This window comes from Ensifer sp. YR511 (assembly GCF_900103045.1).
GTDB lineage: Bacteria > Pseudomonadota > Alphaproteobacteria > Rhizobiales > Rhizobiaceae > Ensifer > Ensifer adhaerens.
The window spans coordinates 1-56,695 of sequence record NZ_FNGR01000022.1; the positions used below are offsets into that span (position 1 = coordinate 1).

The window sequence follows — 56,695 nt, forward strand, 5'->3', positions numbered from 1 at the left end:
GGCATTCGAGAACATCCGAGTGAGGCAACGGCATTATTCTCTGGGAACACTCTTGGGTGAGGCAATACGAATCTCACCTTGATTGCCGCCGCGCAGGAGGTACTGCCGCGGCTTGCGATATTGCTTTCCCCCGCGCGAGCCAAGAAGATGCACTCACCGGGATCGCGAACAGAGCAATCCAAAACTTGAACCACCGCGCATTGAGAGTAGGCCTGGTCATTTCAGGCTATGCGGCCCGGACTGAAACAACTCGATAAGCGGCGCCGCAGGAGTTTCGGCACGCGAGTCTTACCGCAAAATGGGCTTTCTGGTGCAGAAGCTGATCGACCAGACTCTGCGGCAAGCTTTGGAAATCTGATGAGGCTGCCATTATCCGCAGACTTAGGCACAATGGACAGCCCTAACCCTGTGCGTGCCGGGCGAGCCAATTAAGAAAGCGCAGGAACTGCATTTCGTCGGCGCGAAGTCCGGGTACGGCTTTTGCGTTTGGCCTTACCCGCGGGATTTTCTGCTCGGCTTGCGCCAGAGCGAGGACTGCCGGATGCACGTAGCTCTTACGGCAAACGGCCGGCGTGTTGTGCAGCGCCTCTGCCGCCGCGTTGCACATTTCTTTGATCGTCGGGCGTCGACCCTGAGCGAATGATTGGCGAGCGGCAGAATATGCGGCAACGCTCCCAGCCCAAGTTCTGAACGTTTTGGCCGAAATTGGCGCCCCGCTGATCTCTGCGAGATAGCGGTTAAAGCGCCCCGACTCGATTGGCTCGGGTTTTCCGTCTTGCCCCACGGATACGAAGAGCTGGCGACCCGGGAGTTCGGCGATTCCCTCAAGTAAGCGTTGCAGTCGCGGATTTCTCAGCCGTCTTCGGATACGTTGCCCGCCCTTGCCCTTGAAGTTGAGCTCGATGCTATCGTCGGTAATCTTGAGGTGGCGCTTAAGAAGGGTTGAGGCGCCATAGCTCCCGTTCTCCTTCACGTATGTCGAGTTTCCAATGCGAAGGGGCGCGTGGTCGAGCAGCGCCGCAAGGGCAGCAAGTACGGTGAAAGGGTCGTCCACAGGCCCCTCCATATGCTTGCGGATCCGGCGTCGCAGGCGGGGGAGCGTTTTAGCAAAAGCTGGAAGCTGGCTGTATTTGGCGTTGCTTCGCATCTCCTGCCATGCTTGGTGATATCGATATTGCTTTCGACCACGCGCATCATAACCTGTCGCCTGCAGATGACCGTTTGGCTGCATGCAGATCCAGACGTTCTCGTAAGCTGGGGGCAAGCCAAGCGCTTGGATACGGGCAAGAACGCGGGAATCTTTTAGCTGTTCACCGTTCGGACGCCGATAGACAAAGCCGCTTGAGGAACTAAACCGGGTGTAACCCGGTTCAGTGTCGGAGACGTAGATGAGGTCGGCGCCATCGCCTACCTGCGGACTTTCCCGCCGGCTCAATCAGATCCGTCCCATCAGAAGGAGGATCACAAGAACGACCACCACCACACCCAGAACGCCAGACGGACCGTAACCCCAGCCGGATGAATGGGGCCAGGCCGGAAAAGCGCCGATGAGCAGCAGGATGAGAATGACTAAAAGTACGGTTCCAAGCATTTTGCGGTCTCCTTACACAGCGATAAAGTCGTTTTCGTCGGTTTGCCCCCGTACTTGCCGAGCGGGGGCTCTAGCATCGAAACTTGGGAGGAGGGTCATTTAAGGATCGCGATCACCGCGCGTCGTTGCCGATTGATCATCACCCCTTGGTCGTTTGAACGACATATCCATAGTCCGGCTGATCAGGAAACGTTTGGATTTCGACGGTATCAGGCAGACGGGTGCCTACAGCGATGTCGCCTTGATACACGTCCGAAGGGCTGCTCTGGTCAAGTAGGTAGGTTTGAGCTTCGCCCGGTACGATGACTGTTGCAGTTTGCGCAACGGCGCCGCCGCCGAAAGACAGGCTCGCCAGCAAGCTCGCCATGACGGTTCTCTTCATGATCAGCTCTCCTAGTTGTTCCCTCAAACCCGTTTTAGAGCATTTGGTTCCAATGCGCTCCCGGAGCGGCTGCATACCGCCTGACGCCAAAGGTCGGTGACGATGTCTCTTCGACGCGAGAGGTCACAGCAGCGGCTTTAAAGTCCTGGCGTCATGAGCACCTGCTTCAGCGTCATGAAGGTGGGAGCTCTCGGAAGAGCTGCTAGACAAGGAGGATGAACGCGAGGAAGCAATTGGATGCCGCTACCGCGACCGTCGGGACTCGATGTCTTCCGACGTAGCGGTTGCTAGCGGCGAGGTGACGCTTGCGTGGGAAGTATCGAGCAGGCAGGCCAAACACCGGGCTGAAGATTGTGCCGAATTGTTCTCCGGAGTTCCCCACGTTCAGAACAACTTACGGGTCCGCTCAACGACAAAGACGGTGACCGTGCCCCTGGGCAACCCACCTGATAAGGTCGCACAGCCGCATTCGTTCGAGCGCCCCTGACCACAGCGGCGAGCGGCGTTCGGATTCATCGGATGCCCGGTACGCTCGCTGACTTTTCGTGACCCATTTGCCAGCGCAGGATGTCCTGGGGCTTGGAAGCTTGGCTTCTCGCTGTCGACAGCGTATCCTTCTTAAGCGCCGCCATAGGCGGCGAGGACGACCGAAAGAGCGGCATTCGGATAACCAAGGTTTGAGACGATGGCACCGGGAAAAAAAGCCGAGGATGAAAACGAGGAGTTGCTGGTAGGCGGTGTGGCGTCCCGACCGGTCGAGAGCGATGCGGTGCCAGTTGATGACGTACCGGATCGATTGCTGATCCTTGCCATTAGGCTGCAACGAGCCCTGGACAAACGGCAGGCGACGAAATCGATCAGCAGGCCCTCGCGCCGGAAACACTGAGGTGGTCAGAATGCAAAGGATGGCTTGTGATGCCGGACCTGCAGCAATTGCGGGTGCTAGTTGCTGAGGACGAATTTTTTGTCGCAAATGATATCGCACTTTGGCTCGAAAAGGCCGGTGCGACAATAATTGGCCCAACGCCCACAGTAAAAGAAACGTTGAAGAGCCTTGCTCAGGCTTTCGACGTTCAAGTTGCTGTTCTGGATATTAACCTCAATGGCGAGCTGATCTTTCCCGTGGCGGACGAACTCGCGCTCAGATCGGTACCCGTGGTCTTTTTTAGTGGTTACGACGACATGAGCGTGCCCGAACGGTTCCGGTCGGCCGCACGGTTAAGCAAGTGTGCAGGCGCGTCGGATCTCGTAAATGCTGTCTTTGAGCAACACCTCCAAAATCTGTCAAACTTGGCGCCACTATATGTCGGACTAACCGATCAATCGGTCTGTGAACTTATACCGGAGCTGCGCTACAGGGCGCGGCTCCTGATGGCCGGAGCGCCTCCCGAGGCCGCCGACCTGCTCGTTGAGCGTACGCTTGAGCGCGCTATCGCGCTAGCCGGGACAAGGCGCAGGTCTCAGGGCCTCGATGCCTGGTTGCACGATTTATTGGCGGCCATCCATGACGAGAGCCCGTATGGACTGAATTAAGACATTTGACGCGGTGCGAAAGCCGTGATGGGTGTGAATGGGCGGCCGGATTTGGCGTTCTCTTCTCATCCGGCATGTCTTCGGGGTCGAGCTCCCTGATCGGACGCGGCCCCTCGTTTGGCGGTGGTACAGGCGGCAATCGCTCGCCCGGATCGCGGGGTTGAGGGTTCACGTCCTTGCTCCTCGTTTCATGAGGAGAACAAGGTGCACTGTGCTTGGTTCCGAGAAGTTGCGCGTTCGATCGAGCTTGACGGCGAATACCGCGTCATAGCTTCGAAGGACTTTGACCGCATCCAACGACGCGATGACCTTATCCGGCACAACGTCCGCAAGTCCTCCGCCGCAACCGCAAGATTTGCCTGGCCCCTCCCTGGCCGGGGCGCAGACCCTTCAAGGCTATGTCGGGGTCAATTCGACTATGAGCGGAACCGCGCGGCCTCGTACCCATTTACCTGTTGGTATCGTTTGGGGTTAATTCTCCCTCGGTGCGCCCGAGCCTGACTGCCGGGTGGGGGTGCGGTCTGTCGGAACCGTGCCTTGCGGGCTCTCGGTGCTCGGAAGCTGTTCAGTGCTCCGCGGCTTTTCCATCGGAGCCTGTTGCGAGGGCTCTACCGATCCTGTTTGACTGGCGTCGGGCTGGCTCCATTCTACAAATCCCCATGCGAGCAGCGCCAGGAAAAGACTTGCGGCAAGCACCAGGAAAACACGGACACCCATTCCCGCCTGACGGGTTTCCCGCGCCGAGAACCTCGTCCGGTTAGCGCCGTGGGTCGTTCTCTCGGGTTCGCCTCGTTCATCAAGCTGCTCGGCCATCGCGTTTCTCCATTGCCATTTCCGTCAATGCCGTCCTCGGCTCGAAGGTCATCATCCCTTCGACCCGCCAGGCCGGGACAACGAATATCCAATCGCTGCCGTCGCCAAAGGTTCCCAATGGCGGCAGAAACGAGCGGCCGGTTCGCTGTATGCTGGGAGCGATATGGTGCTGCGGAGGTTTGAGCGAGCAGAGCTTCATTCGGGTAATCGTGTCCTGTCCCATCGCCCGCTGCACGAGAGTGCCTGCGACGGAAAACAAGATGAGCAGAAAAATATTGCCTCCAAGAGGTGCATTTCGAGCCACCAGATTCCCTTCTTTAGCGCGGGATATGGATGCTGGTTTTCCAGCCCGCTGTCCTTAACCGCCCTCGGCATAAGCACGAGATCGTCGATGAGGCGGGCACGTTCGTGCTCCGCCATCTCCGACCGCGGATCCTCAGAAGAGACGGGTGTATCGTAACCAGGACCCGGAAATGCGCGAAAAATGCCATAGGGCGGTCAGTTTGCGCGACGGCGCCTCAGCATCGGGCCGGTAGTGACCGCCGGTTTCGCCGGTTGCGATCTTATGGATGTTGTAAGGAAAATCGTCGTTCCAACTGAATGAAAACCTGGTCGGCCTGTGCGGCAGTCGATAAGGGATCACATCACGCCTGCGCTCCTCGTCTCCAACGACGAGAGGTGTCAAGCGAAATGAAGATTTGACCCCGCCTATTGCCTCACCCGGGGATGTTACTGACGTTGGGGGCACTGCGCCGTGGTGGGAGGATACGGGCGCGCGCTTCGTCCAGTCGCCATCGAGTATGATCTCCCCGGCTACGTCCACGCCCCAAGCCTGGACGGCATCGAGCCGCAGCCATCGAAGCCGAACTCGCTCAGCCAGTATACCGCATTCTCGAAAAATTACGGCCCAGGAACTCTGGCTCTGTCAAGGTCATCGAAACCCCCTTCAGCCCCCCGATTACATATTGGATAAGGATGCCCGGGCGCCTCGTCTGAGGCGGTGCCCGATGAATTCCTAGCAACCTTGTGCCTGCGCTGGAACAAACGCGACGGTATTCGGTTCAGTGATCAACGGCTGCAGGGAGGTACTTGAACATGAACGATAAAGACGAACTCATCCGGCGACGCGCTTACGAGATTTGGGAGCGTGAGGGGCGCCCCGAGGGCCAGGAGCGCCGGCATTGGGAGCAAGCAAGTAGGGAGATTGCGGAACATGAGCGTCTGCCTCCCAACAGTCAAACCGGGGATGATCAAACTGGCACCATTGTTGCTCCATCCACCGCGCCGCGCGGGGAAGCCGGGCGGCCGTCGGAGGACGCGGAGTAGTGTTCTTCCTACGACCTGACTGGGAAAGGACCTGAGTATCGAAGCGGTGTCGGCGCATTGGGAAGAGCGATCGAAAGAGCAGGCGCTTGTTTCCTAGGACCCCTAGGCAATACAGGTTGATCTTCGTGCAGATCATTAGCATCGAAGTTTCCTGTGCGTGAGGTACACACGGGAAAGAGGCGGTGATTCCATCACCCGACGTGGCCAAATCGAATGGGCCTGGATGACGAAGCCGCTTATCGCCCATGCCAAGGCGCTGCTGTCCAAACCGCCTCTTTCGCTACGGCGCTGAATGAATCCGATGCCCGAAGCAATGGGTGCAGTCGCTCCTGCCGCTGTGGCCGGCAATGAGGGCCCCACGGCCTACGTATTCGAGTATCGAGACGGTTCTGGCACCAGCCGAACGCCGCCTTCGACAATGCCACGCCTTGAAGCAGTCCAAAAGATTAGCGAGTAAACATGCGACACGACCCCAACCAACTGGAAAGGATCACTCCAGCATTTTTTGGGCGCGATGCCGTTTCCGTCGCGGAGGCTTTGATTGGCGTCATTCTGGAAGTAAATGGGATCGGCGGCAAGATCGTGGAAACGGAAGCTTACGGGCGGGAGGATCCCGCCTCTCATAGTTACGTTGGAAAAACTGCCCGGAACAACGCGATGTTCGGCCCCGCCGGCACCGCTTACGTCTACCGGTCCTACGGTTTGCATTGGTGCCTCAACTTCGTCTGCGAGAACGCAAGCGCGGTATTGCTCCGAGCGATCGAGCCGCAAACGGGCCTTGGAACGATGCGGATCAGGCGCGGGACAGCCAGGGAAACCGTCTTGTGCGCGGGGCCGGGACGCCTTTGCCAAGCTCTCGGAGTGACCCGCCATCTTGACGGACGATCGCTCTTTGCGGCCCCTTTTTATCTCACTGTTGGGGAGGGCGAAACGGATGTCTGCCGAGGCCCTCGTATTGGGGTCACGAGGGCTGCCGACGTGCGGTGGCGGTTCGGAGCGCAAGGCTCTGCCTTTTTGAGCCACCCGTTTCCCGATCCCGTTCCAGTTTAGAACTGGCCGGGATTTTGCGGGGGCGTAGAGCTTCTCGTCATAAATGCTGGAAGATCTGTTCGATGTCTCCTTTCCAGATTTAGCCATCCCGATGATCCTCGAGAACGACTGAAGCGATTTGATATGCGCCCCAACCTGCAAATCCTGATTCCGCCCGCTCGCATTCTCGACAAGTGCACCTATTCGCCCGGGATCGCGGGGAGGTTGGAAAGAACACTCGGGCTTGGAAGTGTCGGAACGGTTGTTGTTACAGGAGGCGAGCCGGACGTTTTCGTAGTGGCGACGATGCTCGGCGCAATCGATCTTGGATACTAGGTGACCGTCTCGAAGGACGGCGTTTAAAGCTCGACCAAACAAACGACGCCTCTCTTCAGCTGCTTGGCAACGCTTCTGGGTCCAACTTGAGCTTGCGACCCTTAGGAGTGGCTCGGTCAATTAGGCGATATGAGAGCCGGCACGTGGGAAATGTCGGAACCATCAGACCCCCGGCCGGTTTGATCTTGATAAACGCCGCGCAGGTCGCCCCGGCAGATCGTTTTAGGCGGGTCGAAAGAGGATTTTACCAGTGATTATCGATCTCCAATCCGCACGTGCCACACGAGATGCTCCTGACCCGGACTGTGCCTCACATGATAGCCTTGGCCGGCCGATGTATCTTTACGGAGTGGAGTACTGGATGGACGACCGACTTTGGTCGTTGACGCTCGAGGCCTATTCGCTCGAGGACGCTGAAAGAAGAATGGGGGCAATCCATCAGGGGCTGATCTATGGGCAGATATACCGCAGTACCTGCTGAGCATTGCGTTCTACATAGCAATGAGCGCCTCCCGGCCGTCCCGACACCTCGCGGACGTGCCGGGTGATGCGCCGATCGTTCTGAACCAAAGTTACGCCGGACACGCTGCCGATCTCAGAGGCGTCGATCTAGGTGGCATCGGTGAGGCGGTCGCTGACAGCGTCCTGGATCTGGATGCCTCGGCGAACGAAGTCTCGCGGCCCGTTTCCTCGACTCCGGCCCCCCGCTTACCTTGGCGATGGCGTTTCCGGGAGCGAATATTTGTAATTGTCGCGTAGATCGACCTGCCGCTGGCGCAGATTGACCTCGCAGCGTCCGGATGCAATTCCAATCTTATGACTAGCAATAGCAACAGTCATCAAAACCTCCGCTCTCTTTCTTAACTGCCCAACGGGTTGCACAGCGAAACGTCGCGGCTCTGATTGTTCCGGTAACGGTCCGATAGTCCCCACCTGGAACAAATACGCGGTTGACCGGTTGGCCGTGGGTCAAAGCCTGAAGAACTCATTCGCCGGCGTGCCTATGAAATCTGGGCGAACGAGGGACGGCCGGAGGGTGATGTACCGACGAGAGAGCGCTCGCACGACCGAGCGGCGGAACAGACGGAACCAGAGGGCCGGACGGCCTATCAATGACCGTCATCGAGCGGAGTAGACCCATGCGAGTAGCTGACATTATGACCAAGGATGTGTGCGTTGCGAGCCCCGAGGATACCACCATCGCACTGGAAGGGGCCGAGAGCGGTATCGGCCTTCTTCCCGTTGGCGACAACGATCGGTTGGTTGGGATGATAACCTATCGGGCTTTCGCAGAGCGTTGTGTGGGTGACGGGCGTGACGATCGTGCGCGCGTGGCCGAGATCATGACGGCCGGCGTCAAATACTGCTTCGACGACCAGGAGGTGTCCGATGTTGCGCCCAACATGGGCGACGCGCAGAACCGGCACCTGCCGTTCGTTGACCGCAACAAGCGGCTTGTCGGCATCGTTTCGCTGGCTGACGCAGCGCGACGGGACCCTTCCCTTGCCGGGATAGGCTTGCGGAGCGTGACGAGCCCCGATGGGCTACATAACCGGACTCAGTAGCGATGGCCGGCGTCCGCGAACAGCGCCCCTCGTGGCGCCCTCCCGTTCTCTCTGCATCCGAGGAGCGTGTGTGGGCGAGAGAAGTCGCCCTTCACGCGCACGCGGGCCAATTAGACAAGGCTGGAGAACCCTATATCCGCCACTGCCAACGGGTGGCCGAGGCCGTTGACGGCGACAAAGCCAAGAGTGTTGCCTTTCTTCATGACGTTGTCGAAAAGGCGCCTGGCTGGACATCGGAGCGACTGCTTGATTCTGGCTTTTCCCCGGAGGTGGTGGCCGCCGTTGAAAGCCTGACGCACCGCACCGGGGAAACTAAGGATGCCTTAACGATCCGCGCTGCGTCAAACGCGCTTGCAGCTGTCGTAAAACGCGCCGACCTTTTGGACAATCTCTCCCAAGTGGAAAGGCAAGGCAAGGATGGGACGCAGTATAGGCGAAGACTGGTTCTGCTCGACGCTGCGGCAGCGTACGACGGTCATCGGGCGGAAAGTGAGTCCGCCGACCGAAAGATCGCCGCGTCATCAGCTCGGGGTGAGGCTGGCGAGATCCGCCGCGAAGCCGCCGATCGCGTTGCAAAACGACTTGCTTTGCTTTTGGGAATGGCAGCGGCCGCTTTGATCTATCTTGTTCTCCGGTTCTGAAAGATGGTCGTCAGCGGGGCGCAAGGCTCGATCACTCGAGGGGAACACCATTCATGCGATAGGCAAGTTCGTCGCGCGCACGGCTGAGCCTGCTCTTGATGGTGCCGATCGCACAATCGCACATATCAGCTGCCTCCTTGTAGCTGAGGCCGTATCCGGCAACGAGTACCAGTACTTCCCTGTGGTCGGGTGCTAGCCCCTCGAGGGCGGTACGCAACTCGCCATTCAACACGCACCAATCCTGCGGGGCCGGAATGGGAATTGGAAGGTCGGCGCAGTTGACGGCACCCGGCGCCTCGCGCTTACGCAGCTTGTACTGCGTGCGAAACGCGTTGTGCATGATTGTGAAAAGCCAGGATTTGAGATTTGTTCCAGGTTGAAAACCATCGATACCGCGCAACGCGCGAAACAGCGTTTCCTGCAGGAGATCGTCAGCCTCGAAGCTTGAACTGACAAAGGTTCGCGCAAATGCGCGCAAGGCCGGGATCAGATCGACCACCTGCGTCTCAAGCGGCCGCGTCTGATAGTCGAGAACTGGAATAGAAGGCATTGTAGCTGCCTTTCGGGGTTGCCGGATTTCAATGTTAGTCAATGCGTGGCCGACAATTAAGTTCCCTTGGGTTTTAAGGCAGCGCCGGCCGGGAACCAACGCCCCCTGCGCTTGTTTTTGTTTCGTGTCGTGGATGTGCCTGCACGAAGATCTTGAAGGCTGCTCGAACGGAAAGCGAGGTTCCCGATGGAAGCGCTTGAACTGCAACTGATGGCCCACCGCAAGATCCTGACCGCGCTTATGACGATCGCGGCAGGCGATCCGGATTACTGGCACAAATTGATGGAACACCTTCGCGATGACCTTGTCATCCAAGGCCACGAGGAAGATCCAGGTGTCGTGCCGGGAATGGCGTTCGCCTCCCAAAATGCTCTTAGCGAGGCGCTGAGGACCATTGTCAGCCGTGCCGAACTACGCGCCGGCGATCGGACTAGCTCGGAATAGCCAAGCTTCATTTGTTCAACCTGTTCGCGGTCGTCGGTCCCAGAGCAGTCTGATGCGCCGGCGACCACCAAGGAGGCATTCGGAATGATGGATTTGGAGGTTGACCGGCTTTGGAACGAGCCGGTGATACTGGATCGCGAGGGGCATTTGCTCCGGGTGCAAAGCACGCGGAGCTTATCTGTGTTGGAAAACCATTGGTCCCTGCACGAAGGGCCGGCATATGCGATGGCTATTGCCACCTGCTAGACGGGCTTTCTAGTGTCCAGGATGCCGGACGCAGCGCGTCGGGCATTCGTCGATGCAGCTGCATCACTAACCTTAAGATTGTAGATCGATGTGGCTCCAAGGCGTTTAACTGCCAGATGGACAGCTTGTTCCAGCCGACATCTGCGCAGTCGCGCAGCCTCGCATCCTTTGAGCGTTTGTTGGAATGCACGGCGCCGTAAAAAGCGCGATTGTCGAAGCTGGCCGGCAGGTTACCGCCGATTGTGAATCCGCGCGAGAAAATCACGGATAAGCAGCGCTACCTGATCGAGGTGGGTCTCTAGGAGCCAATGCCCGCCATCGATGAAATGAAGTTCGGCGTCCGGCAAGTCGCGGAGATATGCTCGGGCAGATTTCTCCGGCATGTAGTGGTCGTTGTGTCCCCAGACGATGAGGGCAGGGGGCTTATGGTCCGCCAAATATCCGCGGTGTTGCGGAAACCATGACCGGTTCTCCTTCAAACCTGCGATCAGGTTGACGGCGATTTCGTTCCGCTTTGGTGTCATGAGGGACCAATGCAGTTTCCATAGGTCGGGAGGAATGGCCTCTGCGAGACTAGGCTCCAGGTCGTTCAGGAACTCTTCCCGGAAAATCTCCTCGGTCACCGCCTCGGCCAATGCGCGTTTCATTTCCGGCAACGGAAGCGCCCAGGTCTTTTCAATGTCTGCATATTTGGGGCCCAAGGCATCTTCATAGGGGATGTCGCCGTTCTGAATGATGAGCCCGACGACGGATGCCGGCCGTAGAATGGCCATGCGAATTCCGATCGGCGATCCGAAATCATGCAGATACAGAACGAAGCGATCGATCTTAAGTGCGTCGATGAAGCTGCTCAGAAAGGCTGCGTATCCGTCGAAGCTGTAGTCGAAATCCTCCGGCGTCCCGCTGTAGCCCGCACCGGGGAAATCCGGAGCGATCAGGTGCCAGCGGTCGGAAAGCCGCGGCATTAGATTTCGAAACTCGTAGGATGAACACGGATATCCGTGTGGTAGCAAGACAACCGGAGCATCTTGTCGTCCAGCTTCCCGATAGAAGACCTCAATGCCGGCAACCATGATCCGCCGATGCCGTACCAGCGTGTCCATAGCTAATCCTCCACACGATGAGCTGACTGCTTTCGAAGGGCATCGACCGATCACCAACAAGCGCAGCCGCTCGTGACCGGGAGATAACTGGTACCATCGCCGGTTGTTCCCTTTCGGGGAACCGGCGAGCGAATATGCTGGATACCCGAAGGTTGCCGCAAGGGCGACAGCGCATTCAATTTCAATATCTTGCGCATATATCTTGAAGCGACAGATGATCCGCGCCCTAATGTTGCTGACGCCGGCGCGCCTTCCCAGTCTCGATGATCGGCTATGCCGGCCGTCTTCGCGCTCCGGTTATGCCGTCGAAGCCGAAGCACGACGCAATGCCAGATACTCCCAAATGGCAACGCCAAAGAGGGTCGCTGTCGCCAGAAACTGGAGATGATAATTGGCGGCAAGCGCAGAAAGCACTCCTGCAAGGGCAAGGATCGCGAACCCGACAATGTGCGAAATCGGGAACTGGTGCGCCGCGGCCAACTTTATCCAGATGTTGCCAGCCAAAAAAAGCGCCGGGCCTCCGAGTATCGCCAGAGCGGTTTGCATCGTGCTTTCATCTTTGGCATGGGACAGGCTGAAGTCCTCTCCGACTGCCGTCAGGATGACGCCAGAAACGATTGGCAGATGGCCGTATGTGAAGAGATTGAGCGCCAATGTCTCGGGTTTCGACGTCGCCTCCGCTTTGTTGGCGGCTTTTTCCTGGCCGTGATGGAAGTAGATCCACCACATGAAACCGGTGCTTAAAAACGCGCTGCAGAAGACAGCGAAGGTCATGTCGTCCGCCATGTGCTCTGCGGCGTTGCGGCCGGTCGTCAGGATCGTTTCACCGAGGCAGATGATTACGAACAGCGCACAACGTTCTGCCATATGCTTGCCAGAAACGTCCAACGTCTCGGGCGCTGATTTCCCCAGGCCAGGAAGATAGTACCGCAGGGCCGGAGCCAGATATTCGACGAGAAGAGCGGTACTCCAAAATGCAATTCGCGGAGTCGTCTCCATTTGAGAACCCACAAGCCAGAAGGCGCTTGCAAGGACTAGCCAGAGGGTAATCCGCAGGAACGTCAGGAAAGAGGCCGCATCGACGCGATGATAGGCGTAGAGCATGAAAAAGGAACGCCCTATCTGAATGGCGCAGTAGATCACCGCAAATGCAAATCCATGGTCTCCAAACGCGTCGGGCAAGGCGATAGCCAGCAGGATACCCCCAAACATCAGGAGAAAGAGCATCAGCCGTACTGGATCTTGCTCGGTATCGAGAAGGTTTGTAACCCAGGTCGAGTGAATCCAGATCCACCAGATCGCAAGAATGAGCAGCGCCGCCTCGACAAGGGCTGTGGGGCCGAAGTCGCTAGCAAGTGTCTTTGCGAGCTGGACCAAAGCGAACACAAAAACGAGATCGAAGAACAGTTCGGGAAAGCTTGCTCTGGTCTGGTCGGCGTCGGCCTTCCTTATCCATTGCTTTCCAGTTGCCGCCCCCTTGGCCTCTGTCGGTTCTGCCGCTCGATGTCGCGACGCTGGGTGCATTATTGTTCCTCCGCCCGAGATGGAGAAAGAGGTAGAGCGGGACGGAGTTCCAGCAATATCCCACTCGATGAGGAGAAGGCCTCTGAAGGGATTGGAGAGGAGCACGATTGCTTACAACTATTCCCCCTGTTCGAAGGGGCCGCTCGCTTGCAAAGCGGGGCGTTGATGATGCCCACTTCGACAGAAACCGCCCCTCGAGAGCCGTCCACACACTCCATTTCATGCGGGATCCGAACTAGAAGGCGCAAAGCGGTACTCTGGGTTGTCTAAGCGCTGAGCAGGGTCAACGATCTTCACGCGCCCACATTACAGTCACCGCGATACAACGCATATGCACGGAAGGCCTCGGTCTGCAGGTTAGAGCGCGTTGGATACAACCTGAGTTGCTACCGATATCAACACAGCCGCCAACGCGACCACGGTCCCAAGTCGCAAAGCCTTCATCCAACGTACCCGCGTGCCGTTCCAATCATAGCCCATTTTGCTCCCCTGTCGGGATCATGCCGCTTGGGAATGGTCGTCTCTTTTCCTGTCGAGGACGTAAAACGTTTGCGTCCTCGTGGAAACTAGCCAAAGGATCCCCAGGCGAGGCCTGTCGCTATGATTGGAGCGCCAGGCCTCTGGCCGTCTCCTCCCCGTCCGAAGACGACTGGTGCTCGCTATCACACCGCTTGCCGGAACTCTATTTGCCCATCCGGGCTAAACCCTGTGGCTAATGAGGATATCGCGATGAAATCCCTTGAGTGCAGATGAGTAGCTTGACAGGCATTAACCTGTGGGCTGAGAAATCGGCTCATCTGAATTGGTGCTTGATCGGGAAGTGGCCGCTACTGGTATGGGAGGCGGGAAGGGCGCGTTTTGCCACGTTCAGCTGCGCCGGGGAAGTGTTTGGGGCAGGATATTTCGCAGGAACAATAGCCTTTATGCGACTTTCGAAATACGGAGCCACAGCGCTCTGGGTTGTGGTCCGTCTCGCCGCTGGTCAAATAGCGATCACGTCAGGGACGTCCCCGTTCTGGCTTCGGCAAAACGATGCAAAATCCTTGAGGAATTTCTCCCCCGCCGGACGATGAGCGGGGTCCATGAGCTTTTCCATGATTGCGTCTGGCGTCTCCTTCATAACGGGAAGCCGGAAGAAAATCGTCTCGGAGAAATTTGAGCTTAATGTCAAAAGGACGGTGCGCAGCGCTGCGAGCATGTCGTCGCCTCGGTGCGAAGCGTGGATGAGGGCTATCGGTTTTGCGATTACGGCCTCCCCCGAGACAAGCCAGTCGATGGCGTTCTTGAGGCCTCCGGGAATGGTGCGAACATACTCGGGGCTGGAGATGATTAGCCCATCACTTGCCGAAATTTTCTCGACGAAGCGGATGACGCTTTCTGGGGCGTTTGCGCCCTCCAGATCGGGAGAAAAGATCGGCAGCTCACCAATATTATCAAAGACTTCAATGGTGATATCGGCTGGAGCGAGGGATTGGAAAGCCCTCAACAAGGCCGAATTGGTGGAAAGCCGACGCGTACTTCCTGAAATTCCTAGGATCCTCATTCCTCAAGGATAGTGAAAATTCCGCAGCCAGCAAGCCATCGTGGACGCGGCGCCGCTTTCAAAAGCACATTGTCAACGGTGAGGAAGGTAAAACGAGGGAACAACGGGCGGCCTTTCCTCGTTGAGAAAAACCGAGCGGAGGAGGACCAAACAATGAGTGACGAGCCGCGCGAACGCGATATTTTGTCGTTGAGTGACGACCCGCTGCCAAAGGCCGAGTTTGTTCTCAAGACACCACGCTTGGCGACGCAGAGAGAGCAGCTTGATGTGTTGCGGGCCGACGTGGCCCGGCTTGGCGAGCGCCTCATCGCCATAGCGGAGGGGACTTCCAGACTGGCGGCGCTCGAGGCGACCGTTGTTTTAGAAACGGTAGAAAGCGGTATCAGACGTCATCTCACGCCGGTTCTGATCACCGCGGGTGTTGCAGGTTATATCTGGAGCGCGTTCTTGAGGCGACGATAACTGTGCCCACCTGCTTTCTGCGACGGTGCAGCGCACTCGAAAAGACGTGGCTGAAAAAAGACGGTCCCCAAGGAGGGAGCCATCTTACACACGATCCGGAGAGATCCTGGATCGCTTGCGGGGTGCATCAATAGAACCGCTCGATCATAGGAATTTTCCCATGCCTGCGCGGCCGTTTCGTTGAAAGCCGTTTTTCAGCCTTGGATGTTCGAGCGCCGTGCCCTTCACTCTCGTCTCCAAAAACAGAACGCGATTGCCTTGTCGCAATCGTGGCCATGCCCTAGTTCTTGAAGCGATTTTAGTCTGGGCCTGCCTCGGCCACGTGCCACAGAACGGGTCGTATTTTATGATTAGGCGGAAAATGCATGCGCGGAAGTGAACGCGTTGAATTGAGGAATAGGACGCGGGATGCACATCAGCGGGTAGACGCGGCGGTCGGCGAGCTCAGCACTATCGAGGACTATCGCCGGTACGTAGCGCGCGTGTTGCCGTTTCGTGCGACAATGGACGAAGCGCTGAGGAACGTCTCTTGGCCTGAAGGCTGGAATTGGCGACCATCAGGGGTTGCAGAGCTGCTTGCTCAGGACGCGTGCGATCTCGGCTTGGCACCGGCGCGCCGCATTCGGCCTGATTTCGATCTTTCCGACCCAAGCGCGCTGCTCGGTGCCCTCTACGTGGTGGAAGGGTCGTCTCTCGGTGCGCGGGTCTTGCGTCAGAGGGCGTTGAAGCTTGGTTTCGATGAAACCTTCGGCGCGAAGCACCTTGCTTCGATGGCGAACGACACGACCCGATGGCCGTCCTTCCTGTCGCTCCTCGAACGAACCCGCGATTTTGACGTCGTTCGGTCTGCCGTCACGGCGAACGCCGTGTTTGCTCTCGCCCAAACTTGCTTTGAAAGTACATATCTTGTCGCCAGTTGAACCCGTCACCCTCGAGACTTGCGACAGGGAGCCCATTCATATCCCCGGGAGCATCCAACCGCACGGTTGTCTTCTGGCGTGCAATGTCGGGTTCACGACGATCGAACGCATATCGGCAAACGCTGCGAAGATGCTCGCCTGGGAGGGCAGCCTCCTTGGGCGGCCTCTTGTCGACGTGCTCGGCCCAAAGTTGTTGCATGATCTGCGCAATGCGCTTGCGGCCGCGGGAGCGGCCTCACGACCGGCCCTTTTGCTCGATGTCGCTTTTGGCGACCGCGTGTTCGACATTGCCGTCCACCTTCACAAGTCGGCCGTCATCATTGAGTTCGAGCCGGCGCCGTCGATCGGTCAGCCCTTGCATATCGCGCGCGAGATGATTGGCCGTATCAAGGACATCACCGACGTCGACCGTCTCGTGCAGCGCGCGTGCCGGATCGTTGCCGGTACCATCGCCTATGACCGCGTGATGATCTACCGCTTTGAGCAGGACGGATCAGGCAAGGTCGTCAGCGAAGCGAAACGCGCCGATCTTGAGAGTTTTCTGGGCCAGTATTTTCCAGCAAGCGATATCCCCCAGCAGGCCCGCGCACTTTATCTCAAGAACACCATTCGCGTCATTTCGGACGCGAGCGGTGCGCGCGTCCCGGTCGAGCCGGTTCTGGACGGATCCGGCGAACCATTGGACCTCAGTTTCGCGCACTTGCGCAGCGTTTCGCCCATCCATTGCGAATACTTGCGCAACATGGGCGTCGCCGCGTCGATGTCGATTTCGGTTGTTCTGGACGGCCAGCTCTGGGGGTTGATCGCCTGCCACCATTATTCGCCGCGCGCCCTGCCGATGGCTCAACGCGTTGCGCTTGAAGTGTTCGGCGAATTTTTCTCGCTGCACCTGAAATCTCTGAAGGAACGTCGCCGGGTTGCGGCCGTCGCCGGCACACGCGAAGCGCTCGACCGTTTTCTCATTTTGTCCTCCCATCACGAGGATGTGGGTGAGCTGTTGCGCCAAAGCCTGCGTGAATTCTCGCAGTTGCTGGCAAACGACGGCATCGGCGTCATGGTCGATGGCAAATGGGCGGGGATCGGCACCGCTCCGCCGGACGAAGAAAGAGCCGCTCTTCTGGACTTCATCCGCACTGTCAGCGAAGGGCGCGTTTGGGCGACACATGCCCTGTCACAGAAGTTCCTGGAGGCATCGGCCTACAGCGAGCGGCTTTCGGGCGTTCTCGCCATTCCCCTTTCGCAAACCGGCTCGGATTGCCTGGTGTTTTTTCGCAAAGAACTGGTCCAGACCCTCAACTGGGCCGGCAATCCTGAAAAGACCTATGAGGCAGGTCCACTCGGCGACCGCCTGACACCACGCAAGAGCTTTGCGATCTGGAAGGAGACAGTCCAGGCGCAGGCGCAGCCCTGGTCGGAGGCCGAGCGGGAAATCGCCGAGATCGTCCGGGTCGCGATCGTCGAGGTGGTGCTGCGACACAATGAGCTGATGGCGGGCGAGCGGCGCAAGTCCGAGGTTCGGCAGCGGATGCTGAACCAGGAGCTTAGCCACCGCGTCAAGAACATCCTCGCCGTCATCAAATCTCTGGTGACGAGCCCCCAACGGCACAAGAATTCGCTCGAAGAATATGTTTCGACGCTGCAGGGTCGCATCGAGGCGCTCGCAATCGCGCATGACCAGGTCGTGCGCGGCGATGGGGGCGGGATCCTGGCGGATCTCCTGGAGGCCGAACTCCAGCCTTACCGGACAAATCTGTCGACAATAACGCTCGAAGGTCCTGCCGTCTGGCTCGACAGCCGTGCTTTTTCGGTAATGGCGCTGGTGTTTCACGAGCTCGCGACCAACGCCGCCAAATACGGCGCGCTTTCGGTGACGGCTGGCGAAGTAGAGGTGCGCTGGACGATGACCGGCTCCGATTGCGACGTCTCCTGGCGCGAGCGAAACGGTCCGCTCGTCACTCTGCCGTTACGCAGGGGATTCGGTAGTGCCCTCATCGAGCGCAGCGTCCCCTATGATCTTCATGGGCGCAGCTCCGTCCGCTTCGAACCATCGGGGCTTGAGGCAGAGTTCAGCATCCCCTCCCCACACGTCAAACTCACCGCGTTAGGTCCGACAATGGAAACATATACGGTCGGTACCGCCGCTCCCGAACAAAGCGGCCTTGGCCGTGCAAACCCCAGGGTTCTGATCGTTGAGGATCAGATGCTCATAGCGCTTGATCTCGAAGCGATGCTGTCGGACGCAGGGTTCTCGGAGGTTTCGACGGCGAGCTCCGTGCAGCAGGCCATGGCACATATCGAGAGGACTGCTCCGGAACTGGCGATTCTCGATATCAATCTCGGGCAGACCAATTCGTTCGGGATCGCCGGCGAACTCATGCGCAGAGGCACTCCATTCGTTTTTGCTACAGGCTATGGCGAGGGAGCAGAACTGCCGCCGGACCTTATCGGCGTGCCGATCGTGCGCAAACCCTACAGCAGAAATGCCATCGTCGGAGCGCTTTCACTGCTGTGGGACGAGACCCTGTCCAGAGACGCGCAAAGGGCAGTGACAGGAACGACGAAGGGAAAGACCGAAATCGATGTCTGACATCAAGTCGCTGTCTCGCGAGCAACTCGAGGACGAGATCCTGAGGCTGAGGGCCCTGTCGCAGGGAGGCGCCGCGCTGAAGGTCCATAACGCCAGCGACGACGACGCGCGAGAGGCACGCTATCGAGCCCTTTTCGAGGCGATCGACGATGGTTTCTGCATTATTGGCTTCATCGACGGACCACATGGTCCGCTCAGCGATTACGTACACCTTGAAGCAAATTCCGGCTATGGCCGGCATACAGGCATCTCGGACATCGTCGGCAAACGGCTTCGGGAGATTGAACCCGGCAACGCGGATGTCTGGTTGGACGTCTATGGCAGCGTGTTGCGCACCGGCAAACCAGTGCGCTTCGAGCAGGAGTTCAAATCAGTCGCCAGGCATATCGAAGTTTCGGCCACCCGCATCGAGCCGGCAGGCCTGCGCCAGGTGGCGGTCCTATTTCGCGACGTAACCGAGAGGAAGAAGGCCGAAGCGGCGCTACGCGAGAGCGAAAGCCACGCGCGCGATAACATACAGCGTGTGCAAATGGCGATGGCCGCAGGGGCGATCATCGGCACGTGGCTGTGGGACGTGCCTACCGATCGCTTTACGGTCGACGAAGCTTTTGCGACCGCGTTTGGGTTCGATCCGCAGCAAGGGCGCTCAGGCCTGAGCCTTGCCGATATCGTCGGCGCCGTTCATCCCGACGATCAGGAACGAGTGACGGCCTCGGTCAGAGAGGCCCTGGCAAAAGGCGGAGCCTATGCCCACCAATACAGGACGCGTCGCGAGGACGGGAGGTATCGCTGGCTCGAGGCGAACGGTCGCGTGGAATGCAGCAGTGACGGTGTTGCGCTTAAATTTCCGGGTGTCCTGATCGATATCGAGGAGCGGCGCGCGGTCGAAGCCGAACGTGACCATGCCCTTGCGGCCCTCCGCACGCTCAACGAAACGCTAGAGCAACGGGTAGAGGAACGCACCGCAGCCCTTGTCCAGGCGGAAGACGCCCTGCGGCAGGCGCAGAAGATGGAGGCTGTCGGGCAACTAACCGGGGGCCTGGCGCACGACTTCAACAACATCCTCGCCGGCATCAGCGGCAGCCTTGATCTGATGAAAACTCGGCTCGCCCAGGGCCGTGTGGGTGAGATCGACCGTTATATGACGGGAGCACAAGGGGCGGTGAAGCGGGCCGCGGGCCTAACTCAGCGCCTCCTTGCCTTTTCCCGCAGGCAGACGCTCGATCCGAAGCCGTCGGACATCAATCGCATCGTCGCGGGTATGCAAGATCTGATCAGCCGAAGCGTCGGTCCTGGGGTGGCGGTCGAGACTGTCGGAGCAGGAGGGCTGTGGACGGCCTTCGTCGATGTTGGCCAGCTCGAGAACGCTCTGCTCAATCTTTGCATCAACGCTCGCGACGCGATGCCGGATGGTGGACGCTTGACGATCGAGACCGGCAATCGGTGGCTCGACGAACGCGCTGCGGCCCAACGTGGATTGCCGCCGGGGCAATATGTCTCCTTGTGCGTCAGCGACACCGGTACGGGCATGTCGCCGGATGTGGTCGCCCGCGCCTTTGATCCGTTTTTCACGACGAAGCCGATCGGACAGGGGACGGGGCTTGGCCTTTCCATGGTCTACGGTTTTGCCGGCCAATCCGGTGGTGCCGTGCGCATATACTCCGAAGTGGGCAAGGGCACGATGATCTGCATTTATTTGCCCCGCCACGCGGCCGAAGATCATAGCTCCGACATACCAGCCGACGCGGGGCCCGCGCCTGCAGCGACCGGAGTTCACACCATCCTAGTCGTGGACGACGAACCCCTGGTCAGGATGGTCGCGGTCGAAATTCTCGAAGAGCTGGGCTACGAAGTGCTGGAGGCGAGCGACGGCCCTTCCGCCCTTAAAATGCTTGATGCACGCCCCACAATCGATCTTCTGGTTACCGACGTCGGGCTGCCGAACGGCATGAACGGACGGCAGCTTGCGGATGCGGTGCGCGTCCAGCGTCCCGGTCTTAACGTACTCTTCGTCACAGGGTATGCGGAGAACGCAGTACTCAACCACGGGCACCTCGACCATGGCATGGAAGTGGTCACCAAACCCTTCACAGCTGACGTGCTGGCGCGGCGGGTCGAAAGCTTGATCCGCCAATGACAACTGGGTCTGGCGCGCCAGGCTTGCTGCATTTCGCCGATGGACAGCCAACTGCGCTCAGCTGACGGGACCACCGGGCAATCTGCAAGTCCGCGCTCTTTTCAGGAGTTTCGAAGTGCTCGATAACCCTCGTTCTGGTCAAGCTACGCCCTTGGTCTGAATTTCCGTCCGACCAAAGCCCGTAAGGGGAACAAAAAATCAACCTCCGCATTTAGCTGTCGGCGACGACGGCCGTCGCGGCAAGGCGTTTTCGTTGGAAATTCAATCGCTTTCGATTTCGCGCTGATACCAAAAGGCATTCCCAGTGACGGGCAGAGGAGCAAAACCATGAAAGCGATCGGATCGCTGGCATTTGGCATCGCATTGTCCGTTTGCGCCAGCGCCGCGGCTGCGTCCGTCGCCTCACTCGTGCTGGCCAAGCCCACCGAACCTCCTCTGCTGAAGTCGGCTTCGGCTCCAGATCTTTGGACCGCAACACCGGTCCGGATCGACCGGAGCCAGCAGAACTACCAGCGTTTGCCGCCCGTCTATTCCACTTACGTCACGAACCCGGTTTCGGCGAAGCGAACATCGGGGCGTCTGGCACTCACTGCTCCAACCTTGGTGACCTCCCATACCGGCCTCTCGACAGCCCACCGCGATTGGTGCTCAAGCCGCTACCGGTCCTATAACCCCGAAACCAACGCGTACCGCTCATACGGTGGACAAATACGAACGTGCCAGTCGCCTTACGCGGTCATGTACCCGATCCACAAAGACCGGACGGCGCAAATCGATCGGCGGTTCGTGGGCTACGCGACGGCCGAACCGCGTACCGTCTCGTGTACCGTCCGCTATCAGTCGTATCGAGCCGATGACAACACCTACCAGCCCTACAACGGCCCTCGAAGGCACTGCCTTTATCCATCCCAAGATGCGCGCCTCGAAGCGAGCAACAGCGTGCGGCCCGTGTCGGGGCGATGAGCAGCCCGCAAGTCAACTGCGGCACGAACATTCTTCGGCGGCACCGGCCTCTCCCGGGCGTGCGTTGCGACGGCTGAGGCATTCAAGGGATCGCGATCCCGATGGATAGCGAGAGTAAAGCGGAAGAATGAGCGTTCGTCCGGCTATCCAACCTCTACCGGAACATGGAGATGCAAAGAGTTGGAGAAAATCACGCGAAAGCGCAAATTGCGGTCCAATCGGCCACTGTGGTCCAACACGCGTCATATCAAGGTTGTCGCGCAAAGTCGCATCTCCGTTGACAAAGTCGATGTGTTGATCGTCGGCGCCGGCATCGGAGGGGCGCTGATGGCGTTGTCCCTTGCCAAGCGAGACATGAAAATTCTCGTCGTCGACCGACGCTGGCCGGTACAAGGCAGCACTTTGGCGAGCACTGCGATGATCCAGCACGAGATCGATGTGCCGCTCCACCGGCTCACCACGATGATTGGGCAGGACAAGGCGCGGCGCGCATGGCAACGCTCCGCAAGAGCAGTGGAAACACTGATCACGCTCATCGACAGTCTTGGAATCGACTGTGGCTTTGAACAAAAGAAGTCTCTTTATCAGTCCGGCAATGCCTATGGTGCCCGCGCGCTTCGCTTGGAAATCGACGCGCGGCAGGCCGCTGGCATTTCAGCAAGGTTTCTCAAGTCTGCTTGCTTGCGCGAAGAGTTCGGTCTCAATCGGACTGCGGCAATCGAGTCCGATATTTCTGCAGCCGCAAATCCGGCGCAATTGACAGCCGGCTTGTGGCGCAAAGCCCAGAGGGACGGTGTTTCGCTCATAGGCGACACGGAGATTACCGACGTACGCAGCGTTGAAGGATGGAACGCCGCTGCGACCTCGACAGGCGAAATCATACTGGCCAAGCACGTTGTGTTTTGCACGGGCTACGAGTTTCTCGACGTCGTGGCCCACCAAGGCCATCGGATGGTATCCACCTGGGCGCTTGCGACTAAGCCGCACCATCCACGGCCTGACTGGCTTAAGAACTATGTTGTTTGGGAGGCATCCGATCCATACCTCTATTTTCGCTCGACCAAGGATGGTCGCCTGATTGTTGGAGGGGAGGACGAAGAAAGCGCCACCGCATTTGCGGACCCTATCAAGCTTAGAGCCAAATCAAAGATCTTGCGCGCAAAGCTGTCGGCGCTCCTGGAAATACCAATCGGCGAACCGGATTATCTTTGGGCCGCGCCTTTTGGCATTACCTCTGACGGATTGCCGCTTATCGGAAACGTTCCGGGGCTGGAGAATGTCTATGCTGTGATGGGTTATGGGGGCAATGGCATTACCTACAGCCAGATCGCTGCGGAGATCGTGTCGTCAGAGATTTTGGGCTACCGCGACCCAGATAGCGAATTGTTTGCCTTTCGCTGAGCTTTGAAGCCAGGCAGCAAGCAGAAAGGCCGCCGGAACGGCGGCCTTTGAAGATAAAGAGTGGAGGTAGCTTTGGATCAATGGAAACGCTGGTTTGAATACCAGTCGTCGATATCTTTCCTCGCCTGATCCTTGGCATATCCATAACGCTCCTGGATCTTGCCTTCGAGTTGCTCGCGTTTACCGTTGATCTGGTCGAGGTCATCGTCGGTGAGTTTGCCCCACTGCTCCTTGACCTTACCCTTAATCTGCTTCCAGTTGCCTTCAACACGGTTCCAATCCATTTTGGGGACGCTCCATTGCTATTTCAGGTACATTTCTTGAACGAGTGAGCTACGCACTTGTTCCGTTATTTGTTGAGAATGATGGTGCTGTTTGTCGGGCCCGGCTCTATGAACCTCGAGACAGTTTAGCCGACTGCAGGCCCTGCCTCGTTGGTTTAGGCAATGCTTATCCGTTGCCAGCGGCATTATGCCGGTATGCCGGCAACGGATGAATTTAGGACCCGAGAAGACGCCTTGGGGACATCAGCGCCTGTAGCGCCGCCGCTCCTGTTCAACCTCATCGGGAGTATAGGGAGCGAGCGTCGGATCAAAGCGCCGCCAGCCCTGCTCGGAATAAGAAGCTCGACGCTGCACCGGGTCGACCCAGCTACCGCGGCGTAGGATCGCTTCGGCATCCGCCTGGAGCGCGTCGTCGACCCGTGCCGTGACGACCGCGCCACCGCGCCGTACGCCTTCCGCATAGACATGGGCATGTTCTTCCGGAACGCCCGAATCCGTCATCGCTCCGATAATCCCGCCGGCGGCACCACCTGCTACCGCGCCGGCGGCAGCACCCGCCGCGGTCGCGGCAAGCCAACCGGCTGCGACCACCGGACCGACACCCGGGATGGCCATGACCCCAAGACCAGTCAAAAGGCCGCCAATGCCACCGACCGCAGCGCCGACACCGGCGCCTGTCCCAGCGCCTTCAGCCGCGTTGCTTTCGTCTGCAGTGCCGTACCAATCCCCAACATTGTTGGAAACGATGCTGATGTCGTCCGACGGCACGCCGCGATCTTCAAGGGCTGACACAGCGGCGCGGGCGTCCGAATAGTCGTCAAAAAGTCCACTAACGGTTTTCATGGGGATTTCCTCGTTCTGGGGTTAGTTGGCAACAATGTTGCCCTGGTAGTCGAGCGCGACCTGCATGGATTTGCCGTCCTTCGAGGCAGTTGCGCGCCAGACGCCCTTGTCGTCGAGCTTTAGACCGGTCACATCGGTGTAGCCGGCGTCAGTAAGGCGATCCTTGGCCTGTTCTTCAGTGAAACTGTTGGCGCCGGCGACGGGCGCTGTTGGATTGGTGGTGTCTGGTGTTGCCACGGCAGGCGTATCACCATCTGCTGTAGCGGGAGGTGTGGCGGTCTGCGCGAGCGCGCCCAAACTCGATCCGCCGAGGAAGACCGCGGCGAGCAGGATATTTTTCATGATTTTGTTCCTCGTTTCGATCCTCGAGATGCGGGCATCCGGAGGAAAAATTTGAGATCATAAGAGCCACATCTCCGTTCGTTTCGACCCGGTGAGCAGCATGATGGATTATATGCAGCAGACTGAGGGAACACTGCGCTTCAGCATCAATGCTCCCTTCAGACGGACTCTACATGGCGTCCATGCCCTTGATGGCATTGTCGAGATGCGACGTGCATTTCTCCATGTCGTTCGCCATCATGGCATCTCTCGCCATGGTGAGTTCCTTGGTGGACTCGATCTTTTTTGCGCCGTCGGAGATTTGCGCGACTTGCTGTTCGGCCTTAGCGATTGAAGCTTCATCGCAAACGACCTTTTGCTGTGCCAGAGCGGGGCTGGCAAATGCCGCGATGAGGGCGAAAGTAGCAATCCGTTTCAGCATTTGTATGTTCTCCATTGGGCCGATACGACACCGGCGTTCACCGCGATTGAACGGCAAAACGGGTCGTTCTGTTCCGTTGATAGCGGGCCGAAAAGCGAAGTTTTTTCAAGGAACATCCAAGCGTTTGGTGCGTTAGGAGCGCGTGCAACTGTGGGTCTAGATGTGCGCTTTTTATGGGCTTTTGGCCGCCTTGAGAGTGAACAGCGAGCGCGGGTGCCGGTGCATAGGACGGAGGGCTTTGCGCGCTAGTCTTGTGGGTGGTCGTCAGGGGCGAAGATGCTCCCCGTCTCATCGCCATCCCAGTAGGTGACTTTCGACGCGTGAACCTTGATCATTAAAAGACCGGGGGTGTCCACGCCTTGGGGAAACCATCTTTCAAGCTCGCTCATCCAATGCTCGGCAAACGTCTGCTTGTCACCCACGAGCGAAGCATTCCCTTGGATTGCAATGAAAATACCGGGTTTGCCGAGAAGGCTCGGACGAGCGGTGTAAGTCAGGGTTACCTTCGGATCTGCCTTGATCTCGGTGATTTTTTGTGACTGCTCAAAGCAAAAGAACCAGGTGTCCCCCCTATAGTCCACGTCGCCATTGTTGCTCATTGGTCGACTGGAGATGGTTCCGTCTGCCTTCTTTGTCGAAAGCATGCCGAAGTCGATATTCTTCAGTTCGTTGGAGATGTCGTTGAGCGTCAAAGTCATCGTGCACTCCCGTTGGCGTTCAGGTCCTAACCGCGAGAGCACAAACAGGTTCCTTGACACCGCCCTGGCGCACGTCGTCGGTCACGGTTCGCTGAAACCGGTCGCGGAAACACGGGAGCGACCTGCAGGATCGTTGCGAAAGATCAGTCCACCCCGCGCCTTCGATCGCGCAGGCACGTAGTCAAGCGTGATCTCCGCGGTCTCTATGACATTATCGTTGTCGGTGATTTCGCCACGTACGACGACGGCGGCCGCCGTTCGGTCGGCTGCATTGTTAACATCGAACATGACCAGATATCCGCCAGCACTCCCCGCGCTGCTGACGATCGTCACCGAGAGGTCCGGAGGCCCATCGGCCTGGGTTGCAGCCTGATAGCTGATCCAGCCAATAAGCGCCGTGATCAGGATGGTGGAAACCGCACCGGTCGTCCATTCGATCCAATGCGCTCGACGATTTTCAACGGAGCCTGGTTTCGGGGTCTTTGCCATCACGTTACCTACAGAATGAGGCGCGCTGCGGCTGCGCCGATTGCGCTCGGGAAGGCGAGGACAGCCGTGGCGACAATCGCTTGTGTTGGATCGAGGCCGTCCAGCCGATGAAACGTCCATAGGCAATAGAGGCTGATCGCGAATGCGATGACGTAACCCGGCGTTGTGAAGCGGATAAGGGCATGCCAGCCAGGTGTGTTCTCATCGAGTTCATGGCCGCCTATGAAAGACAGGGCGTAGACGAAGCCATGCATCAGCAGGATCGACGCCAAGATTGCGGCAATGGCGTGCCACAGCGACATCTTAAAGGATATCAGGATCATTTCTTCGGTTGGGGCGACGTTGAGACCGAGAAACAGAGCCCCAACGACCATCATAAAAAGTTCGCCACCGTAACCATCGCCCCGCGTCTCGCCGATCGGATCCTTCTCGTCCTCGCCGCTTTCGGTTCGTGTCCCCAGTTCGCTGCGGCCGAGCAAGGCGCCAATGCTGGCTGGGACCGCCTGAATGGCGATCATTCCAAGCACTTCCGGCAGGGCCTGGCCAATTTTTAGGACGCCAATCATGAAAAGAACAAAGACACTCGCCGCGATACCCAGGCAGTATGCAATGCTTGCGTCTCGCAGCGCTTCGCGCCACGTCGATACATTTTCAAAGCCGATCCGACGCGCAAGGAGGACAAGCAGCGGAATGTTGACCACAAGCAAAATAAGCAGCCGGTCGCGGTCGATGTAGAGGCCGAGTTCCCACATTTCCATCGTGAGGAACATAGGCAGCGCAAAAAGCAACGCGCCGGCGAAGCCGCGTGCGAGGCCCTTCGCGAAGCGGCCATGGTCAAAATCGGCCCGCGTCCCGCCCTTGGTCATCTTTCCCTCTCAAGGTTGCTGTCGGCCTCGCAAGGACGCGGCAGCATTTCTCTGACAGAGGTAACGTCGAGAGACAGCGCAAGTTCCTGATGTCCAGCCGGCCGGTCCAGCCCCTCAATGTCGGCGTTTCCTTGCTTGCATCGATCAAGTGCACATCGAACCCGTTCAGCCGTCCGCACTCCGGTGATCGCGACCGGCGCGTAGCGCTCATGCTTTCGTTGCTCAGGGCATTGGAACAATAACAACGTCCACGTCTTTCCACGGGGTTGGTAGCCCTTGGGAAAGGGAATGTTCGTGAAGTTGGAGCAGTAAGCTATGCCCTTGGGTTCTTTCGACAAGGCGGGGAGTGAAGATATCTTGCGAGCGAGGCTTGCGGCCATTGTGGAGTCGTCCTTCGACGCCATCGTCAGCAAGGATCTCGATGGTACCGTGCGAACCTGGAACGGCGCAGCCGAACGCATGTTCGGCTACTCAGCCGAGGAGATGGTCGGGCGATCAATCCTGACGATCATACCCACTCATCTTCACGACGAAGAGCGAGATCTGCTGCAGCGCCTGCGCAAAGGTGAAAGGATTGAACCGTTCGAAACCGTCAGGCAGCGCAAGGACGGCAGCTTTGTAACCGTTTCGCTGACGATCTCCCCGATCCGCAACTCCAAGGGCCGCATCATCGGAGCATCCAAGGTTGCGCGCGACATCACATCCGCAAAGGACCGTGAAAGGCGAATCCGCCTGCTGCTGCGGGAGGTCAACCACCGGGTCAAGAACCACTATGCCATCATTCTTTCGATGATCCGGCAGAGCAGGAGCGAAGAAACGGAACCTGCGGTTTTCCAGAAGGACCTTGAAAACCGCATATGGGCCCTTTCGGCATCCCACGACCTGATTGCGTCGGCAGATTGGCAAGCAACAGATCTAAGAGGCCTGGTCGAAAAGCAGATCGCAGCGTTTCATGCTGAAGCGTTCTGTCAGATTTCTGGCCCGGGCATCGCGCTTGCCCCAGCTGCAATCGAAAATCTTGGGATGGCGATCCACGAGTTAGCCCTTCATTCGTCAAAGGGCGGCGTATTGCGGTCGCGTGCCGGCACGATTTCAATTACCTGGGCGCTGGCCACTTCCCCGGCAGGCCTTGCCTTTTCGATGTCTTGGGATGAGCACCCTGGCCCTGAAGGTCGCGACTATCAGTTGCCGCGCTCGGGTTTTGGCGCGGTCGTGCTAAAGAGGACAGTGCCGCAGGCCCTAAACGCCAAGGTGGAATCCGCCCACGGAGACGGATTTGCCCGGTGGCGGTTGGTCGGGCCCGCGGACCGCTTCCTGGAGTGGCCGCGCTTCTCTCTGTGAAATCACTGCAGTGACCACCGTGCACTGTCACCAAAATGTGACAGGCGGTGCCTGGCGAGAATGAGGTGGCGGCAGGGAGATGGAAAAAGAACGAGGGAGCCATAGTTAGAGCTCGCAAATTCAGCATTCCGCGGTTTAGCGGGAAAGGTTTTGGGGGCAGACGGGTGAACAAACGGCCTGTTATTTCAAAAGTTTGTACGCTTCGGCGGGCAGGTTTGATAATGCAACATAGAATCAGCGCGAATCCGTCAGGGCTGGTCGAATTCCGACTTCGGCAGGAACCGCCGCTGAACCAGAACGTCTTCGCAATCCAGCCACGCACCGTCAGCACACGGTCGCTGTTTCCACTCAATGCTTGCTCTTTCCTCGGAGTCTGAATGTCCGCCACCGCAACCAGAAGATCGAGCTTGAGTTCGCGCTCGTTCCGCGCGCTTTTGGGCCTAGAAGCGGGCGTGGCCCTCGGCCTGGCAGGCACCCTCTTCTTTTTTGTCGCAAGCAGCGTCGTTGCCTATCTCAACCTGGAGGCCCTGCAACGGGGCAACGAGAGGATTGTACAAACCCACGTTGCCATTGTTTCTCTCGACGAACTGCTGTCGCTTGTTCAGGATGCCGAGACCGGTCAGCGTGGGTTTTTGTTGACCAATAGTGGGGGCTACCTTGCCCCCTACAACGCGGCAGTTCGCGCCATTCGGCCAAAACTCGATCAGATCGGTCAACTGACTGCGAGCAATCCGGGCCAAAGTCAGCGGCTGGTGGCTCTCAGGCAACATGTGGACGCCAAGCTCGCGGAACTCGGGGCGACCATCGATCGGAGACGGGCCGACGGTCTTGAGGCGGCGATTGCGATGGTAAACTCCGATCGCGGCAAGATCGAAATGGATGCCGTCCGCGCGCAGATTGCGGCCATGTCGGGCGCTGAGCTGGAAGTGCGCCTTGATCGATTGGCCGAAATGGAGAATGCGCAGAAGACTGCGCGGCTCAGCACTCTGCTTTCTGGTCTTCTCGGAATTGCTTTGACCGCAGCAATCGCCCTCCTCATTCGCAAGGCCACGATCGTCCGCCGAAGGGATGAATGGCTTCAGGCTGGTCAGGTCGGGTTGGCGTCGGCGATGATGGGCGATCAGTCGATCGAGCAGCTGAGCAAAAGTATTCTCGACTTCCTGGCGCCTTACGCAGGCGCCATTGCCGGTGCGATCTTCATTCGCGGTGATGGTTCGTTCCAGCGGGCTTGTAGTCGTGGCGTTCCGCCCGAGGCGAACTTGCCAATGACGGTTCGACCCCGCGAAGGCCTCTTGGGTCAAGCGGTTGCGGAAGGGGGTTCAATCGTCGTCGACGATGTCCCGGATGGTTACCTGGCCTTCGGTTCCGGGCTTGGGATGGACAAACCACGCCATCTCGCGATCCAGACCGGAAAGGTCGATGGTTCAGTGAATTCGGTGATCGAGCTCGGCTTTCTTGGGCCAATCGACGAGACCATCGTCACCTTTCTTGACCGCGCATCGGAGGCTATCGCGATTGCCGTGAAGGCAGCGACCTATCGCGGCCAGCTTCACGACCTGCTGGAGGAAACGCAACGGCAGTCCGAAGAGTTGCAAACGCAAAGCGAGGAGCTGCGCGTTTCAAACGAAGAGCTTGAAGAGCAGGGGCGGGCGCTGAAGGAATCTCAGGCGCACCTCGAGCAGCAGCAAATTGAACTTGAGCAGACCAATGCTCAGCTGGAAACACAAGCCCAGCGGCTTGAGGCTCAGCGCGACGAGCTGGAGCGCGCGAACGTATCGATATCGGCCAAGGCGAAGGAACTAGAGCAGGCAAGCCAATACAAATCCGACTTCCTTGCCAATATGTCCCACGAGTTGCGCACGCCGCTGAACTCTTCCTTGATTTTGGCCAAGCTGCTTGCGGACAATCCCGACGAAAACCTGACTGAGGAGCAGGTGAAGTTTGCCAAGACGATCCAATCCTCGGGCAATGATCTCTTGAACCTGATCAACGATATTCTCGATCTCTCCAAGATCGAGGCCGGGCATGTCGAAATCCGGCCGGAAACCGTTTCGCTCGAGCGACTGGCTCGCAACCTTCGTCAGGTGTTTCTGCCGCTGGCGACCGAGAAGAAACTCGGGTTTTCCGTTGAACTTGCTGAGGAATGTCCGCTCACTATCGAGACCGATCCGTTGCGGCTTGAACAAATTCTCAAGAACTTGCTTTCAAATGCGATCAAGTTCACCGAGACCGGCAAGGTCACCTTGGTGATTGGTTCGGTTGGCGAGGGCAAGGTTAGCTTCTCCGTCAGCGACACCGGAATCGGAATTGCACAGGAACATCAGCGGGCGATCTTCGATGCCTTCCACCAGGCCGATGGCACAATCAGCCGTAAGTATGGCGGCACCGGGCTCGGCCTTTCCATCTCTCGGCAACTGGCGCGGCTTTTGGGCGGAACGATCGTGCTTCAAAGCCAGGCGGGACGGGGTAGTACGTTTACCGTTACCATCGGGGAACGGTTCGATGTGGCCAAGCCGACAGCTCTTGCGCCAAGTCCAGGAACGCTCGCAACGACGGTCACGGCGCAAAAGGCAGGTACGGTTACGCCCAGGCCGATCCGCCGGATCGACGACGACCGAGATGTTCTGACAAATACAAAACGCGTGCTGCTGGTAATCGAAGATGATGACACTTTTGCCGGCATCGTGCGTGATCTGTCGCGGGAAATGGGCTTCCAGGCAATTGTCGCGGCAACCGCCGAAGAGGCGCTTTTGCTTGCGAAGGAATTCATGCCAAGCGCCGTCGTGCTCGATATAGGGTTGCCGGACCAATCGGGCCTCGCCGTCCTCGACCGGCTGAAGCATGATGTCTTGACCCGTCATATCCCGATCCATGTCGTGTCGGGGAGCGATCACGCCGAGAGTGCCTACTCTCTCGGGGCTGCCGGTTATGCCATCAAGCCCGTCAATCGAGAAGAACTGTTGAAGGTTCTGCAAAAGCTCGAGGCGCGGTTTACGAAACAAATGCATCGCGTCCTGGTCGTCGAGGACGATCCGGTGCAGCGCGAAGCGGTGGCAAAACTGATCGGCACGCAGGACGTCGAGACGGTGACCGCCAGCACCGCCGCCGAATGCCTTGACCTCCTGAAGCACCAGACTTTCGACTGCATGGTGCTTGACCTGTCGTTGCCTGACGCGTCGGGATATTCGTTGCTGGAGACGTTGAGCTCACAGAGCGCTTATGCCTTCCCGCCTGTCATCGTCTATACTGGACGCGAACTCTCGGCGGATGACGAGCAGAAGTTGAGGCGCTTCTCGAAGTCGATCATCATCAAGGGGGCAAAATCCCCCGAGCGACTGCTCGATGAAGTGAGCCTGTTCCTGCATCAGGTGATATCGGAACTGCCGGACGAACAGCAAAAGATGATCCGCAAGGCGCGCAACCGCGATGCGCTGTTGGAGGGGCGTCGCATTCTCGTGGTGGAAGATGATATCCGAAACGTCTACGCGCTAACCAACATTCTTGAACCGCGCGGTGCGATCGTCGAGATCGCGCGCAACGGCCGCGAGGCACTGGAGGTTCTCGAAAAAGCTTCATCTGGCCCCGGGCGCCCGATTGAGCTCGTGCTGATGGACGTCATGATGCCTGTGATGGATGGTTTGGTCGCGACCGCTGAAATCCGAAGGAACCCGACTTGGAAGAAGTTGCCGATCATTGCGCTGACCGCCAAGGCAATGCCGGACGATCAGGAGCGCTGCATTGAGGCTGGGGCGAATGATTACATGGCCAAGCCGCTGGACGTCGACAGGCTGCTGTCGCTGGTGCGTGTATGGATGCCCAAATGAGCGAAGCCACCGCCGTTGAAAAGGTAGAAGACATCGAAATCCGGTTGCTGCTGGAAGCACTGTTTCTCAAATACCACTATGACTTTCGCAACTATGCGATGGCCTCGATCAAGCGCCGCCTGAAAAAGGCGCGCGAACAACTGGGGTTCGATACTTTCTCGGCGATGCAGGAGGGACTTCTGCACGATCAGGCAATGCTGCCGCAATTGCTGCGTTTTCTGACCGTCCAAGTGAGCGAGATGTTTCGCGATCCGAGTTACTTCCAGGCGATCCGGGAAAAGGTCGTTCCCCACTTGAGGACCTACCCTTCCTTGAAGGTGTGGATTGCTGGCTGCAGCAGCGGCGAGGAGCTTTATTCGCTGGTTATCCTGTTTCGCGAAGAAGGCCTCGAAGATCGAACGATCTTCTATGCCACTGACATCAGTCATGAAGCGCTGGAGGCGGCCGAGGCCGGCGTCTATGCACTCGACAGGATACAGCTTTTCACCGAGAACCATCGCAAATCGGGTGGAAAATCATCGTTGTCGGACTACTATCAGGCGGCATACGGCAAGGCGCTGTTCGATAAGACCTTGCGCCGCCATGTCGTGTTTTCGGATCACAGCCTGGTGACCGACGCCGTTTTTGCAGAAATGCACCTCATATCGTGCCGAAACGTCATGATTTACTTCGACCGCGCGCTTCAGGACCGCGCGGTGGGTCTTTTCAAGGACTCGCTCGCTCGCAAAGGTTTCCTCGGGCTCGGCGCCAAGGAGAATTTGCGCTTTTCCCTTCATGCCGATGCGTTCACGGATTTCGTGCGTGAGGAGAAGATCTACCAAAGGCGTGTCGAATGACGCCAGCAAAAGCTCAAGCGGTGATCATTGGCGCTTCGGCGGGGGCTGTCGAAGCACTTTCGGCAATCCTGCCGGCGTTGCCGCGAAGCTTCCCGTTGCCCGTGATCGTGGTCGTTCACGTTCCATCCGACAGGCCGAGCCTTATGGTCGACCTTTTTCGTGCAAAGTGCCGGTTGCCTGTCGAGGAGGCCGAGGACAAACAGTCGCTCGAGGCCGGCACGATCTATTTTGCACCGCCGGACTATCATCTGCTCGTTGAAACGGACAGGAACCTGTCCCTTTCCTCTGATGAGCCTGTCCTCTTCTCCCGCCCGTCAATCGACATACTTTTCGAAAGTGCTGCCGATGCCTTCGGGCCGGATCTTATCGCGATTGTCCTGACCGGCGCCAACCGAGATGGGGCAGACGGCCTGGCGGCTGTCCACAATGCAGGCGGAACGGTGATCGTGCAAAACCCCGAAGGCGCTCACGCTCGCGCCATGCCGGAAGCTGCAATCCAATCATGCCCGAGCGCCCTCGTCCTGTCGCTCGATGCCATTGCCGAATACTTGAAAGAGGTCTGAGAACAACTATGGAGCCCGTCCCATTTCTACTGGTCGATGACCTCGAGGAAAATCTCATATCGCTGGAGGCACTGCTCCGCCGAGACGATCGCCTTCTCATGAAGGCGCGGTCCGGCGATCAGGCGCTTGAGATCCTGCTTCGACAAGACGTGGCGCTCGCGCTTGTCGACGTTCAGATGCCGGGTCTGGACGGTTTCGAACTTGCCGAGTTGATGCGCGGCAACGAACGCACGCGACACATTCCCATCATCTTTGTGACGGCGGGTATTGCAGACGGCCGACGCCGTTTTCGCGGCTACGAGGCTGGCGCGGTGGACTTCATCCAAAAGCCGATTGAACCGGACGTTCTGTCAAGCAAAGTCGACGTGTTCTTCGAACTGTACCGGCAAAGGCAGCAACTCGCCGCTCAACGAGATGAACTCGCTGCCCAGGCGCAGGCGCTTAAGCAGGCAGCAGAGCACAAGGATATTCTGCTGCGGGAAATCAATCACCGCATCAAGAACCTGTTCAGCCTCACCGCCGGGTTGATCTCGGTGAGCGCCAGGCAAGCCACAACCGTTTCCGATCTAGAGGCTGATCTACGGTCGCGGCTACACGCACTGTCTCGCGCCCACGAACTTACGCTGCCCGACCTTGTCGGGGAGGACGATCGCGGAGATATTGCGACGACGGTTGTGGCTCTGTTGAAGGCGATCGTTGCGCCACACGACCACGCTCACGGCTCTCGAATCCTGATCTCCGGAACGGACGCTCCCCTCGGCGACAAGGCACTGACGTCAATGGCGCTCCTTCTGCACGAACTGACCACCAACGCTGTCAAGTATGGTGCCCTTTCCGGCCCTGCGGGGCAATTGAGCATCGACCTTTCGACTTTCGACGAAGAACTTCACGTCAAGTGGAGTGAACACGGATCACATCCGTTGTCCGAGAGCTCCGAAAGGACGGGATTTGGAACAACGTTGGAGAAAGCGGCAATCTTGGGATTGAACGGATCGCTGGCGCGAAATTGGCGGACAGATGGGCTTTGTCTGGCGCTCCGCATCCCGCTAGCTAGTTTAAAAAACTGATCGGTCCCCGCAAGGACGCTTGACGCACTTTTGTTTGTGGTGTGCTGGCATAAAGCTGCTAATCGAGCAGTTTACCGGGGTTAGTGCCCATTCCCGGTTGCTCCTAAAATCGGTACTCGCCGACGTCCCATTTAATAGGTTAATCGCTCATTCTATAAGGGCGCGCGACCAGAGATATTCATTCGCCCTGCGGACGGGACTCGACGCTGCTCGGGCTTGAATTCCGGTCTGCCTGCCACACCTAAACTTTACCCGGGCCTGCGGAAATATAAACGCTCGTTGTCGCAGTCCCTATCGAAACCGAGCCCGTACGGGCTCGTCCCAGCGGGGCGCATATGAGCCAACGTGAACCTGCCGACGACACGCCCTGGATTAAGAAGGCCGACGAGTTGGAGGCGCTGTTCCAATTGACGGACGGACTATACCGCGCAGAGTCCGAGACCGATGCTTTCGATGCGACATTCGATGCGATCGAGCGGGCGCTGGGGTGTTCGCGGGCTTCGATCCTGCTTTTTGACCGCCACGGAGTGATGCGATTCGTCGCTTCCCGCGGGCTCTCGGAGGACTATCGTCGGGCAGTTGATGGACACTCGCCGTGGAAGCCGGGAGATCGAGATCCTATTCCCATTTTCGTAAGCGACATAGAGCTTTCTGACGAGCCTCAGGCGCTCAAGAACGCCATACGAGGGGAGGGTATCCGCTCCCTCGCATTCATTCCTGTGACCGTCGATGGCATCGTCGTTGGCAAATTCATGACCTACCGCGACGTCGCTCACGTCTATACCGCTGACGAAGCCACCCTGTGCCTCACTATCGCCCGGCAACTCGGGTTCAGCATCGAGCGGAAGCAATCGGAAGAGGCGCATCAACGTGCCGAAGAGGGACTTCGCCGCACCAATGAACGGTTGCGTGTCATCCTCGACAGCGCGAGCGAATATGCCATCATAACGCTCGACGCCGACGGACGGATCGCAAGCTGGAACAGTGGCGCTGAACGCCTTTTGGGCTATCTCGACAGCGAGGTCCTTGGTCTCTCCGGCAGTATTTTCTTCAGTCCTGAGGATCGAGCCTTGGAAATCCCACAACAGGAAATGCGAACCGCGGCCGAAACGGGACGTGCCGCGAACGAGCGTTGGCACTATCGCAAGGATGGGTCACGGTTTTGGGGCTCAGGTGTCATGCTTCGTGTCGAGGAGAGCGGGCCTGATCGCTACCTCAAGATCTTCCGGGATCGAACAGAGGAAAGAAGGGCGGAGAAGAGGCAGAAGCTCTTGGTGGGAGAGCTCAATCATCGGGTGAAGAACACCCTGGCTACCGTGAATTCCCTCGCGGAGCAAACATTGAAAAGCTCCGAAACGCCCGAGGCGTTCGCCCAGGCTTTTAACACTCGTCTGCTCGTTCTTGCCAAGGCGCACGACTTGCTTACGCGGGAGGCTTGGCAGGCCGTAAACCTGAGCGATATCGCTCAAACGGTTCTTACCGCTTGGATTGAGGACGGGCGCGTCTCGATCCAAGGCGCTGCGATCCGCATCGATCCGAAAAAAGCTCTGGCGCTTTCCATGGCGTTCAACGAGTTGCTGACCAATGCGATCAAACACGGTTCACTTTCGAACCAGGTTGGTCGGGTCGCATTATCATGGCAATGCCAGGAGGTATGCAGCGTTCTTTGGGAGGAGCGCGGCGGACCTCCGACGTCTGAACCGGACCGCCAAGGGTTCGGTCTACGGGTTCTAAACCGAGGTCTAGCCCACGAACTCGGATATCCGGTCGAACTGCGGTTCGAACCGGATGGCCTCAGATGCACAATGAGCATGGATTTCAGTAGCAAACAGCCCTCGGGAGCGCAGTAAAGTTGACAATTTCAACAACATTAGCGGGACGTCGAGTGCTCGTCGTTGAAGACGAAATGCTGGTGGCAATGTCAATCGAGGACACTCTGCTTGCGGCTGGAATGCAGATTGTGGGCCTTGCTCCGACTGTGGATCGGGCGCTGCAATTACTTAACGACGCGACGAAAATCGACGTCGTCGTGCTCGACATGAACCTCAAGGGACACAGCGGGCTTCCCGTGGCTGACGCGTGTTATCAGCAATCGATTCCGTTTCTTGTCCTAAGCGGATATGGGACGTCGGCCTTGCTTGGGACCAGCCACACAGCTCCAGTTCTCTCCAAGCCGTTTTCGAACTCTGTCCTGGTGGAAGCGCTGGACGCGGTACTTGAGCAGAAGAACGGGGAGGCATCTTCATCCGTGTGATCAGAATGAATGCCCTGCCCCGAGGTAGCCTGCCCGTCCTTTCGGCCTCCTCTGGTGCGATTGCCTAACGTCATTTGGCGCGATGGTGGCTCTTGGCCTGCACCGGCTTACAGATCGGCAATGTCGCCCTGCTCGCTGACGGGGGGGCGTCTGTTTCCATGACCGTCGCAGGCCACTCCAAAAGAAGGCCAGCGCAGCTCCGAGCTCCGTCGACGTCATCGAGGAAGGATCTACAATCTGTGTGCCATCGACACGAATGATCGTCACTTGGACGCGGGCCGTCGCGGAACTCAGCGTCAACGAAGGAGCGGAAACTAAAACCGTTCCAGCATCTTCTTGAGAGTTACGTTCTGCGCACGGAGTTGTTCCCCCAGCAGTTTTCGGAGGCGGCTGTTTTCCGCATCAAGTGAAACCAACTCTTCCAAGAGCATCGTTGGCGCCGATCTCGACTCCAGATCCGACTGTTGCTCTGTAGGTTCCGAAGCGGTCCTCGGGGAGGGGCGGGGAGGATGCTTCCCGCTGGCGCGTTTCGGTAAACCGCGGGTCCTGGCGACAGTGAGCGGGCCGATTGCGGTCTCGCGAGCTTCATCAGCGACATTGGAAATTAAATGCGCCGCAGCGACCTGGTCAGCCACCTCATTCGCCGGCTCGGGCGCCGTGATCACGGCCGGTTCGTCAACAAAACTCGGGACATGAGCATCAGAGGCGGGATCAATGCCGCCGTCGGCATTCAATTCTTGACGGCCGAACAGATGAGCCGCTTCGTTTTCAACCTCGCGCGCAAGGGTCTTGAGATCTGTGTTGCCCCAGATCGAACCCGCTTGCACTTTTGGCTGACGGCGGCCGGACTTGAACTCAACAACGAACCTGCGTTGTGGCGTTTTCATATAGTTTGAACCCAATGTAGATCGACGTGCTGCGGCATGATCGGCTGCACAACGTCGGGTGCAACCTCGCATCTCAGCCGCCCGCCAAAGGAGCGGTGGAGCCACAGCGCTCAGCGCGTGGCTTCTCCGGGCCTCAATCTATGCCAAGCCTCTTGCGCAGGTCGGCATTCTCAGTGCGCAGTTTTTCCGCCAGGAGTTTTCGCAGCTTCTGGTTCTCGGCGTCGAGCTTCACCAGTTCGGCGAACTCGTCGCTGGCCGACGCGGGCTTTTTGCTCGTCTTATCATCCGCCTTTAAGCTACCCTTCCAATTATAGTAGGTCTGCTCGGATATTCCTGCGCTTTTAATCGCATCTTTGATCGTGCTCGTGCCGTCTGCGACCTGGGCCCCGATCTGCCTCAGCTTCTCGAGTTTATCTTGTTCGCTGAACTTACGGGACTTGGTGGGTTGCGTTGATGCTGTTGCCTTCGAAGTCGCCCGTGTGGTTTCCCCAGCCGCTTTCTGACGCTTCGTCGCGCTTCGCTTTGCTCGCTCGGGTGGGTGCACAGTCGTTGCGTCCTCCGCAACCAGGGTGGTTGGCGTCGTGTTTTCGTCAGGCATGAGTGATCCCTTTTTTATGGTCGCCCTTTTTTCAACCGAGTGAAGACCAGAGTCAACATTACTTGCCGGTCGATTTTTGGTGCCGATCCAATAGGGTATACGGATTGGCTAGATGTTTTCCATGCCGGAACAGCTCGACGTTAGACCCGAGGGTCGAGATCGGCGTTCGCCAATAGGGCTTCCATTGCACTGCTGGCTCAACGGTTGTCGATGGGGCGGCGTAGCACTTCCCCATCGACAACAAGGTTCAAATTGCGTGTATTGGCATCTGCACTCATCTTGCCTTTGCTTTGCCAAGGACAGATGTGACGGCCTCGACCGCCGCTTTCACCACAACATTGGCCTCATCCTTTGTGAGGCAAAGCGGTGGCGCAAAGCCGAGGATATCACCTTGCGGCATGGCCCGCCCGATGACGCCGCGCTCAAGCAGGGCAGCCGCAACTTGCGGGCCGATCTTCTTTGCCGGATCGAAAAATACCCGGTCGTCCTTATCCTCGACGAACTCAATTGCGGCCATCAGGCCATCGCCACGTATTTCGCCCACATGTCTGTGGTCAGCGAGTGCCTTCGTCAGTTCGGAGCGGAAATAAGCGCCCGTGCTGTCGGCATTTTCAACCAGGCCCAACTCGTCGATCAGTTCGAGGTTGGCGACCCCCGCGGCCGCACAGATCGGATGGGCGGAATAGGTCCAGCCATGGCCGATCGCGCCCAGTTCGTCAGATCCTTGCACCAGCACCTGCCACATCTTATCCGATACGATCGTGCCGGAAAGCGGCGCGTAGGCCGAGGTCAGACCCTTGGCAATGGTGATGAGGTCGGGCTTCATGCCGTAGTGGTCCGATCCGAACATGGTGCCGAGGCGGCCGAAGCCGGTCACCACCTCGTCTGCGACGAGCAGGATGTCGTATTTTTCGAGCACAGCCTGGACCTTCTGCCAGTAGCCCTTCGGCGGCGGCACGATGCCGCCAGTACCGAGGATCGGCTCGCCGATGAGGGCGGCGATCGTCTCCGGTTCTTCCGCAAGGATCATCTCCTCGAGCTTGTCGGCGCAATATTGCGAGAACTGCTCTTCATCCATCGAGCGATCGGGGCGTCGGAAGAAGTAGGGTGCTTCGGTGTGCAGGATCGGCGCGCGCGGCAGGTCAAAGGCGTTGTGGAATAGATGCAAGCCGGTCAGAGAGCCCGTCATGACGCCGGAGCCGTGATAGCCGCGCCAGCGGGAGATGATCTTCTTCTTTTCCGGCCGGCCAAGGATGTTGTTGTAGTACCAGATCAGCTTGATGTTGGTCTCGTTGGCATCGGAGCCTGAAAGACCGAAATAGAGGCGGCTCATGCCCGCCGGCGCACGATCGATGATCATCTTGGAAAGCGTGATCGACGCTTCCGTACCGTGGCCGACATAGGCGTGATAATAAGCAAGGTTCTTCGCCTGCTCGGCGATCGCGTCTGCGATCTTCTGCCGGCCGTAGCCCACATTGACGCAATAAAGGCCAGCAAAGGCATCGAGGCTCGTCCTGCCGCTGGTGTCGGTAATATACACACCTTCGCCGCCGCCGATCACCCGGGTCGGTGTTTCACCACGCGCATGCATGCCCATATGCGTGGAGGGGTGGAAGAAGTGATCACGGTCCCAGGCGCTGAGTTCGTTGCTTTTTTCGAGCATGGTCTTTCCTTTCGCGTATGAAATGTGGCGCCTGCGCTCAGGCGGCCGTATCGATGCAGAGATATTTGAGTTCGGTGAAGGCCTCGATGCCGTGGCGGGAGCCTTCGCGGCCAAGGCCCGACTGTTTCCAGCCGCCGAAGGGGATCGGTCCACCGGTGATCTTCACCCGATTGATCGCGACCATCCCGTACTCCAAAGCCCGTGCAAGACGCATCTGGCGCGCGCCGTTTTCGGTGACGACATAGGCGACGAGGCCGTACTCGGTGTCGTTTGCCCGGGCGACTACTTCGGTCTCGCTGTCGAAGGCGGTGACCGCGGCAACCGGGCCGAAGGTCTCCTCACGCATGATCAGCGCATCGTCCGGTACATCCGTCAAAAGGGTCGGCTCGAAGAACAGAGCGCCTGTCTTGTGGCGCTTGCCGCCCGCCAGCAGCTTTGCGCCGCGCTTCAGCGCATCGGCGACCTGTTCTTCCACCTTGGCGATGGCACGCTCATGCATCAGGGGGCCGATCTCGGCGTCTGGTTCGAGGCCCGAGGCAACCTTCAGCGCTTCGATGCGAGCCTTGAAGGCCCGCGTGAAGTCCGCAAGTGCAGGGCGCTCGACATAAATGCGGTTGGCGGCGAGGCAATCCTGCCCGGATGTGGCGAATTTCGCCGCCATTGCGATGTCGGCAGCCTTCTCGATGTCGGCATCGGCAAAGACGATCAATGGTGCATGGCCACCGAGCTCCATCACCATCCGCTTCATGGTGTCAGCGCACTGGCCCGCAATCAGCTTGCCGATCTGGGTCGAGCCGGTGAAGCTCATGGCGCGAATACGCGGATCGGCATTCATGCGGCCGACGATCGTGGCGGCATCGCCGGTCACCACATTGAAGACACCCGCGGGAAGCCCAGCCCGCTCGCCAAGTTCGGCAAGGGCGAGCGCTGAAAGCGGCGTTTCGCTGGAGGGATGCGCAACGACCGTGCAGCCGGCGGCAAGGGCAGCTGCGGCCTTCCGGGTGATCATGGCTGAGGGGAAGTTCCACGGCGTCACGATCCCGACGACGCCCAGCGCCTCGCGCCGCACGATCATTTCGGCTCCGGGCAGATGGCTGGTGACGCTTTCCGCATTCAGCCGCTTTCCTTCCTCCGCGTACCATTCGACGAAGGAGGCCGCGTAGTCGATTTCACCGCGCGATTCGGCGAGTGGTTTGCCCTGTTCCAGCGTCATCAAGAGCGCAAGGTCCTCGCGCGCCTCCAGTATCAGGTCGTGCCACTTGCGAAGAATAGCGGAACGCTGCTGCGGCAGCATGCTGCGCCAGGCGGGCAGTGCGTCACTCGCCGCCGAGATGGCTTCTGCGGCCTCATCGGCACCAAGGGCTGCGACCCAGGCAAGCGTCGCCGACGAGGCAGGGTCCGTCACCTTGAAGCTTGCGCCGTCGCGGCTAGCAATCCAGCGCCCCCCGACATAGGAGAGCTCCCTTAAGAGGTGCGGATCGGCAAGGCGGGCAAGCGCGTCGTGAAAGGTCGTGCGGGCAAATACGGCGGTCATGGCAGCCTCCTCTTGGTGTCTGGAGGGAGTCTGCCAGAGGGCGAGGGACAGATTGTCCATTGCCGGGGTGGGCGTCAGAGACTTTGGCTAAAGATTGGCCCGGCCGTAGACAATCTCTCTATTCGGAAGGGGGAAGCAACGTCTCGAGTGGAAGCACGGTCTCCTCCTTCACCGTCTTGGTGACGATGTAGGTGAAGTAGCGGTCGATGCCGAGCTCACGGTCAAGCAGGCTGTCGACAAGGCGCTGGTACGCATCGATATCACGCGCCACGATCTTCAGGATGTAATCGACGCCACCGCCGACCGACCAGCAGGCCACGATTTCGGGCGTTGTCGCGACAGCCCGTTCGAAGCGTTCGAAATCCACTTGCCGATGATTGGCGAGCGTCACCTCCATCATCACGCTGGCAACAGGCGCAACGCGTCGCACCGCAACACGCGCGTGATATCCCGTGACGATGCCGGCCCTTTCCAGCTTGCGCAGGCGCAGCCAGCAGGGCGTTGGTGATAGACCCGCCCGTTCCGCCAGCGCCAGCTTGGTGATGCGTCCGTTCTGCTGGATCGCCTCCAGGATACGCAGGTCGATGGCGTCGAGTTTCATTCGGGGCGCCCTCCGGGCGGGGATCGTGTCAAAGCGGAGGAAAAGACAATGGGAAACCATTTTGGCATTGTCAATTGAACTGATTTTGAGCACTGTCGAAATCATGACAAATTGGCGACCCGACATATCCCAGTTGCGCCGGCCGGCCTATCTCTCCCTCGCCGAGCAGATCGCCCGCGCCATCCAGGAAGGGCATCTGCCGAACGGGACGCGCCTGCTGCCGCATCGCAAGCTCGCCGACGACCTGAAACTTTCCGTGCAAACCGTCAGCCGCGCCTACGACGAACTGATCCGACGAGGGCTCATTTCCGGAGAAATTGGTCGCGGTTCCTTCGTGCAGACAAGGCCGAAGGAGCCTGAGCCACCCTACCTGCCGGAGCGTCTTGGCGAACTGGTGGATCTCTCGATCCTGAAACCTGTGTGCGAGCAACTCCATCTGGAGCGCATGCGCGCAGCCTTCGGGTGGCTGGCGGAGAACCTGCCGTCAAGTTCGGCGCTTTCCTTCCGGCCGAATATGGTTTTCCCGCGCCATCGCACCGTCGCGGCCGAGTGGCTGTCGCGGTGCGGTCTCGATGTATCGCCCCTCAATATCAGTCTGACGAATGGCGCAACCTCAGGCATGACGGTGGCGCTGATGAGCGTCGCTCCGCCGGGCTCGACCGTTGCGACCGAGGCGATCAGCCACCACACGCTCGTGCCGCTTTCCAGCTACCTTGGCCTTCATCTCGAGGGCTTGCCGATCGATCGCGAAGGCATGATCCCCGAGGCGTTGGATGAAGCTTGCCGCACCGGCGTGATCCGCGCCGTCTTTCTCCAGCCCTCGGTGATCAATCCGACCGCGGCGTTGATGGGGCCCGAGCGCCGGCAGGCGCTTGCCGAGGTCGCACGACGCCACGATATCGCGATCATCGAGAACGACATCCTGGGGCCGCTTGTGGAAGGTCGGGCGCCGCCGATTGCGGCCTATGCGCCGGAGCGCACCCTCTACGTCACCAGCTTCACAAAGATCACGGTACCGGGCCTGCGCATCGGCTATCTTGCCGCTCCGGATCGCTATGTCGCAGCGGTTGCCAACCGCCATCTCGTCTCCAACTGGATGGCGACGCCTTCAATCGCCGAGATCGCAACACTTTGGGTCAGCGACGGCACGGCGATGGAACTCGTCAATTGGCAGCGCCGGGCACTTGGCGTTCGTCACGCGATCGCCGAGGATGCGCTTGCGGGCTTGCCCTATTATAGCCATCCGCAGAGCCTGCATGTGTGGCTACCCTTACCGGAAGGGCATGCGGAGGAAGGGTTCGTATCCCAGGCGCGTCTGCGCGGTGTCGCTATTGCGCCCGGCTCTTCGTTCCGCACGGCCGACCAGGGTTGGCAGCCGGCGGTGCGCATTTCGCTCGGCTCGACCACCGAGCAGGAATTGCGCACCGGACTTGGCATTCTCTCCTCACTCGCCAGCGGAAATCCAGAAGCGCTGTTGCTCGCGATTTGAGTGAACTGCCTTGCAAATGGGCGATGTCAGAATAATTGTACTGATATTATTATTGACATTGACATGATTTTGTTTGCCGCGCATCGTTGCTCCATCACTTGTCTCAATAGGGAGAGACATGCATGGCAGCGCCGATCATCCGCATCGACAACATCACCAAACGCTACGGTCCCTTGACCGTACTCGACGGTTTGTCGATGGACGTGCTGCCGGGCGAAAAGCTGGCGCTTATCGGTCCCTCCGGATCGGGCAAGACAACGATCCTGCGCATTCTCATGACATTGGAGGCGATCAGCGGCGGCCATATCGAGGTCGACGGCGACCAGCTCTATCATATGCCGAAGAACGGCAGCCTCGCGCCGGCCGACGACCGCCATCTGCACAAGATGCGCGAGAAGATCGGCATGGTCTTCCAGCACTTCAATCTCTTCCCGCACAAGTGCGTGCTCGACAATGTCACGCTCGCGCCGATGCTGACGAAAGGCATGGCGAAGGCCGCGGCGGAGAGGCGGGCGATGGAGCTTCTCGACATGGTGGGCATGGCCGACAAGGCAAAGAGCATGCCCGCGCAATTGTCCGGCGGACAGAAGCAGCGCGTTGCGATCGCCCGGGCGCTGGCTCTTTCGCCAAAGATCATGCTGTTTGACGAGGTGACCTCGGCACTCGACCCGGAACTGGTCGAAGAAGTGCTGAATGTCATGCGCAAGCTTGCGGTCGAAACAGACATGACCATGCTGCTCGTCACGCATGAGATGGGTTTCGCCCATGATTTTGCCGATCGCATTCTCTTTTTCGACCGCGGCAAGATCGTCGAGGAGGGCAAGCCGGACGAGATTTTCCGCACGCCCAAGCAGGAACGCACGCAGACCTTCCTGCGCAAGATCATCGCGGCAGGGCACCGCGTCTGAGCGGCTTTGCCGCCCGGAAACAAGGCTCCAAACAAAAACCAGGGACAGCCAGAGGAGTTCGCAACTATGAGCATGAGAACCTTTTTGACCATAACCGCCAGCGCGGGCGCCCTCACGGCAATGGTTGCCGCAGCGCCAGCCTGGGCCGACGGCAAGCTTGAGGAACTGAAGGAACAGGGTTTCGCCCGTGTCGCCATCGCCAACGAACCGCCCTTCACGGCAGTTGCCGCCGACGGCAAAGTTTCTGGTGCAGCTCCGGACGTCGCGCGTGAGGTCTTCAAGCGCCTCGGTGTCGAAGACATCGTCGCCTCGATCTCGGAATATGGCGCGATGATCCCGGGTCTTCAGGCCGGCCGTCATGATGTCATCACTGCCGGCCTCTTCATGAAGCCGGAACGTTGCAACGCGGTTGCCTATTCAGAACCGATCCTTTGTGACGCCGAAGCCTTCGCGCTGAAAAAGGGCAACCCGCTGAAGCTCAAGAGCTACAAGGATATCGCCGACAACCCGGACGCCAAGATCGGCGCGCCAGGTGGCGGTACGGAAGAAAAGCTCGCGCTCGAAGCCGGCGTCCCGCGCGATCGTGTCATTGTCGTTCCGGATGGCCAGAGCGGCCTGAAGATGCTGCAGGACGGCCGTATCGACGTCTATTCTCTGCCGGTGCTTTCCATCAACGCTCTTGTCGCCAAGGCGAACGACCCCAGTGTCGAAGTCGTGGCGCCGGTTGAAGGCGCGCCGGTCTATTGCGACGGCGCGGCCTTCAAGACGGGCGAGGAAGCCTTGCGCGATGCCTTCGACGTGGAACTCGCAAAGCTCAAGCAGTCGGGCGAGTTTGCCAAGATCATCGAACCCTATGGCTTCTCTGCCGCGGCCGCGATGTCGACGACCCGCGAAAAGCTCTGCGCCGCCAAGTAAGGCCGCAGCAATTGGGCCTCTTCCCAAACCGGGGAGAGGCAGTCCGCTCCCTCGTATATGGAAGAACGATGACCGACTGGTCCGGCTACATAGGGCTGATCCTTGAAGGCGCGCTCGTGACGCTTGAGCTTACCGTGCTCGGCTCCTTGCTCGCGCTCGTCATGGCATTCGTCGCGGGTCTTGGGCGCGTCAGCCGCATTTTCGTGGTTCGCGCGCTTGCCACCACCTATATCGAGTTTTTCCGCGGCACGTCGATCTTCGTCCAGCTGTTCTGGGTCTACTTCGTGCTGCCATTCGCCGGCGTCACCTTGTCGCCGCTTCAGGCCGGCGTACTGGCGCTGGGACTAAACGTGGGAGCCTATGGGGCGGAGGTCGTGCGCGGCGCGGTCAAGGCGATCGGCCGCGAGCAACGCGAGGCCTGCATAGCGCTCAATCTCTCGCGCTATCAGTCGATGCGTTACGTTGTCCTTCCGCAGGCCCTGCCGCTGATGCTTCCGACCTTCTGCAACAACGCGATCGAGCTCTTGAAGGGTACGGCCGTCGTGTCGCTGATCTCGCTCACCGACATGACCTTTCAGGCCCAGGTGGTCCGCGCCCAGACCGGCAGCACGCTCGTTCCTTTCGCAACGATTCTCGTGCTCTACTTCCTGATGGCACTCGCCATCTCCAACGGCATGCGCTGGCTGGAACGCCGGGTAACGCGCGGCCTTGATGGCGTGAGGACCTGACGATGGAATGGGACTGGAATTTCGTTTGGGAAATCATGCCGACCCTGCTTGAGGGTCTGAAGATCACCATATTGGCAACCGTTTTCGGCGCGGCACTCGCTGCCATCATCGGCCTCGTCTTTGCCATCCTGCGCATGACCGCGCCTAAGCCGATTGCGAAGGTCACGGGCTTCATCGTGGAGTTCATTCGCGGCACGCCGCTCCTGGTCCAGCTCTACTTCATCTTCTTCGTGTTGCCGGATATTGGCGTTCGCCTGCCGGCAATGCTCGCCGGCATCATCGGCCTTGGGCTCCACTATGGCACCTATGCGGCGGAGGTCTACCGCGCCGGTATCGAGAACGTGCCGCGCGGCCAATGGGAGGCGGCCAAGGCGACGAACCTCACCGGCCGCCAGACCTGGGTCCACGTCATCCTGCCACAGGCGATCCCGCCGATGATCCCGGCGCTCGCCAACTATCTGATCGCCATGTTCAAGGAGACACCGCTCCTTTCCGCCATCACAGTGCTCGAACTGATGAACCAGGCGAAAAGCGTGGCCAACAGCAGCTATCGCTACATCGAGCCGATGACGCTGGTCGGGGTCTTCTTCCTGATCATGAGCCTGATCTCCGTCGTCTTCCTGCGCTGGCTGGAAGAACGATACGCCCAAGTGGAGGAGCGCTGATGCGAGCGGTCGATCTTACACTTTCCTCGCGCATGCCGAAGCTGGATGAGCGTCCGCTCGACAAGCGGATCGGCCTGATCATCCTTGCGACCGACCACACCACGGAAGTGGACTTCCATCGCATGGTGGCAAGCGAGCGGATTGGCGTCTATGCGACGCGCATTCCCTACGCGAACCCGGTGACGCCGGAGAACTTGCGCGCCATGCAGCCCTCGCTGACATCAGCGGCCGCACTGATCCTGCCGGACGAACCTCTAGACATCGTCATGTATTCCTGCACCTCCGCGTCCGTCGTCATCGGCGACGCGCAAGTCAAGGCGGCGGTCCATGCGGCCAAGCCAAGTGCTTCCGTCGTCACGCCGACTGCGGCGGCGGCCTCTGGCCTCAAGGCGTTCGGTGCCAAGCGGATTTCGGTACTGACGCCCTACACGATCGAGACCAGCGAGCCGATGGCTAACTATTTCGTGTCGCTCGGCTTCGACATCGCCCGTTTCACTTGCCTCGGTCTTGATGACGACCGGGAGATGGCGCGCATTTCTCCGGACGAAATCGTCGCCTTTGCGAAGCAAGCGACGGCGCCAGACAGCGACGCGCTTTTCATATCGTGCACGGCGGTGCGGGCGGCAGGCGTCGCGGCCGAGATCGAGGCCGTCATCGGCAAGCCGGTCGTTACCAGCAATCTCGCCACCGCCTGGGCCTGCCTGCGCCTCTGCGGCAATGAGACGGCACGGCCGGATCTCGGGCAACTCATGACACTTGCCTATTTGGACCGGTAGCGATGTCGAACCTTCCCGTAACAGTGGCGGATATCGAACAGGCGGCGCGGCGCATAAAGGGCCGGGTCTTGAATACGCCATTCGTGCTTTCCGCTTCGCTTTGCGAACGCTTCGGTGTGCCCGTCGGCCTGAAGCTTGAGCACCACCAGGCGACAGGCAGCTTCAAGCTCCGCGGCGCCACGAATGCCGTGCTCTCGCTGACGTCGGAAGAGCGGGCGAGGGGTGTCGTCGCCGCCTCGACCGGCAATCACGGCCGGGCGCTCGCCCATGCCGCCAAGGCCGCAGGATCAGTCGCGACAATCTGCGTGTCCAAACTCGTGCCCAACAACAAGGTGTCGGACATCCGAAGGCTTGGGGCCAATGTCCTGATCGTCGGCAAATCGCAGGACGAAGCCCAGCTTGAGGTGGATCGGCTGGTGGCTGAAGAGGGTCTCGTCATGGTGCCACCCTTCGATAATCGAACGGTCGTTGCCGGGCAGGGCACGCTCGGTCTGGAGATCGTCGAGGCAATGCCGGATGTGGCGACGGTTTTTGTGCCGCTTTCCGGCGGTGGGCTTGCGGCCGGTGTCGCCGCGGCCGTGAAAGGGCGGTCACCGAAGACCCGCGTCATCGGCCTTACGATGGAACGTGGCGCGGCAATGAAGGCGAGCCTTAACGCAGGGCGGCCGGTGCAAGTCGAGGAGGTGGCAAGCCTTGCCGATTCCCTCGGTGGCGGCATCGGCCTTGATAACGCCGTGACCTTCGAAATGTGCCGCGCGCTGCTCGACGACGTGATCTTGCTGTCTGAAGCCGAGATCGCGGCCGGTATGCGGCATGCGTATTCCCAGGAGCGCGAGGTGATCGAGGGGGCAGGGGCCGTCGGCATCGCGGCCTTGCTTTCCCGCCGGTTTGGCCGGCTGGAGGGGCCGGTGGCGGTCATCCTCTCCGGCCGCAATGTCGACATGGACCTGCATCGACGGGTCATCAATGGCGGGGTCGATCCGCTAGCGGAGACCGCGGCATGACGGCGATGAGAATTCTTACCGAGGCGGAACTCAGGCGTATCGTTCCGCTCGATCTCGATGCCATTGCCTGCGTCGAAGGAGCGTTTCACGCGCTTGCCACCAAAGCGGTGGCGATGCCGCCGATCCTGAGGCTCGACATCCCTGAAGAGCGCGGTGAGGTCGATGTTAAGACGGCTTACGTGCCCGGTCTCGACGGTTTCGCCATCAAGATCAGCCCCGGCTTCTTCAATAATCCGAAGATCGGCCTGCAGAGCACCAACGGCCTGATGGTGCTGCTTTCGGCGAAGACCGGCCTGGTAGAGGCCGTCCTGCTCGACAACGGTTACCTGACGGATGTGCGCACAGCGGCGGCCGGCGCGGTCGCGGCTCGACAACTTTCGCGCCCGGATGCCGCGGTTGCCGCCATCTTCGGCGCCGGCATGCAGGCAAGGTTGCAGCTTGAGGCCTTAAGTCTGGTGCGGCCGATCCGCGAAGCGCGCATCTGGGCGAGAGATGCTGCTAAAGCCGAGGCCGTCGCTGCGGACTTGACGGTGAAGCTCAGCTTTCCGGTTCGGGCGGAGGCCGACGGCCGGGCGGCTGTCGATGGTGCGGAGATCATCGTCACCACCACGCCTTCCGAAACACCGGTGCTTCGGGCCGAATGGCTCCAGCCTGGCCAGCATGTCACGGCCATGGGGTCGGACGCCGAGCACAAAAACGAGATCGAACCCGCCATTGTCGCCACCGCCGGCCTCTATGTCGCCGATAGCCTGAAGCAGACGCGCAGGCTCGGCGAATTGCATCATGCCATCGAAGCGGGCCTCGTGACGGAGGATACGATCTTCCCCGAACTCGGCGAGATCGTCGCGGGGCGCAAACCGGGCCGCAGCGGCCCCGAGCAGATCACCGTGGCGGACCTTACCGGCACGGGCATTCAGGACACGGCCATAGCTACGCTTGCTGGCGCCCGCGCGGCAATGGCGGGCGCCGGTACGATCTTCGAGAGTTGAGACCGGCTTTTCGCCGGGTATAGAGGAAAAACCGATGAAACAAGCGAACCTGAAGTTCTCACTTCCGGAGTATGAAACGCGTCTTCAAAAAACGCGAAAAGCGATGGAAGCCAAGGGCATCGACGTGCTGATCGTCAGCGATCCGTCGAACATGAACTGGCTGACCGGCTATGACGGCTGGTCTTTCTACGTGCACCAATGCGTCGTCGTGCCGCCGACGGGCGAGCCCATATGGTACGGACGCGGCCAGGATGCCAACGGCGCCAAATTCACCGCCTACCTCAAACACGAGAACATTGTCGGCTATCCGGACCACTATGTGCAGTCCACCGAACGCCACCCGATGGATTACCTCTCGGCCAAGATCGCCGAACGGGGCCTCGACAAGCTGACGATCGGCGTGGAGATGGATAATTACTGGTTCTCCGCCGCCGCCTTCGCTTCACTAGTGAAGCATCTGCCGAATGCGCGTTTCATCGATGCGACCGCACTCGTCAACTGGCAGCGCGCGGTCAAGAGCGAGGCCGAAATCCGCTACATGCGCAACGCCGCAAGGATCGTCGAAAAGATGCATGAACGCATCTTCGACAAGATCGCGGTCGGCATGCGCAAATGCGATCTGGTCGCGGAGATTTACGATGCCGGTACCCGAGGGGTCGATGGCATCGGCGGCGATTATCCAGCAATCGTGCCGCTGTTGCCTTCGGGCGTGGAGGCTTCCGCGCCGCACCTGACCTGGGACGACCGGCCGATGAAGAGAGGCGAAGGTACGTTCTTCGAGATTGCCGGCTGCTACCACCGTTATCACGTGCCGCTGTCGCGCACCGTCTTTCTCGGCAAGCCGACACAGGCGTTCCTCGATGCCGAGAAGGCGACGCTGGAAGGCATGGAGGCAGGCCTCGAAAAGGCACGGCCCGGCAATACCTGCGAGGATATCGCAAACGCTTTCTTCGCCGTGCTGAAGAAGTACGGCATCGTGAAGGACAATCGCACAGGCTACGGCATCGGCGTTTCCTATCCGCCGGACTGGGGCGAGCGCACGATGAGCCTGCGTCCCGGTGACCGCAGCGAACTCAAACCCGGCATGACTTTCCACTTCATGACGGGCCTCTGGCTCGAGGACATGGGTTTTGAGACCACGGAAAGCATCCTGATCACCGAGAGCGGTGTCGAGTGCCTCGCCAACGTGCCGCGCAAACTGCTCGTGAAGGATTGAGCCATGCGGGAAATCAACCTTCGTCCTTCGCCGATCAGTTCTACGGTCGATTTTTCGGCCGAGGGCGTTCAGCATGGTTTCCTGCGTCTGCCTTACAGCCGCGACGATTCCGCCTGGGGCTCGGTGATGATCCCGGTGACAGTCGTGAAGAACGGGGAGGGCCCGACGGCCCTTCTCACCGGCGGCAACCACGGCGATGAGTATGAGGGCCCGATTGCGCTCTTCGATCTCGCCCGCACGCTGAAGGCCGATGACGTCACGGGCCGCGTCATCATCGTGCCGGCGATGAACTATCCGGCCTTTTTGGCCGGCACCCGCACCTCGCCGATCGACAAGGGCAACATGAACCGAAGCTTTCCAGGCGCGCCGGACGGCACGGTCACCCAGAAGATCGCGGACTATTTCCAGCGCACGCTGTTACCGCTTGCCGAGATCGTGCTCGACTTTCATTCAGGCGGAAAGACGCTCGACTTTCTGCCTTTCTGCGCCGCCCATGTGCTGCCAGACAAGGCACAGGAGGAAAAATCCTTCGAACTCGTCAGGGCCTTCGGCGCCCCATGGTCGATGAAGATGCTGGAGATCGATGCCGTCGGCATGTACGACACGGCGGCGGAGGCGATGGGCAAGGTCTTCATCACCACCGAGCTCGGCGGTGGCGGCACGGCGACGGCCAGGAGCGCGCGTATCGCCAAGGCGGGCGTTTCCAACGTGCTGAAGGCGGCAGGTATCTTGAAAGGGGCAGTCGAAAGCGGTGAAACCACGTGGCTCGACATGCCCGACGGCAACTGCTTTTGCTTTGCCGAGGACGGCGGCCTTGTCGAACCGTTCGTCGATCTCGGCGACCAGGTGAGGAGCGGGGAAATCGTCGCCCGCATCTATCCGATCGGCCGTACAGGCGACGAACCGCTGAACATACGGGCAAAGATGGACGGCATCCTCGTCGCTCGTCATTTCCCCGGCCTCGTCAAATCCGGTGATTGCGTCAGCGTGCTCGCAACTATTGTCGCGGCATAGAGCTTAAGGACCACCGGCGACCGTCGCGTGCGAGCCATCCCCTAACCGAAAGGGGACGCCTCGCTGACGTCAATAAAACAAGGCAAGGATTTCTAACGCGCCCTGCGAAATTGGCTAACGTCAAGGTCGGACAGTTCTCTCCAAGCGTGTTCGAATTTCGAACTCGCAGATTGCCATGGTGGCATTGCCCTCCTGGCAGTCACGCGGGCCAGAACAACGCCGCCGGCTCGTTCGACAGTCACGATGACGCTACGGTGCCTGTCGTCTTCAGCGATCTTGTCGGCGATCGACCTGCCATTGGTCACCGCCTGACTGTCATTGGCGTGAAACGCTCCATGGTCATCGCGACTGATCCTGCCGGACAGGTGAATATGAAAGAGGTATCGGGGCATGTTGCCACTCGAGCAATGATAACTTTTCTACTTCTTAGCAGTCTCGTTGATCTATTGCGCGTGACAGTTGCGTGACATGGCTTGTGGGGCGTGACGCGGCCATCCATCGATGGCAGGTGAGGTGCGGCCACGCTTGAGAGTGGCCGTGTGGTTGACCTCATCATTTTACGGCTCCGCGCTCCCGACACACGGGTCTCGTCCGTCGAACGTGGTGCGCGCCAGGCAGAGGCGCTTTCGTATCCTGCTACCTCTTACGCTCTTTTCGCGTGAGGGCTGCTCCTTGGTACGGCGACTGTGGAGCGTTCAACCAAGCGGACGCCGAGATTGACCCGGCGCACATTGATTTCGGGGTCGTTGATCCGTTCCAGCAGGAGTTGGATGCCGGCACGGCCAAGCTCACCCCGGTCGATCCGCATCGTCGTCAGCGGCGGGCGGCTGTGCCGGGCGATCGCGATATCGTCGACCCCGATGATCGAGAAGTCTTCCGGAACCGAGTGACTACTCGCTTCGAGAGCTTGCATGACGTTGATCGCGATTAGATCGGTGCTGCAGAAGAACGCGGTTGTGTCGGTGAAACGCCCCTGCTTTATGGCCTGCCGTATCGCCGGCGTGGTGTCGGGCTCTTGCAGGCCCATGCGACCGAGATCAAAGATGTGTCTATTTTCGTCGAAGGCAATTCCGGCCTCCTCCAGCGCGATCCGGAAGCCTTCAAGGCGCCGGCGTAGCGACAGGCGGTGGGGAATTGTCACGTGCACGATCTCGCGGTGGCCGGCCGCAAGTAACCTTTGTGCAGCGAGCCAGCCGGCAGACCAGTTGTCGGGCAGCACGCATGAGAGCCGCATCGTCCGGTCCATGCCGTTGATGATGACGGCCGGGATGCCGCTATCGACAATCCTGTCGATCATGACGGGATGGTCCATGCCGAGCACGACAAGGGCGCCCGGCCGGATGTCGCGCAGAATGTCAGAGATTTCGCTGATCGCGATCTCCGCATCCAGCGAGACAAGCCTGACGTCGATCCTGAGCGAGCTTGTGCTGGCTTCTGCAAGCACGCCCTGGATCACGTCCTCGTAGAAAGCCGAACTGGCATAAAACTGTGCCGGCATCACCAGCACGGTGCTCTCGACGCCGGCGCGGATCAGCGAGCGGGCCGCCCGGACCTGGTAGCCCAGGCGCTCCGCATGATCGAGGATCTTGCGCCGGCTTTCGTCGCCGACGCCACCGCGATTGTTGAGCACCTTCGATACGGACGCGACCGAAACGCCCGCGGCGTCGGCGATGTCCTTGAGTGTCGGGGCGTTCGATTCGTCATCCATTTCGACGAAGGTTCCTATCTGGCCGGAGTGGGCGAGATTGATCGCGGCTGCATGGTCATGATCGTCCACTACCAGAAGAAGCGCGTGTGCCCAAGCGAACGCATCAGCGCCTCCATGAAATAATAGTCGCCGTAGGGCAGCATCGCATCGGAATAGCCGGCGCTGGCATGGGCTGCGCCATGGGCGAGCAGCCCTTCGGCCTTGGGATCGCCCGTCAGATCGCAAGTGTCGAGCAGGCCACCGATCAGGCGATCGCCGAATGCGTACCAGCGTTGTGCCTCCTCCGGTTCACAAAGCCCGGCGAGGATGAAGATGCCGGCCGCCATGATCGCGCCGGCGGAACTGTCGCGGGGCGCTGACTTGGCATCAGGAACCGAATAGTCCCAGACGGGGACGCCGTCGTCGCCCATCAGAGCTTCGGCCTTGGCAGCCAGACGTCTGGCGGCGTCGGCGAAGTGAGGGTTGCCGGTGGTTGCCGCGCACTGCGCATAGCCATGGATCAGCCAGGCCTGGCCGCGTGACCAGCAGGAATCATCCGCATATCCTTGATGGGTCTCCCCCCGCAAGGGCTTACCGCTTGAAGGGTCGAACAGGAACGTGTGGAAGCTTGTGTCGTCGGCGCGAACCAGGTGCTTCAGGGTTGTTTCGGCGTGGCCATCGGCGGCTTCGGCAAAATCGCCGCGGCCGGTCTCGCGGTGGGCCCAGTGTAGCAGCGCGAGGTTTTGCATCGTATCGACGATGACGCGCCCATTGACGAATTCGGAGCGAATGCCACCGTGGATCGAGCGAGCATTCCAGGCCTGGATATATCGTGCATCCGGGCGATAGCGCTCAAGCAGCCTCGCCGCAGCTTCAAGAGCGAGATCGCGAGCCTCCCGGTCGCCTGTCAGCAGCCACTCCGCAACGCAGCTCAAAGAAAACTGGAAGCCGAGATCGTGGTCTTGCGCATCGCGATGGCGCAAGATGTCGCGAAAAATGGCGCGGCGGGCCCGGGCGGCGTTCAGGAAGCTGGGATCGCCCGTGAGTTCCAGCGCAAGCCAGAGCTGGCCGGCGTGAAAGCTCACGACCCAGTCAAAGGGCCCGCAATAGCTCCACGTCTGATCCGGCAGGCCAATCTTCGGATTGCGCAGACCGATTGTCGGCATGGTCTGGCGCAATTTGGCAATGCAGCGTTCCAAAGCCTGCTGGTGACGTTCGCGATTGGGGCGATTGCCAACCATTTCGACCGCGTTGAAGTAGCTGTTTCGTTCGATGCGCATGATAAGCCTCACGTTGGTTTCGTGAAGTTTTCGCACAAATACGATAATTTCGTCAACTACGAAACTTTCTGTTGACGGGAAAATTTCTAGCCGCTAGGAGTCGAATGCTCGGGAGGAGCCGGGCATCGCTGGAGAGAGATACAATGTCCACATTAGGGACAACTGAAAGGCCGGCTGCCGGCAGCGGGTTCAGGCTCGCAGAGAGCCTGGCCGGGTACGGCTTTATCACGCCGTGGCTTATCGGCTTTTTTCTGCTGACGCTCGGGCCTGCTGTCGCCTCGTTCTATTTGTCTCTGACCGACTACAGCGGCCTTGGCGCAGCAAACTGGGTTGGCGCGGAGAACTACGTGCGCATCGCGACCGATGATCCGCGCTTCTGGACGGCGATGAACGTGACCTTCACCTTCGTGCTGCTGTCGGTTCCCTTGAAGTTGCTTTTTGCGCTTGCCGTGGCAGTGGCGCTAAACCGGGGGCTTGAAGGCCTGTCGCTCTTTCGCGCGATCTTCTATCTGCCGTCACTGGTCGGCGGCAGCGTCGCCGTGGCGGTCCTGTGGCGACAGGTGTTTGCCGGCGACGGATTGCTCAATCAGGCGCTTAACGCGTTGTTCGGTTTCGAAGGGCCAAGCTGGATCTCGAACCCTTCGACGTCGCTTTATACGCTCGTTCTCCTGGCGGTTTGGCAGTTTGGATCCTCGATGATCATCTTTCTTGCCGGTCTGCGTCAGATCCCGCAGGACATGTACGAGGCGGCAAGCATAGATGGCGCCAGCAAGGCCCGGCAGTTCTTCAAGATCACCTTGCCGCTTTTGACGCCGGTGATCTTCTTTAATGCCGTGATCCTGACGATCGATGCCTTCAAGGCCTTCACCTCGGCCTTTGTCATCAGCGACGGAACCGGCGGTCCGATCGACTCCACGCTGTTTTACACGCTCTACCTCTACCAGGAGGCCTTCACCAATTTCCGCTTCGGCTATGCCTCGGCGCTGGCCTGGGTCCTGGTGCTCATCATCGCCTTCTTCACCGCCATGTCATTCCTGACAGCCAGGTACTGGGTTCACTACGATGACTGATGCCGCTCTTTCGACGACCACCATCGCTTCGCGCGCCGACGCCGGCGTATCTGGCACATCCCCGTGGAAACGTGCTCTGCTTTATGCGCTGCTCGTCGCGGTCAGCTTTCTCATGCTCTATCCGCTGCTCTGGATGGTCGCGAGCTCGTTCAAGCCGGACAGCGAGATCTTCACCTCGACGGGGCTGATCCCGACTGACCCGACAGTCGATGCCTATCGCCGCGGCTGGACCGGCTTGAGTATCGGCTTTGGCTGGATGTTCTTCAATTCGCTGGTGATTTCGCTGCTCGTCGTCATCGGCAACCTCATTTCCTGCTCGATGGCGGCCTATGCCTTCACGCGCTTACGTTTCAAGGGGCGCGGTTTCTGGTTCACACTGATGCTCGGCACCTTGATGATGCCGCAGCATGCGGTGCTGATCCCGCAATATGTGATGTTCCTGAAGCTTGGCTGGGTGAACTCCATCCTGCCACTGGTGGTGCCGAAATTCCTGGCGATCGACGCCTTCTTCATCTTCCTGATGGTGCAGTTTTTCCGGGGCATCCCGCGCGAGCTCGACGAGGCGGCCATCATGGATGGTTGCGGCCCGCTGCGCATCTTCCTGAAGGTGATCCTGCCGCTCTCAACGCCGGTGTTGGCGACGGCAGCCGTCTTCTCGTTCATCTGGACCTGGGACGATTTCTTTGCGCCGCTCATCTACCTGAATGACATCGAAAAATACACCGCCCAGCTCGGTCTGCGCACCTT

At 59.3% G+C, this 56,695-nt stretch carries 55 protein-coding genes and 1 pseudogene (1 of these 56 cut by a window edge); 32 read left to right on the top strand and 24 right to left on the bottom strand.

The window, feature by feature from the left end; all coding sequences use genetic code 11:
* Positions 1-400: 400 nt before the first annotated feature.
* From BLU15_RS27410 to BLU15_RS27420, 3 genes are all read right to left on the bottom strand, one after another.
* Positions 401-1,435, bottom strand: coding sequence for a DNA topoisomerase IB (locus tag BLU15_RS27410; protein WP_090299781.1), 1,035 nt, complete (start codon positions 1,433-1,435; stop codon positions 401-403).
* Entirely contained in the window at positions 1,436-1,591 is a 156-nt protein-coding gene (locus tag BLU15_RS27415) for a DUF3309 family protein (protein ID WP_034798754.1), read from the bottom strand.
* A 139-nt stretch (positions 1,592-1,730) separates the two neighbouring features.
* Positions 1,731-1,973 carry a DUF1236 domain-containing protein gene (locus tag BLU15_RS27420; protein ID WP_234798887.1) on the bottom strand — a complete coding sequence of 81 codons (243 nt, stop codon included), beginning with the start codon at positions 1,971-1,973 and terminating at the stop codon, positions 1,731-1,733.
* A 265-nt stretch (positions 1,974-2,238) separates the two neighbouring features.
* Between BLU15_RS27420 and BLU15_RS27425 the strand changes: the two genes are divergently transcribed.
* Positions 2,239-2,460 carry a BON domain-containing protein gene (locus tag BLU15_RS27425; protein WP_082566427.1) on the top strand — a complete coding sequence of 74 codons (222 nt, stop codon included), beginning with the start codon at positions 2,239-2,241 and terminating at the stop codon, positions 2,458-2,460.
* A gap of 428 nt (positions 2,461-2,888) precedes the next feature.
* Positions 2,889-3,506 (top strand): response regulator, encoded by a 618-nt coding sequence (locus tag BLU15_RS27435; protein ID WP_051659462.1) that lies wholly within the window; start codon positions 2,889-2,891, stop codon positions 3,504-3,506.
* A 471-nt stretch (positions 3,507-3,977) separates the two neighbouring features.
* On the opposite strand, the gene BLU15_RS27440 is transcribed toward BLU15_RS27435, so the two are convergent.
* Positions 3,978-4,319, bottom strand: a complete 342-nt coding sequence (locus BLU15_RS27440; protein ID WP_034798758.1) for a hypothetical protein — start codon at positions 4,317-4,319, stop codon at positions 3,978-3,980.
* A complete protein-coding gene (locus BLU15_RS27445; RefSeq protein WP_143034270.1) occupies positions 4,303-4,623 on the bottom strand; it encodes a hypothetical protein in 321 nt (106 codons plus the stop codon). Before BLU15_RS27445 ends, BLU15_RS27440 begins: the two co-directional genes overlap by 17 nt.
* Before the next feature lie 791 nt (positions 4,624-5,414).
* Between BLU15_RS27445 and BLU15_RS40925 the strand changes: the two genes are divergently transcribed.
* The 5 genes and pseudogenes from BLU15_RS40925 to BLU15_RS40930 all read left to right on the top strand — a co-directional run bounded on the left by BLU15_RS40925 (position 5,415) and on the right by BLU15_RS40930 (position 9,216).
* Complete coding sequence (locus BLU15_RS40925) at positions 5,415-5,645, top strand: DUF2934 domain-containing protein (protein ID WP_034798762.1); 231 nt, start codon at positions 5,415-5,417, stop codon at positions 5,643-5,645.
* A gap of 459 nt (positions 5,646-6,104) precedes the next feature.
* Entirely contained in the window at positions 6,105-6,695 is a 591-nt protein-coding gene (locus BLU15_RS27455; RefSeq protein ID WP_060609820.1) for a DNA-3-methyladenine glycosylase, read from the top strand.
* Between the two features lie 1,296 nt (positions 6,696-7,991).
* Positions 7,992-8,126 (top strand): annotated as a pseudogene (locus BLU15_RS27465) (DUF2934 domain-containing protein); the annotation flags it as partial.
* Between the two features lie 23 nt (positions 8,127-8,149).
* A complete protein-coding gene (locus BLU15_RS27470; RefSeq protein ID WP_060609849.1) occupies positions 8,150-8,575 on the top strand; it encodes a CBS domain-containing protein in 426 nt (141 codons plus the stop codon).
* 2 nt (positions 8,576-8,577) lie between these two features.
* Positions 8,578-9,216 (top strand): HD domain-containing protein, encoded by a 639-nt coding sequence (locus BLU15_RS40930; RefSeq protein ID WP_063894978.1) that lies wholly within the window; start codon positions 8,578-8,580, stop codon positions 9,214-9,216.
* A 31-nt stretch (positions 9,217-9,247) separates the two neighbouring features.
* Here the strand turns inward: BLU15_RS40930 and BLU15_RS40185 are convergent, their stop codons facing one another.
* The 4 genes from BLU15_RS40185 to BLU15_RS27500 form a co-directional block, all read right to left on the bottom strand.
* Positions 9,248-10,087, bottom strand: coding sequence for a sigma-70 family RNA polymerase sigma factor (locus BLU15_RS40185; protein WP_244546831.1), 840 nt, complete (start codon positions 10,085-10,087; stop codon positions 9,248-9,250).
* Positions 10,088-10,686: 599 nt separating this feature from the next.
* Entirely contained in the window at positions 10,687-11,559 is an 873-nt protein-coding gene (locus BLU15_RS27490) for an alpha/beta fold hydrolase (RefSeq protein WP_090299789.1), read from the bottom strand.
* A 297-nt stretch (positions 11,560-11,856) separates the two neighbouring features.
* Entirely contained in the window at positions 11,857-13,083 is a 1,227-nt protein-coding gene (locus BLU15_RS27495; protein ID WP_089046202.1) for a low temperature requirement protein A, read from the bottom strand.
* 982 nt (positions 13,084-14,065) lie between these two features.
* Positions 14,066-14,626 carry an NADPH-dependent FMN reductase gene (locus BLU15_RS27500; protein ID WP_034803402.1) on the bottom strand — a complete coding sequence of 187 codons (561 nt, stop codon included), beginning with the start codon at positions 14,624-14,626 and terminating at the stop codon, positions 14,066-14,068.
* Positions 14,627-14,779: 153 nt separating this feature from the next.
* Between BLU15_RS27500 and BLU15_RS27505 the strand changes: the two genes are divergently transcribed.
* The 6 genes from BLU15_RS27505 to BLU15_RS27525 all read left to right on the top strand — a co-directional run bounded on the left by BLU15_RS27505 (position 14,780) and on the right by BLU15_RS27525 (position 23,096).
* Positions 14,780-15,088 (top strand): hypothetical protein, encoded by a 309-nt coding sequence (locus tag BLU15_RS27505; RefSeq protein WP_090299791.1) that lies wholly within the window; start codon positions 14,780-14,782, stop codon positions 15,086-15,088.
* A gap of 365 nt (positions 15,089-15,453) precedes the next feature.
* The gene (locus BLU15_RS40190; protein ID WP_244546832.1) at positions 15,454-16,008 is read left to right on the top strand and encodes a biliverdin-producing heme oxygenase; all 555 of its coding nucleotides are present in this window, start codon (positions 15,454-15,456) and stop codon (positions 16,006-16,008) included.
* Complete coding sequence (locus BLU15_RS27510) at positions 15,995-18,595, top strand: HWE histidine kinase domain-containing protein (RefSeq protein WP_244546833.1); 2,601 nt, start codon at positions 15,995-15,997, stop codon at positions 18,593-18,595. Before BLU15_RS40190 ends, BLU15_RS27510 begins: the two co-directional genes overlap by 14 nt.
* Entirely contained in the window at positions 18,588-20,732 is a 2,145-nt protein-coding gene (locus BLU15_RS27515; protein WP_082566423.1) for a response regulator, read from the top strand. The genes BLU15_RS27510 and BLU15_RS27515 overlap by 8 nt, the downstream gene beginning before the upstream one ends.
* A gap of 327 nt (positions 20,733-21,059) precedes the next feature.
* Positions 21,060-21,695 (top strand): BA14K family protein, encoded by a 636-nt coding sequence (locus BLU15_RS27520; protein WP_082584573.1) that lies wholly within the window; start codon positions 21,060-21,062, stop codon positions 21,693-21,695.
* Positions 21,696-21,875: 180 nt separating this feature from the next.
* Positions 21,876-23,096 (top strand): NAD(P)/FAD-dependent oxidoreductase, encoded by a 1,221-nt coding sequence (locus BLU15_RS27525; RefSeq protein ID WP_090299794.1) that lies wholly within the window; start codon positions 21,876-21,878, stop codon positions 23,094-23,096.
* 77 nt (positions 23,097-23,173) lie between these two features.
* Here the strand turns inward: BLU15_RS27525 and BLU15_RS27530 are convergent, their stop codons facing one another.
* From BLU15_RS27530 to BLU15_RS27560, 7 genes are all read right to left on the bottom strand, one after another.
* Positions 23,174-23,380 (bottom strand): CsbD family protein, encoded by a 207-nt coding sequence (locus BLU15_RS27530; protein ID WP_034803410.1) that lies wholly within the window; start codon positions 23,378-23,380, stop codon positions 23,174-23,176.
* A 243-nt stretch (positions 23,381-23,623) separates the two neighbouring features.
* The gene (locus tag BLU15_RS27535; protein ID WP_090299796.1) at positions 23,624-24,223 is read right to left on the bottom strand and encodes a general stress protein; all 600 of its coding nucleotides are present in this window, start codon (positions 24,221-24,223) and stop codon (positions 23,624-23,626) included.
* 21 nt (positions 24,224-24,244) lie between these two features.
* Positions 24,245-24,565, bottom strand: coding sequence for a PepSY domain-containing protein (locus BLU15_RS27540; protein WP_090299797.1), 321 nt, complete (start codon positions 24,563-24,565; stop codon positions 24,245-24,247).
* Between the two features lie 169 nt (positions 24,566-24,734).
* Positions 24,735-24,986 (bottom strand): hypothetical protein, encoded by a 252-nt coding sequence (locus BLU15_RS27545; RefSeq protein WP_034794901.1) that lies wholly within the window; start codon positions 24,984-24,986, stop codon positions 24,735-24,737.
* A gap of 245 nt (positions 24,987-25,231) precedes the next feature.
* Entirely contained in the window at positions 25,232-25,684 is a 453-nt protein-coding gene (locus tag BLU15_RS27550) for a pyridoxamine 5'-phosphate oxidase family protein (protein WP_060608047.1), read from the bottom strand.
* An 81-nt stretch (positions 25,685-25,765) separates the two neighbouring features.
* Positions 25,766-26,173 (bottom strand): TIGR02588 family protein, encoded by a 408-nt coding sequence (locus BLU15_RS27555; protein ID WP_034794896.1) that lies wholly within the window; start codon positions 26,171-26,173, stop codon positions 25,766-25,768.
* Positions 26,174-26,181: 8 nt separating this feature from the next.
* A complete protein-coding gene (locus BLU15_RS27560) occupies positions 26,182-27,039 on the bottom strand; it encodes a TIGR02587 family membrane protein (protein ID WP_060608044.1) in 858 nt (285 codons plus the stop codon).
* Positions 27,040-27,360: 321 nt separating this feature from the next.
* On the opposite strand from BLU15_RS27560, the gene BLU15_RS27565 reads away from it, so the two are divergent.
* The 7 genes from BLU15_RS27565 (at position 27,361) to BLU15_RS27595 (ending at position 36,924) form a co-directional block, all read left to right on the top strand.
* Positions 27,361-28,380: a PAS domain S-box protein gene (locus BLU15_RS27565; RefSeq protein WP_176960367.1), complete on the top strand. Its 1,020-nt coding sequence runs from the start codon at positions 27,361-27,363 to the stop codon at positions 28,378-28,380.
* 377 nt (positions 28,381-28,757) lie between these two features.
* Complete coding sequence (locus tag BLU15_RS27570; RefSeq protein ID WP_090299800.1) at positions 28,758-32,204, top strand: response regulator; 3,447 nt, start codon at positions 28,758-28,760, stop codon at positions 32,202-32,204.
* A complete protein-coding gene (locus BLU15_RS27575; RefSeq protein ID WP_034794888.1) occupies positions 32,201-33,040 on the top strand; it encodes a CheR family methyltransferase in 840 nt (279 codons plus the stop codon). The genes BLU15_RS27570 and BLU15_RS27575 overlap by 4 nt, the downstream gene beginning before the upstream one ends.
* Positions 33,037-33,603, top strand: coding sequence for a chemotaxis protein CheB (locus BLU15_RS27580; protein WP_034794885.1), 567 nt, complete (start codon positions 33,037-33,039; stop codon positions 33,601-33,603). The genes BLU15_RS27575 and BLU15_RS27580 overlap by 4 nt, the downstream gene beginning before the upstream one ends.
* Before the next feature lie 8 nt (positions 33,604-33,611).
* The gene (locus BLU15_RS27585) at positions 33,612-34,670 is read left to right on the top strand and encodes a response regulator (RefSeq protein WP_060516671.1); all 1,059 of its coding nucleotides are present in this window, start codon (positions 33,612-33,614) and stop codon (positions 34,668-34,670) included.
* A gap of 335 nt (positions 34,671-35,005) precedes the next feature.
* Positions 35,006-36,520: a sensor histidine kinase gene (locus BLU15_RS27590; RefSeq protein WP_060608035.1), complete on the top strand. Its 1,515-nt coding sequence runs from the start codon at positions 35,006-35,008 to the stop codon at positions 36,518-36,520.
* A gap of 35 nt (positions 36,521-36,555) precedes the next feature.
* A complete protein-coding gene (locus BLU15_RS27595; protein ID WP_210187466.1) occupies positions 36,556-36,924 on the top strand; it encodes a response regulator in 369 nt (122 codons plus the stop codon).
* Between the two features lie 314 nt (positions 36,925-37,238).
* Here BLU15_RS27595 and BLU15_RS27600 read toward each other — a convergent pair whose 3' ends face one another.
* The 5 genes from BLU15_RS27600 to BLU15_RS27620 all read right to left on the bottom strand — a co-directional run bounded on the left by BLU15_RS27600 (position 37,239) and on the right by BLU15_RS27620 (position 42,207).
* Positions 37,239-37,811 (bottom strand): hypothetical protein, encoded by a 573-nt coding sequence (locus BLU15_RS27600; protein ID WP_089045756.1) that lies wholly within the window; start codon positions 37,809-37,811, stop codon positions 37,239-37,241.
* Between the two features lie 133 nt (positions 37,812-37,944).
* Positions 37,945-38,409, bottom strand: coding sequence for a transposase (locus BLU15_RS27605; RefSeq protein ID WP_090299802.1), 465 nt, complete (start codon positions 38,407-38,409; stop codon positions 37,945-37,947).
* 274 nt (positions 38,410-38,683) lie between these two features.
* Complete coding sequence (locus BLU15_RS27610) at positions 38,684-40,072, bottom strand: aspartate aminotransferase family protein (protein WP_090299804.1); 1,389 nt, start codon at positions 40,070-40,072, stop codon at positions 38,684-38,686.
* A 37-nt stretch (positions 40,073-40,109) separates the two neighbouring features.
* The gene (locus BLU15_RS27615) at positions 40,110-41,606 is read right to left on the bottom strand and encodes an NAD-dependent succinate-semialdehyde dehydrogenase (RefSeq protein ID WP_089045758.1); all 1,497 of its coding nucleotides are present in this window, start codon (positions 41,604-41,606) and stop codon (positions 40,110-40,112) included.
* Positions 41,607-41,724: 118 nt separating this feature from the next.
* On the bottom strand, positions 41,725-42,207 hold the full coding sequence (locus tag BLU15_RS27620; protein ID WP_034794810.1) for an Lrp/AsnC family transcriptional regulator: 483 nt from the start codon (positions 42,205-42,207) through the stop codon (positions 41,725-41,727).
* Between the two features lie 67 nt (positions 42,208-42,274).
* Between BLU15_RS27620 and BLU15_RS27625 the strand changes: the two genes are divergently transcribed.
* The 10 genes from BLU15_RS27625 to doeB all read left to right on the top strand — a co-directional run bounded on the left by BLU15_RS27625 (position 42,275) and on the right by doeB (position 51,911).
* Entirely contained in the window at positions 42,275-43,696 is a 1,422-nt protein-coding gene (locus tag BLU15_RS27625; protein ID WP_244546835.1) for a MocR-like ectoine utilization transcription factor EhuR, read from the top strand.
* 122 nt (positions 43,697-43,818) lie between these two features.
* Positions 43,819-44,604, top strand: coding sequence for an ectoine/hydroxyectoine ABC transporter ATP-binding protein EhuA (ehuA, locus tag BLU15_RS27630; RefSeq protein WP_090299806.1), 786 nt, complete (start codon positions 43,819-43,821; stop codon positions 44,602-44,604).
* A 72-nt stretch (positions 44,605-44,676) separates the two neighbouring features.
* Positions 44,677-45,519 carry an ectoine/hydroxyectoine ABC transporter substrate-binding protein EhuB gene (gene ehuB / locus BLU15_RS27635; RefSeq protein WP_371590104.1) on the top strand — a complete coding sequence of 281 codons (843 nt, stop codon included), beginning with the start codon at positions 44,677-44,679 and terminating at the stop codon, positions 45,517-45,519.
* Between the two features lie 68 nt (positions 45,520-45,587).
* The gene (gene ehuC, locus BLU15_RS27640) at positions 45,588-46,247 is read left to right on the top strand and encodes an ectoine/hydroxyectoine ABC transporter permease subunit EhuC (RefSeq protein WP_034794803.1); all 660 of its coding nucleotides are present in this window, start codon (positions 45,588-45,590) and stop codon (positions 46,245-46,247) included.
* Positions 46,248-46,249: 2 nt separating this feature from the next.
* Complete coding sequence (ehuD, locus tag BLU15_RS27645; RefSeq protein ID WP_034794801.1) at positions 46,250-46,912, top strand: ectoine/hydroxyectoine ABC transporter permease subunit EhuD; 663 nt, start codon at positions 46,250-46,252, stop codon at positions 46,910-46,912.
* A complete protein-coding gene (eutA, locus tag BLU15_RS27650; protein ID WP_060608019.1) occupies positions 46,912-47,688 on the top strand; it encodes an ectoine utilization protein EutA in 777 nt (258 codons plus the stop codon). The genes ehuD and eutA overlap by 1 nt, the downstream gene beginning before the upstream one ends.
* A gap of 2 nt (positions 47,689-47,690) precedes the next feature.
* The gene (gene eutB / locus BLU15_RS27655) at positions 47,691-48,692 is read left to right on the top strand and encodes a hydroxyectoine utilization dehydratase EutB (RefSeq protein ID WP_090299810.1); all 1,002 of its coding nucleotides are present in this window, start codon (positions 47,691-47,693) and stop codon (positions 48,690-48,692) included.
* On the top strand, positions 48,689-49,681 hold the full coding sequence (eutC, locus tag BLU15_RS27660) for an ectoine utilization protein EutC (protein ID WP_090299812.1): 993 nt from the start codon (positions 48,689-48,691) through the stop codon (positions 49,679-49,681). Before eutB ends, eutC begins: the two co-directional genes overlap by 4 nt.
* A gap of 34 nt (positions 49,682-49,715) precedes the next feature.
* Positions 49,716-50,897 carry an ectoine hydrolase DoeA gene (gene doeA / locus BLU15_RS27665; RefSeq protein WP_060608010.1) on the top strand — a complete coding sequence of 394 codons (1,182 nt, stop codon included), beginning with the start codon at positions 49,716-49,718 and terminating at the stop codon, positions 50,895-50,897.
* A 3-nt stretch (positions 50,898-50,900) separates the two neighbouring features.
* The gene (gene doeB / locus BLU15_RS27670; RefSeq protein WP_090299814.1) at positions 50,901-51,911 is read left to right on the top strand and encodes a N(2)-acetyl-L-2,4-diaminobutanoate deacetylase DoeB; all 1,011 of its coding nucleotides are present in this window, start codon (positions 50,901-50,903) and stop codon (positions 51,909-51,911) included.
* A 92-nt stretch (positions 51,912-52,003) separates the two neighbouring features.
* Here doeB and BLU15_RS40935 read toward each other — a convergent pair whose 3' ends face one another.
* From BLU15_RS40935 to BLU15_RS27685, 3 genes are all read right to left on the bottom strand, one after another.
* Positions 52,004-52,303, bottom strand: coding sequence for a DUF6894 family protein (locus BLU15_RS40935; RefSeq protein ID WP_034794785.1), 300 nt, complete (start codon positions 52,301-52,303; stop codon positions 52,004-52,006).
* 251 nt (positions 52,304-52,554) lie between these two features.
* The gene (locus BLU15_RS27680) at positions 52,555-53,619 is read right to left on the bottom strand and encodes a LacI family DNA-binding transcriptional regulator (protein ID WP_127890390.1); all 1,065 of its coding nucleotides are present in this window, start codon (positions 53,617-53,619) and stop codon (positions 52,555-52,557) included.
* A 68-nt stretch (positions 53,620-53,687) separates the two neighbouring features.
* On the bottom strand, positions 53,688-54,878 hold the full coding sequence (locus tag BLU15_RS27685; RefSeq protein WP_060643679.1) for a YyaL domain-containing protein: 1,191 nt from the start codon (positions 54,876-54,878) through the stop codon (positions 53,688-53,690).
* Between the two features lie 143 nt (positions 54,879-55,021).
* On the opposite strand from BLU15_RS27685, the gene BLU15_RS27690 reads away from it, so the two are divergent.
* Both BLU15_RS27690 and BLU15_RS27695 read left to right on the top strand, forming a co-directional pair.
* Entirely contained in the window at positions 55,022-55,948 is a 927-nt protein-coding gene (locus BLU15_RS27690; protein WP_034794779.1) for a carbohydrate ABC transporter permease, read from the top strand.
* Positions 55,941-56,695, top strand: partial view of a carbohydrate ABC transporter permease gene (locus BLU15_RS27695; protein ID WP_034794776.1) — the 5' portion only. The gene runs 139 nt beyond the window's last position; only the first 755 of its 894 coding nucleotides appear in the window; the start codon lies at positions 55,941-55,943; its stop codon lies off the right edge, out of view. Before BLU15_RS27690 ends, BLU15_RS27695 begins: the two co-directional genes overlap by 8 nt.

Bases quoted from the DNA above. Each gene is read 5' to 3' on its own strand.
- BLU15_RS27415 (WP_034798754.1), bottom strand. From the start codon at position 1,591: ATGCTTGGAACCGTACTTTTAGTCATTCTCATCCTGCTGCTCATCGGC.
- BLU15_RS27530 (WP_034803410.1), bottom strand. From the start codon at position 23,380: ATGGATTGGAACCGTGTTGAAGGCAACTGGAAGCAGATTAAGGGTAAG.
- BLU15_RS27470 (WP_060609849.1), top strand. From the start codon at position 8,150: ATGCGAGTAGCTGACATTATGACCAAGGATGTGTGCGTTGCGAGCCCC.
- BLU15_RS27555 (WP_034794896.1), bottom strand. From the start codon at position 26,173: ATGGCAAAGACCCCGAAACCAGGCTCCGTTGAAAATCGTCGAGCGCAT.
- BLU15_RS27420 (WP_234798887.1), bottom strand. From the start codon at position 1,973: ATGAAGAGAACCGTCATGGCGAGCTTGCTGGCGAGCCTGTCTTTCGGC.
- BLU15_RS27490 (WP_090299789.1), bottom strand. From the start codon at position 11,559: ATGGACACGCTGGTACGGCATCGGCGGATCATGGTTGCCGGCATTGAG.
- BLU15_RS27585 (WP_060516671.1), top strand. From the start codon at position 33,612: ATGGAGCCCGTCCCATTTCTACTGGTCGATGACCTCGAGGAAAATCTC.
- BLU15_RS27570 (WP_090299800.1), top strand. From the start codon at position 28,758: ATGTCCGCCACCGCAACCAGAAGATCGAGCTTGAGTTCGCGCTCGTTC.
- BLU15_RS27680 (WP_127890390.1), bottom strand. From the start codon at position 53,619: ATGGATGACGAATCGAACGCCCCGACACTCAAGGACATCGCCGACGCC.
- BLU15_RS27500 (WP_034803402.1), bottom strand. From the start codon at position 14,626: ATGAGGATCCTAGGAATTTCAGGAAGTACGCGTCGGCTTTCCACCAAT.
- BLU15_RS40930 (WP_063894978.1), top strand. From the start codon at position 8,578: ATGGCCGGCGTCCGCGAACAGCGCCCCTCGTGGCGCCCTCCCGTTCTC.
- BLU15_RS27535 (WP_090299796.1), bottom strand. From the start codon at position 24,223: ATGAAAACCGTTAGTGGACTTTTTGACGACTATTCGGACGCCCGCGCC.
- BLU15_RS27505 (WP_090299791.1), top strand. From the start codon at position 14,780: ATGAGTGACGAGCCGCGCGAACGCGATATTTTGTCGTTGAGTGACGAC.
- doeA (WP_060608010.1), top strand. From the start codon at position 49,716: ATGAAACAAGCGAACCTGAAGTTCTCACTTCCGGAGTATGAAACGCGT.
- BLU15_RS40925 (WP_034798762.1), top strand. From the start codon at position 5,415: ATGAACGATAAAGACGAACTCATCCGGCGACGCGCTTACGAGATTTGG.
- BLU15_RS27620 (WP_034794810.1), bottom strand. From the start codon at position 42,207: ATGAAACTCGACGCCATCGACCTGCGTATCCTGGAGGCGATCCAGCAG.
- doeB (WP_090299814.1), top strand. From the start codon at position 50,901: ATGCGGGAAATCAACCTTCGTCCTTCGCCGATCAGTTCTACGGTCGAT.
- ehuB (WP_371590104.1), top strand. From the start codon at position 44,677: ATGAGAACCTTTTTGACCATAACCGCCAGCGCGGGCGCCCTCACGGCA.
- BLU15_RS27520 (WP_082584573.1), top strand. From the start codon at position 21,060: ATGAAAGCGATCGGATCGCTGGCATTTGGCATCGCATTGTCCGTTTGC.
- BLU15_RS27590 (WP_060608035.1), top strand. From the start codon at position 35,006: ATGAGCCAACGTGAACCTGCCGACGACACGCCCTGGATTAAGAAGGCC.
- BLU15_RS40190 (WP_244546832.1), top strand. From the start codon at position 15,454: ATGCGCGGAAGTGAACGCGTTGAATTGAGGAATAGGACGCGGGATGCA.
- BLU15_RS27495 (WP_089046202.1), bottom strand. From the start codon at position 13,083: ATGCACCCAGCGTCGCGACATCGAGCGGCAGAACCGACAGAGGCCAAG.
- BLU15_RS27540 (WP_090299797.1), bottom strand. From the start codon at position 24,565: ATGAAAAATATCCTGCTCGCCGCGGTCTTCCTCGGCGGATCGAGTTTG.
- BLU15_RS27440 (WP_034798758.1), bottom strand. From the start codon at position 4,319: ATGGCCGAGCAGCTTGATGAACGAGGCGAACCCGAGAGAACGACCCAC.
- BLU15_RS27515 (WP_082566423.1), top strand. From the start codon at position 18,588: ATGTCTGACATCAAGTCGCTGTCTCGCGAGCAACTCGAGGACGAGATC.
- eutA (WP_060608019.1), top strand. From the start codon at position 46,912: ATGCGAGCGGTCGATCTTACACTTTCCTCGCGCATGCCGAAGCTGGAT.
- BLU15_RS27600 (WP_089045756.1), bottom strand. From the start codon at position 37,811: ATGAAAACGCCACAACGCAGGTTCGTTGTTGAGTTCAAGTCCGGCCGC.
- BLU15_RS27690 (WP_034794779.1), top strand. From the start codon at position 55,022: ATGTCCACATTAGGGACAACTGAAAGGCCGGCTGCCGGCAGCGGGTTC.
- BLU15_RS27425 (WP_082566427.1), top strand. From the start codon at position 2,239: ATGTCTTCCGACGTAGCGGTTGCTAGCGGCGAGGTGACGCTTGCGTGG.
- BLU15_RS27455 (WP_060609820.1), top strand. From the start codon at position 6,105: ATGCGACACGACCCCAACCAACTGGAAAGGATCACTCCAGCATTTTTT.
- eutC (WP_090299812.1), top strand. From the start codon at position 48,689: ATGACGGCGATGAGAATTCTTACCGAGGCGGAACTCAGGCGTATCGTT.
- ehuD (WP_034794801.1), top strand. From the start codon at position 46,250: ATGGAATGGGACTGGAATTTCGTTTGGGAAATCATGCCGACCCTGCTT.
- BLU15_RS27580 (WP_034794885.1), top strand. From the start codon at position 33,037: ATGACGCCAGCAAAAGCTCAAGCGGTGATCATTGGCGCTTCGGCGGGG.
- BLU15_RS27605 (WP_090299802.1), bottom strand. From the start codon at position 38,409: ATGCCTGACGAAAACACGACGCCAACCACCCTGGTTGCGGAGGACGCA.
- BLU15_RS27575 (WP_034794888.1), top strand. From the start codon at position 32,201: ATGAGCGAAGCCACCGCCGTTGAAAAGGTAGAAGACATCGAAATCCGG.
- BLU15_RS27615 (WP_089045758.1), bottom strand. From the start codon at position 41,606: ATGACCGCCGTATTTGCCCGCACGACCTTTCACGACGCGCTTGCCCGC.
- BLU15_RS27610 (WP_090299804.1), bottom strand. From the start codon at position 40,072: ATGCTCGAAAAAAGCAACGAACTCAGCGCCTGGGACCGTGATCACTTC.
- BLU15_RS27685 (WP_060643679.1), bottom strand. From the start codon at position 54,878: ATGCGCATCGAACGAAACAGCTACTTCAACGCGGTCGAAATGGTTGGC.
- BLU15_RS27560 (WP_060608044.1), bottom strand. From the start codon at position 27,039: ATGACCAAGGGCGGGACGCGGGCCGATTTTGACCATGGCCGCTTCGCG.
- ehuC (WP_034794803.1), top strand. From the start codon at position 45,588: ATGACCGACTGGTCCGGCTACATAGGGCTGATCCTTGAAGGCGCGCTC.
- BLU15_RS27550 (WP_060608047.1), bottom strand. From the start codon at position 25,684: ATGACTTTGACGCTCAACGACATCTCCAACGAACTGAAGAATATCGAC.
- ehuA (WP_090299806.1), top strand. From the start codon at position 43,819: ATGGCAGCGCCGATCATCCGCATCGACAACATCACCAAACGCTACGGT.
- BLU15_RS40935 (WP_034794785.1), bottom strand. From the start codon at position 52,303: ATGCCCCGATACCTCTTTCATATTCACCTGTCCGGCAGGATCAGTCGC.
- BLU15_RS27435 (WP_051659462.1), top strand. From the start codon at position 2,889: ATGCCGGACCTGCAGCAATTGCGGGTGCTAGTTGCTGAGGACGAATTT.
- BLU15_RS27545 (WP_034794901.1), bottom strand. From the start codon at position 24,986: ATGCTGAAACGGATTGCTACTTTCGCCCTCATCGCGGCATTTGCCAGC.
- eutB (WP_090299810.1), top strand. From the start codon at position 47,691: ATGTCGAACCTTCCCGTAACAGTGGCGGATATCGAACAGGCGGCGCGG.